General features: G+C 72.5%; 43 protein-coding genes (1 of these 43 only partly in view). 14 read left to right on the plus strand and 29 right to left on the minus strand.

Translation table 11 applies throughout. The features are described 5' to 3' along the window. Window positions 1-338, minus strand: the 5' portion of a protein-coding gene (locus N5I75_RS14205) for a fumarate reductase/succinate dehydrogenase flavoprotein subunit (RefSeq protein ID WP_476677463.1). 1,612 nt of this gene lie to the left of the window's left edge; 338 of the gene's 1,950 nt are visible here — the first part of the coding sequence; the start codon lies at window positions 336-338; its stop codon lies off the left edge, out of view. A gap of 8 nt (window positions 339-346) precedes the next feature. Further along, window positions 347-1,054: a succinate dehydrogenase gene (locus N5I75_RS14210; protein WP_476677465.1), complete on the minus strand. Its 708-nt coding sequence runs from the start codon at window positions 1,052-1,054 to the stop codon at window positions 347-349. A gap of 97 nt (window positions 1,055-1,151) precedes the next feature. Between N5I75_RS14210 and N5I75_RS14215 the strand changes: the two genes are divergently transcribed. Continuing rightward, entirely contained in the window at window positions 1,152-2,051 is a 900-nt protein-coding gene (locus tag N5I75_RS14215) for a LysR family transcriptional regulator (protein WP_476677466.1), read from the plus strand. Window positions 2,052-2,320: 269 nt separating this feature from the next. On the opposite strand, the gene N5I75_RS14220 is transcribed toward N5I75_RS14215, so the two are convergent. The 3 genes from N5I75_RS14220 to N5I75_RS14230 all read right to left on the minus strand — a co-directional run bounded on the left by N5I75_RS14220 (window position 2,321) and on the right by N5I75_RS14230 (window position 6,488). Then, complete coding sequence (locus tag N5I75_RS14220; protein ID WP_476677468.1) at window positions 2,321-4,468, minus strand: putative bifunctional diguanylate cyclase/phosphodiesterase; 2,148 nt, start codon at window positions 4,466-4,468, stop codon at window positions 2,321-2,323. Continuing rightward, on the minus strand, window positions 4,465-5,280 hold the full coding sequence (locus N5I75_RS14225; RefSeq protein WP_476677470.1) for an SAM-dependent methyltransferase: 816 nt from the start codon (window positions 5,278-5,280) through the stop codon (window positions 4,465-4,467). Before N5I75_RS14225 ends, N5I75_RS14220 begins: the two co-directional genes overlap by 4 nt. A gap of 251 nt (window positions 5,281-5,531) precedes the next feature. After that, window positions 5,532-6,488: an SCO0930 family lipoprotein gene (locus N5I75_RS14230; RefSeq protein WP_476677472.1), complete on the minus strand. Its 957-nt coding sequence runs from the start codon at window positions 6,486-6,488 to the stop codon at window positions 5,532-5,534. Window positions 6,489-6,738: 250 nt separating this feature from the next. Between N5I75_RS14230 and N5I75_RS14235 the strand changes: the two genes are divergently transcribed. From N5I75_RS14235 to N5I75_RS14245, 3 genes are all read left to right on the plus strand, one after another. Continuing rightward, window positions 6,739-7,353 carry a hypothetical protein gene (locus N5I75_RS14235; RefSeq protein WP_476677474.1) on the plus strand — a complete coding sequence of 205 codons (615 nt, stop codon included), beginning with the start codon at window positions 6,739-6,741 and terminating at the stop codon, window positions 7,351-7,353. A gap of 17 nt (window positions 7,354-7,370) precedes the next feature. Beyond that, on the plus strand, window positions 7,371-8,132 hold the full coding sequence (locus N5I75_RS14240; protein ID WP_476677476.1) for a bestrophin-like domain: 762 nt from the start codon (window positions 7,371-7,373) through the stop codon (window positions 8,130-8,132). A 146-nt stretch (window positions 8,133-8,278) separates the two neighbouring features. Beyond that, window positions 8,279-8,788, plus strand: coding sequence for a hypothetical protein (locus N5I75_RS14245; protein ID WP_476677478.1), 510 nt, complete (start codon window positions 8,279-8,281; stop codon window positions 8,786-8,788). 31 nt (window positions 8,789-8,819) lie between these two features. Here N5I75_RS14245 and N5I75_RS14250 read toward each other — a convergent pair whose 3' ends face one another. After that, window positions 8,820-9,107 carry a hypothetical protein gene (locus tag N5I75_RS14250; protein ID WP_476677480.1) on the minus strand — a complete coding sequence of 96 codons (288 nt, stop codon included), beginning with the start codon at window positions 9,105-9,107 and terminating at the stop codon, window positions 8,820-8,822. A 189-nt stretch (window positions 9,108-9,296) separates the two neighbouring features. Between N5I75_RS14250 and N5I75_RS14255 the strand changes: the two genes are divergently transcribed. From N5I75_RS14255 to N5I75_RS14265, 3 genes are all read left to right on the plus strand, one after another. Next, window positions 9,297-9,959: a class F sortase gene (locus N5I75_RS14255; protein ID WP_476677482.1), complete on the plus strand. Its 663-nt coding sequence runs from the start codon at window positions 9,297-9,299 to the stop codon at window positions 9,957-9,959. Window positions 9,960-10,003: 44 nt separating this feature from the next. Continuing rightward, window positions 10,004-10,465, plus strand: a complete 462-nt coding sequence (locus N5I75_RS14260; protein WP_476677484.1) for a universal stress protein — start codon at window positions 10,004-10,006, stop codon at window positions 10,463-10,465. Between the two features lie 98 nt (window positions 10,466-10,563). Continuing rightward, window positions 10,564-12,012 (plus strand): amino acid permease, encoded by a 1,449-nt coding sequence (locus N5I75_RS14265; protein WP_476677486.1) that lies wholly within the window; start codon window positions 10,564-10,566, stop codon window positions 12,010-12,012. A 41-nt stretch (window positions 12,013-12,053) separates the two neighbouring features. Here the strand turns inward: N5I75_RS14265 and N5I75_RS14270 are convergent, their stop codons facing one another. Then, window positions 12,054-13,235, minus strand: a complete 1,182-nt coding sequence (locus N5I75_RS14270; RefSeq protein ID WP_476677488.1) for a CapA family protein — start codon at window positions 13,233-13,235, stop codon at window positions 12,054-12,056. Window positions 13,236-13,450: 215 nt separating this feature from the next. Here N5I75_RS14270 and N5I75_RS14275 point away from each other — a divergent pair, with 215 nt between their 5' ends. Together N5I75_RS14275 and N5I75_RS14280 are read left to right on the plus strand one after the other, a co-directional pair. Further along, on the plus strand, window positions 13,451-13,987 hold the full coding sequence (locus tag N5I75_RS14275; RefSeq protein ID WP_476677490.1) for a sigma-70 family RNA polymerase sigma factor: 537 nt from the start codon (window positions 13,451-13,453) through the stop codon (window positions 13,985-13,987). A gap of 155 nt (window positions 13,988-14,142) precedes the next feature. Continuing rightward, window positions 14,143-14,643: a hypothetical protein gene (locus N5I75_RS14280; RefSeq protein ID WP_476677492.1), complete on the plus strand. Its 501-nt coding sequence runs from the start codon at window positions 14,143-14,145 to the stop codon at window positions 14,641-14,643. 15 nt (window positions 14,644-14,658) lie between these two features. On the opposite strand, the gene N5I75_RS14285 is transcribed toward N5I75_RS14280, so the two are convergent. Genes N5I75_RS14285 through N5I75_RS14300 form a run of 4 tightly spaced genes read right to left on the minus strand, consistent with a single transcriptional unit; the run spans window position 14,659 to window position 18,715 of the window. Beyond that, entirely contained in the window at window positions 14,659-15,852 is a 1,194-nt protein-coding gene (locus tag N5I75_RS14285) for a sensor histidine kinase (RefSeq protein ID WP_476677494.1), read from the minus strand. Then, entirely contained in the window at window positions 15,849-17,552 is a 1,704-nt protein-coding gene (locus N5I75_RS14290; RefSeq protein ID WP_476677496.1) for a sodium/solute symporter, read from the minus strand. The genes N5I75_RS14285 and N5I75_RS14290 overlap by 4 nt, the downstream gene beginning before the upstream one ends. Beyond that, window positions 17,549-17,917, minus strand: a complete 369-nt coding sequence (locus N5I75_RS14295) for a hypothetical protein (protein ID WP_476677498.1) — start codon at window positions 17,915-17,917, stop codon at window positions 17,549-17,551. The genes N5I75_RS14290 and N5I75_RS14295 overlap by 4 nt, the downstream gene beginning before the upstream one ends. A 48-nt stretch (window positions 17,918-17,965) precedes the next feature. Next, window positions 17,966-18,715, minus strand: coding sequence for a LytR/AlgR family response regulator transcription factor (locus N5I75_RS14300; RefSeq protein ID WP_476677499.1), 750 nt, complete (start codon window positions 18,713-18,715; stop codon window positions 17,966-17,968). Window positions 18,716-18,805: 90 nt separating this feature from the next. On the opposite strand from N5I75_RS14300, the gene N5I75_RS14305 reads away from it, so the two are divergent. Continuing rightward, window positions 18,806-19,465: a zf-HC2 domain-containing protein gene (locus tag N5I75_RS14305; RefSeq protein ID WP_476677501.1), complete on the plus strand. Its 660-nt coding sequence runs from the start codon at window positions 18,806-18,808 to the stop codon at window positions 19,463-19,465. A 72-nt stretch (window positions 19,466-19,537) separates the two neighbouring features. Here N5I75_RS14305 and N5I75_RS14310 read toward each other — a convergent pair whose 3' ends face one another. From N5I75_RS14310 to N5I75_RS14320, 3 genes are all read right to left on the minus strand, one after another. Beyond that, window positions 19,538-20,398, minus strand: a complete 861-nt coding sequence (locus N5I75_RS14310; protein WP_476677503.1) for an Fpg/Nei family DNA glycosylase — start codon at window positions 20,396-20,398, stop codon at window positions 19,538-19,540. Between the two features lie 81 nt (window positions 20,399-20,479). Then, a complete protein-coding gene (locus N5I75_RS14315) occupies window positions 20,480-21,418 on the minus strand; it encodes a PRC and DUF2382 domain-containing protein (RefSeq protein WP_476677505.1) in 939 nt (312 codons plus the stop codon). Between the two features lie 189 nt (window positions 21,419-21,607). Further along, window positions 21,608-23,725 carry a SpoIIE family protein phosphatase gene (locus N5I75_RS14320; RefSeq protein WP_476677507.1) on the minus strand — a complete coding sequence of 706 codons (2,118 nt, stop codon included), beginning with the start codon at window positions 23,723-23,725 and terminating at the stop codon, window positions 21,608-21,610. A 53-nt stretch (window positions 23,726-23,778) separates the two neighbouring features. Between N5I75_RS14320 and N5I75_RS14325 the strand changes: the two genes are divergently transcribed. Then, entirely contained in the window at window positions 23,779-25,185 is a 1,407-nt protein-coding gene (locus N5I75_RS14325) for a lipase maturation factor family protein (RefSeq protein WP_476677509.1), read from the plus strand. Here N5I75_RS14325 and N5I75_RS14330 read toward each other — a convergent pair. From N5I75_RS14330 to N5I75_RS14365, 8 genes are all read right to left on the minus strand, one after another. After that, window positions 25,146-26,015: an amidohydrolase family protein gene (locus tag N5I75_RS14330; protein WP_476677511.1), complete on the minus strand. Its 870-nt coding sequence runs from the start codon at window positions 26,013-26,015 to the stop codon at window positions 25,146-25,148. The genes N5I75_RS14325 and N5I75_RS14330 overlap by 40 nt on opposite strands. After that, window positions 26,012-26,326 carry an L-rhamnose mutarotase gene (locus N5I75_RS14335; RefSeq protein ID WP_476677513.1) on the minus strand — a complete coding sequence of 105 codons (315 nt, stop codon included), beginning with the start codon at window positions 26,324-26,326 and terminating at the stop codon, window positions 26,012-26,014. Before N5I75_RS14335 ends, N5I75_RS14330 begins: the two co-directional genes overlap by 4 nt. Further along, window positions 26,323-27,318 carry an aldo/keto reductase gene (locus N5I75_RS14340; protein ID WP_476677515.1) on the minus strand — a complete coding sequence of 332 codons (996 nt, stop codon included), beginning with the start codon at window positions 27,316-27,318 and terminating at the stop codon, window positions 26,323-26,325. The genes N5I75_RS14335 and N5I75_RS14340 overlap by 4 nt, the downstream gene beginning before the upstream one ends. 5 nt (window positions 27,319-27,323) lie before the next feature. Next, the gene (locus N5I75_RS14345) at window positions 27,324-28,097 is read right to left on the minus strand and encodes an SDR family NAD(P)-dependent oxidoreductase (RefSeq protein WP_476677516.1); all 774 of its coding nucleotides are present in this window, start codon (window positions 28,095-28,097) and stop codon (window positions 27,324-27,326) included. Further along, entirely contained in the window at window positions 28,094-29,476 is a 1,383-nt protein-coding gene (locus N5I75_RS14350) for an L-fuconate dehydratase (RefSeq protein WP_476677518.1), read from the minus strand. The genes N5I75_RS14345 and N5I75_RS14350 overlap by 4 nt, the downstream gene beginning before the upstream one ends. 38 nt (window positions 29,477-29,514) lie before the next feature. After that, window positions 29,515-30,504, minus strand: coding sequence for an ABC transporter permease (locus tag N5I75_RS14355; protein WP_476677902.1), 990 nt, complete (start codon window positions 30,502-30,504; stop codon window positions 29,515-29,517). A 73-nt stretch (window positions 30,505-30,577) separates the two neighbouring features. Continuing rightward, entirely contained in the window at window positions 30,578-32,098 is a 1,521-nt protein-coding gene (locus tag N5I75_RS14360; protein ID WP_476677520.1) for a sugar ABC transporter ATP-binding protein, read from the minus strand. Beyond that, a complete protein-coding gene (locus tag N5I75_RS14365) occupies window positions 32,095-33,189 on the minus strand; it encodes a sugar ABC transporter substrate-binding protein (protein ID WP_476677522.1) in 1,095 nt (364 codons plus the stop codon). The genes N5I75_RS14360 and N5I75_RS14365 overlap by 4 nt, the downstream gene beginning before the upstream one ends. A 202-nt stretch (window positions 33,190-33,391) precedes the next feature. On the opposite strand from N5I75_RS14365, the gene N5I75_RS14370 reads away from it, so the two are divergent. Next, entirely contained in the window at window positions 33,392-34,096 is a 705-nt protein-coding gene (locus N5I75_RS14370) for a FadR/GntR family transcriptional regulator (protein WP_476677524.1), read from the plus strand. Window positions 34,097-34,404: 308 nt separating this feature from the next. Here the strand turns inward: N5I75_RS14370 and N5I75_RS14375 are convergent, their stop codons facing one another. From N5I75_RS14375 to N5I75_RS14395, 5 genes are all read right to left on the minus strand, one after another. Then, window positions 34,405-35,364, minus strand: coding sequence for a formylglycine-generating enzyme family protein (locus tag N5I75_RS14375; RefSeq protein WP_476677526.1), 960 nt, complete (start codon window positions 35,362-35,364; stop codon window positions 34,405-34,407). Between the two features lie 109 nt (window positions 35,365-35,473). Further along, entirely contained in the window at window positions 35,474-37,042 is a 1,569-nt protein-coding gene (locus N5I75_RS14380; protein WP_476677528.1) for an alpha-L-fucosidase, read from the minus strand. A gap of 31 nt (window positions 37,043-37,073) precedes the next feature. Further along, window positions 37,074-38,972, minus strand: coding sequence for a family 20 glycosylhydrolase (locus N5I75_RS14385; protein ID WP_476677529.1), 1,899 nt, complete (start codon window positions 38,970-38,972; stop codon window positions 37,074-37,076). 195 nt (window positions 38,973-39,167) lie between these two features. Continuing rightward, window positions 39,168-39,344, minus strand: coding sequence for a hypothetical protein (locus tag N5I75_RS14390; RefSeq protein ID WP_476677531.1), 177 nt, complete (start codon window positions 39,342-39,344; stop codon window positions 39,168-39,170). A 340-nt stretch (window positions 39,345-39,684) separates the two neighbouring features. Further along, on the minus strand, window positions 39,685-40,464 hold the full coding sequence (locus N5I75_RS14395; protein WP_476677533.1) for a DUF4142 domain-containing protein: 780 nt from the start codon (window positions 40,462-40,464) through the stop codon (window positions 39,685-39,687). A gap of 243 nt (window positions 40,465-40,707) precedes the next feature. On the opposite strand from N5I75_RS14395, the gene N5I75_RS14400 reads away from it, so the two are divergent. Continuing rightward, window positions 40,708-41,289, plus strand: a complete 582-nt coding sequence (locus N5I75_RS14400) for an inositol oxygenase family protein (protein ID WP_476677535.1) — start codon at window positions 40,708-40,710, stop codon at window positions 41,287-41,289. A gap of 258 nt (window positions 41,290-41,547) precedes the next feature. Continuing rightward, complete coding sequence (locus tag N5I75_RS14405; protein WP_476677537.1) at window positions 41,548-42,369, plus strand: SDR family oxidoreductase; 822 nt, start codon at window positions 41,548-41,550, stop codon at window positions 42,367-42,369. Here N5I75_RS14405 and N5I75_RS14410 read toward each other — a convergent pair. Next, window positions 42,348-43,853: an SDR family NAD(P)-dependent oxidoreductase gene (locus tag N5I75_RS14410; RefSeq protein WP_476677538.1), complete on the minus strand. Its 1,506-nt coding sequence runs from the start codon at window positions 43,851-43,853 to the stop codon at window positions 42,348-42,350. The genes N5I75_RS14405 and N5I75_RS14410 overlap by 22 nt on opposite strands. A gap of 119 nt (window positions 43,854-43,972) precedes the next feature. After that, window positions 43,973-44,119, minus strand: a 147-nt coding sequence (locus N5I75_RS14415) for a WS/DGAT domain-containing protein (protein ID WP_476677903.1), incomplete at its 5' end; no start/stop codon positions are given.

A 44,119-nucleotide genomic window follows, 5' to 3' on the forward strand; every position in this document is an offset into this window, starting at 1 on the left:
TTGACGGTGTCGTAGAAGAGCCGGTGCACGGAGTCGCCGTCGTTGCGGTAGTTCTTCGCGGCGTTGATACCGCCCTGCGCGGCGATCGAGTGCGCGCGGCGCGGCGAGTCCTGGTAGCAGAACTGGACGACGTGGTAGCCCTGCTCGGCGAGCGTGGCCCCGGCGCTGCCGCCGGCGAGCCCCGTCCCGACGACGATGACGGTGTGCTTGCGCCGGTTGGCGGGGTTGACCAGCTTGGCCTCGAAGCGACGGGTGTCCCAGCGCTCGTGGACGGGCCCGGCCGGGGCCTTGCCGTCGACGACGGGCTCGCCGGTGGTGTAGTCCGCGTAGGTGCTCATGTCGTTCCTCAGCTCACCAATCCGGTCATGACGCCCACGGGCACGGCGATGAAGCCGAGGGTGAGCAGTACGGCGAGAACGTTGCCGACGGCCTTCAGAACGCGGTCCCGGGTCCGGCTGCCGACGCCCAGGGTCTGCGCGGCGCTCCAGAACCCGTGCTGGACGTGGAAGCCGAGGGCGACCATCGCGACGATGTAGATGACATTGCCGTACCAGGTCGAGAACGTGTCGATGATGTTCTGGTACGGGTGCAGGTGCTCGTACCCGCCCGGGTGCACGGTGCCGGTCGTCAGGTCGAGGATGTGCCAGACGATGAACAGGCCGAGGATGATCCCGCCCCAGCGCATCGTGCGGGTGGCGTAGCTCGCGCCCGGCTTCTTGTGCACGTACTTGCTCGGGCGCGCCTTGATGTCGCGACGGCTCAGCTGGTACGCGGAGGTGGCGTGCGCCACGACGGCAGCGACGAGCACGATGCGCACGAGCCACAGCGCCCACTCGTAGTGCAGCACCGGCTCGCCCATGGTGCGCAGCCAGTGGGCGTAGTGGTTGATCTCCCCGGGACCGAAGAAGATCTTGAGGTTCCCGATCATGTGCGCGACCAGGTACAGCAGCATCACGATGCCGCTGACCGCCATCACGGTCTTCTTGCCGAGGGAGCTGTCCCAGAGCGTGCGCGTCATGGACGGTCGTCGGTCCGCCCGCGTTGCCAGAGCCATGGGACGAGACGTTAGGCCCGAGGGGGCCGATCGGTCCAAGACATGATGCGGCTCATTTCCATAGGCATTGCCTATGCGGGGAACTATCGTGGCGTTCATGCAGTTCCAGCAGCTTCAGTACTTCGTCGCCGTGGCGGAGACCCGGCACTTCACCCACGCCGCCGCATTGGTCCATGTGGCCCAGCCGTCGCTCTCCCAGCAGATCCGGGCCCTCGAGCGGGAGCTGGGGGCGGACCTCTTCCACCGCGCCCGGGGCAACATCACGCTGACGGACGCCGGTGAGGCGCTGCTGCCGCTGGCCCGGCGGATCCTCGCGGACGCGGACACGGCGCGCTACGAGGTCCAGGAGCTGGCACAGCTGCGGCGCGGGCGGGTCCGGCTCGGGGCGACCCCGTCCCTGTGCACGGGCCTCCTGCCGGACGTGCTCCGCGCCTTCCACGACCGCTATCCCGGGATCCAGCTGCTCATCGAGGAGGGCGGCTCGCTCGACCTCGTACGGGAGCTTGCGCGCGGGGCGGTGGATCTGGCGCTGGTGGTCCTGCCTCTTCCGGCGCCGGCGCCCGCGCTGACGACGGTGGAGTTGCTGCGGGAGGAGCTGGTGGTCGTCTCGTCACCGAGCGCGCCGCGGCCGGGGCGGGGGCGGAAGTCGGTCCGGATCTCCGATCTGGAGGGGGAGCGGCTGGTCATGTTCCGGCACGGTTACGACTTGCGGGAGCTCACGGTGGCGGCGTGCCGGGCGGAGGGGTTCGAGCCGGATTTCGCGGTCGAGGGGGGTGAGATGGACGCGGTCCTGGGTTTTGTCCGGGCCGGGCTCGGCGTCGCCGTGGTGCCCCGCATGGTCGCGCTCCGGGCGGGGCCCGGCCTCCGCGTCACGCCTCTGGCGCGGCCCGGTCTGCATCGGACCATCGCGCTGGCCCACCGGAGCGACGTGGCTCCGCCTCGGGCGGCGCGTGAGCTTCAGCGCATGCTTTTCGAGCGGGAGCGCGCCGCGCCGTAGGGGTCACGTCCCATCGCCGAGTGCGAGTCGCGTCGTGGCTGGTCGCGCAGTTCCCCGCGCCCCTGAGGCATGCGGCTTCGCCGCAGCCCCATAGCTGGAATGCCGCACGCAGTGCGCATTCCAGGGGCGCGGGGAACTGCGCGACCAGCCAGCGCGGCGCCGCAGCCGACGACGAAGACAGGCATCGCGGCGCAGCCGCATGCCCAGGGGCGCGGGGAACTGCGCGACCAGCCACGACGGCGGCGCACACGACACTCGCTCCGCGTGGGCTAGCCGGTCGCGTCGGCCAAGGCCAGTTCGTGCAACCGATCCGGCGGCCCGGGACGCGCGTAGTACCAGCCCTGGGCCGTGTCGCACCCCAGTTCCCGCAACTGCTCGGCCTGAGCCCCGGTCTCGACCCCCTCCACGGTGACCGCCAGATCCAGGGAGTGGGCCAGTGCCACGATGCCCTCGACGATCTTCAGGTCCACCGGATCCGCCGGGAACTGCTGCATGCCCTGCGTGAAGGACCGGTCCAGCTTGAGCACGTTCACGGGCAGGCGCCGCAGATTCGCCAGGTTCGAGTACCCCGTACCGAAGTCGTCCAGGGCTATGTCGACCCCCATCTCCGACAGGCGTCGAAGCGGCTTCAGAAGGTCGTCGTCCGCCCCGATCAGCGCCGACTCGGTCACCTCCAGGCACAACGCCCCCGGCGCGAGCCCGGACCGCTCAAGGATGTCGACCGTGTCGGAGACCAGCCCGGGGTGCGTGAGCTGCATCGGCGAAAGGTTCACGTTGATGCGGAGCGGCCCCGCGTCGGCGTGCCGCTGCTGCCAGACGCGGGCCTGGCGTACGGACTCCTCCAGGACCCACCGCCCGAGCGGCACGATGAGCCCGGTGTGCTCGGCGAGCGGGATGAACCGGTCCGGTCCGAGGACCCCGTGCTGCGGATGGCGCCAGCGCACCAGCGCCTCGGCACCGCGCACGCTGCCGTCGCCGAGGTGGACGAGGGGCTGGTACTCGATGAAGAACTCGCCGCGGTCGAGCGCGGCGGGCAGCGCGGTGGTGAGGCCGTGCCGGGTGATGGCGCGGGCGTCGGCCTCGGGGTCGGCCAGCTCGTAGCGGTTGCCGCCCGCGGACTTGGCCCGGTACATGGTGATGTCGGCGCTGCGGAGCACCTCCGCCGGGCTGCGGTCGCCGACCGGGCCCTCGACGATGCCGATGGAGCCGCGCACCGTCAGCTCGCGGTTGTCGATGCGGATCGGCGAGGCGAGCGCTCCCATGATGCGGTCGGCGAGTTCGTCGACCTCGGCCTCGGTGTCCCCGCCGGTGGTGAGCGCCACGAACTCGTCGCCGCCGAGCCGGGCGACCATCTCGCCGGGGGCGGTGGCGCAGGCCTGGAGCCGGTCGGCGACCTCGACGAGGAGCCGGTCGCCCACCGCGTGGCCGAGGCTGTCGTTGATGGTCTTGAAGCCGTCGAGGTCGAGGTAGCAGAGGCCGAACCGCATGCCTTCGCCCGCGCCGAGCACCTTCTCCAGGCGTTCGAAGAACAGGGTGCGGTTGGGCAGTCCGGTGAGCGCGTCGTGCGTGGCCTCGTAGCGGAGCCGGAGGTTGAGCAGGCGGCGCTCGGTGGTGTCCTCCAGGAGCGCGAGCTGGTACTGGGGCACACCGTCGGCGTCGCGGAGCAGCGAGACCGTGAGGTTGGTCCACAGGGCCGTGCCGTCGGGCCGGTGGAACGCCTTCTCGACGCGGTAGTGCTCGCGCTCGCCGCGCACCAGCTCGTGGTAGAGGTGCCAGACCTGCGGCGCGTCGTCGGGGTGGGTCCACTCGGCGACGTTGCGCCCGCGCAGCATTCCCTCGGCGCCGCCGAACATCCGCACCAGCGCGTCGTTGACCTCCAGGACGGTGCCGTCGAGGGAGGCGATGCTGATGCCGATGGCGGCGCCGTGGAAGACCGCGCGGAACCGGGCCTCGCTGGCGTGGAGCGCCTCGGCGACGGCGCTGCGGGCGTTGAGCGCGGCCAGCGAGATGGCCTCCTGCTCGGTGCGGGTCCGCTCGCGCAGCGCGGCGGCGAACCCGGCGGCGACGGTGTGCTGGAGGCGGGCGCAGCGGGCCCGCAGGTCGTCCTCGCGCTCGGCGGTGCGCGCCTCCTCGCCGCAGTACAGGACGAGGTAGGCGTCGACGACGTCGAGGGTGCGGCTGAGCGCCTCCGGGTCGGTGCAGTGCACGTCGATCAGGGCCGCGCCGACGGCCTGCCCCTGCGCGGCGTCCAGGGCCCGTGCGCCCAGCGCGTCGCGCAGGCTGCGGGCGAGCGGCACGAGTTCCTCCTCGAACTCGGGCCTGGTCAGGGAGGTCGCCGTCACCGGGAAGATGGCCCGGCTCCAGATCGTGGCGAACCTGCGCAGTCTGTCCTCCGGTCCGCCCGGCTCTGTGCTCACGGCTTGCGCCCCACTCCCACATAGCCCGCGAAGGTGAACGGGTCCTCGTCCTCGGGCGCGGTCTGCGGCCGCCACACCGGCATGGGCACGATGCCCGGCTCGACCACCTCGTACCCCTGGAAGAACCGTCCGATCTCGTCGCGGCTCCGCATGATGAGCGGGTTGCGGACGTCGTCGCGGTAGACGTCGACCGCCCCGCCGGCCTGTTCCTCGGGTATCGGCATGCCTTCGTAGGTGGCGTGCGTGATGATCAGCACGCTGCCCGGGGCGAGCGCCTCGCGCAGTTCGGCGACCGCCGCGTAGGGGTCGTCGGCGTCCTCGATGAAGTGCAGGACGGCGACGAGGAGCAGCGCGACCGGGCGGTCCAGGTCGAGGAGTCCGGTGACCTCGGGGCTGCGCAGGATCTCGCGCGGCTTGCGCAGGTCGGCGGCGACGACGGCGGTGTCCGGGTTGCCGTCGAGGACGGCCCGGCTGTGCGCGACGGCGACCGGGTCGTGGTCGACGTAGACCACGCGGGCGCCGGGTCTTGCGCGCTGCGCGACCTCGTGGACGTTGCCGAAGGTCGGGATGCCGGAGCCGATGTCGAGGAACTGGGTGATGCCCTCGTCGACGGCGTACCGCACGGCGCGCCGCATGAACGCCCGGTTCGCCTGCATGATCTTGGGCAGGCCCGGCAGGAACTCCATGGCCCTGCGTGCGGCCTCCCGGTCGACCTCGAAGTTGTGCGAACCGCCCAGGTAGTAGTCGTAGATCCGGGACACGCTGGGCACCGAGATGTCGATGCCCTGCGGGGCCCAGGCAGGACGATCCATCACTCTCTCCAAGGCGTAGGCGAGCCGGTGTTCGAGCAGAGGCTACTGATCAGCCGCCAAAGGTACGAGCCAAACCGGAAATTGACCATCCGTTCTCGGTCACTGCCTGCGGCACGTGCCAGAAGATGCGGTTCCGAAACCGCCTCGAAACCGCCTCTTTCCCCAACGAAGAGAACCGGCCCGTTCCCGGCGTATGACCTTGTCACGGCCATACGGGGAACGGACCGGCATTCGACCGATCCTCCAGCGTTCTACTGCGCGGGGCGGCCCACCGGCTTGCCGTCGGGCGCCGCCGCGTACCACGTGCCGCCCACGCCCTGGCCGTTGGTGTCACCGGGTTTCGTGTCGCCGGAGAAGGTGTACACGGGCCAGCAGTTCAGCGTCTGCTGCTGGGTCCCGTCGGGCCGGTCGAAGGTCATGTAGCCCTTCAGGGGGATGTTCTTCGTGTCGTTCTTGGCGACCGGCGCGACCGCGGGCCACTTCTTCGCGCACGCGCCGACGCAGTTGGACTTGATCGGCCAGGCCGAGTCCTTCAGGAAGCGGTAGACGGTCATCCCGTTCTTGTCGACGACGATCTCGCCGAGCTTCGGGTCCATCCGCGTCGACAGTCCGGCGAGGTCGGCGGGTTGCGCGGCGGCCGGGCTCGCCTTCTTGCCGTCGGGGGCGGCGGCGTACCAGGTGCCGCCCACGCCCTGCCCCTTGGCGTCGCCGGGCGCGGCGTCCATGGCGTAGCGGTACATCGGCCAGCCGTCGATGGTGAGCTGCTTCGTGCCGTCGGCCGCGGTGACCTCGCCGATCAGGGCGGCATCGACGCCGGGCGCGGCCTCGGCGCCGCTCGCCGGGACCGCCGGCCACGCCTTCAGGCAGGTCGCGTCGCAGTTCGACTTGGGCGGCTGCGCCGTGTCCTTGTCGAAGCGGTAGAGCGTGAACCCGGCGCTGTCCGTGACGACCTTGCCGAGCTTCTTGCTGTCCCAGACGGTCAGCTGCCCGGCGGCCTTGGCCTTGGGCGCGGCGGCCCCCTCCTTCGCCGAGCCGTATCCGTCGGACCCGTAGCCGTCGGAGCCGTAACCGCCCTGCGCCGGAGCGGCGTTGCCCACGTTCTGACCGTTCGCCGCACCGTCGCCGTTGTCCTGACCGCACGCCGTCGTCAGCGCGAGCAGGGCAGCGGCTGTCGCTACGAGCGAGGCGTTCCGCCAGGAGGTCTTCATCGTCAACTCCCGTGTGTTGCTGGGGTGTTGTGGGAGCCCGGTCGGGTCCGCACATGGCCCTAGGTACGGGCGGGGACGGTGGGTGTGTTCAACGGAAGCCGAGAATTCTCGCGGTGCGGGTCCGCCCGCCGCACCACACGGACGAGGGACAGGGCGGGGCGCAAACCTCGAACGCGCCTGTTCCCCCCGTTCGGGGCATTGCGGCGCGCGGACGGCGTGCCGTACCGCGCGGGCGCTCATCATCTCCGTCGTGCATCGAACCCAGCGGGCCAGGTCCGCCCTGGTCACCCGAGTCCTCGCGGTGGTGGCCGCCGCCTGGCTGTGCGGCGCGCCCGCCGGGGCCGCGGCCGCGCTCGCCCCGGCCGACGCCTGTGCGTGGGCCTCGGTCGACGGCGGGGCGAGCGGCGGCGCCGTCGCGGTCGCGGGCTCCGACATCGACTGCAGCCCGAAGCCCACCCCGCCCCCGCCGAAACCGACCCCGCCGAAGCCCAAGCCGCCTCCCCCGAAACCGGCCCCGCCGGCGCCCAAGCCGCCCCCGCCGAAACCGGCGCCCCCGGCACCCGAGCCGCCCCCACCGCCGGTCCCCGCGCCGACTCCGCCCCCGACGCGCGCCGCGCCCGCGAAGCCCGCTCCCCCGCCGCCGCCCGCGCCGAGACCCGAGCCGCCCAGGCCCACGCCGAAGCCGACACCCAAGCCGACACCGACGCCGACGCCCGAGCCGTCACCGACACCGAAAGTCCACTACCCCGCCCACCGGCCCACGGTGCACCGCGCACCGCCGCGCGGCGGCCCGTCCCTCGTCACCGTCACCCTGCTCATCACCGCGCCCGCGATCCTCGCGGTCGCCGCACTGCGCCCCCGCTGAACCTGTGTGGAGATTCGATGTCGGAATGGCTTGTTCTCGCCCTCGCGATGATCGCCGTGTGCGCGGTCGTGCTCGTCGTCCAGGTGCTGCAACAGCGCAGGATCGGTGAGGACGACGATCCCTCCGAGACTCCGGACGTCATCGAGTACATGACGATGATGATCGGCGTGGTCTACGCGATCGTCCTCGGCCTGGCCATCGCGGGTGCCTGGGAGGCGCGCAGTGCGGCCGAGGACAGTGTGCGCAACGAGGCGCAGGCGCTGCACGAGATCCATGAGCGCGTCCGCGTCTATCCGGACGACGTCCGGGACCGGATCCGGGCGGATGTCGACACGTATGTCAGCCATGTCGTGACCACGGAGTGGCACGCGATGCGGACCAAGGGCGAGCTGACGGGCGAGGGCACGAAGCTGTTCGACAAGGTGCGCCACGACGTCACGGACTTCGAGCCCGAGAACGACTTCCAGGCCCAGGCGTACCAGCCGCTCCTCGACCAGGTGACGGCGGCCGACGACGCGCGCAACGCCCGCGCGGACTCGACCGGGGCCACGATGCCGGGCGTCGTCTGGTTCGGCCTGATCGTCGGCGGCCTGGTGACGATCGGCATGATCTTCGCGCTGCAGATCCGGCGCACCCGCCGCGAGATCGTCCTGGCGGGCCTCTTCTCGTCCCTGATCGCCTTCCTGCTCTTCCTGATCTGGGACTTCGACGCCCCGTACAGCCGGGGCGCGGCGGCCACCGCGGAGCCGTTCCTGATGCTCTTCCCGGGGGCCGGCTGACCCCGGCGGCAGAAGGCGGCGTCCCCCGTTCGCCCGCCACAACGCGCGCCCATTTGGGGCAATCCATAGGATTTCGGTCACGAGGTGCTGTCCCCAGCGAGCGGAAACGGTCCGCGGCCGCCCCTCGTGGACCCGGAGGAACCCCCATGCACGCGATACGCGCCGCTTCCGCCGCCGTGCTCGGCCTCACCGCGCTCACCCTCGCCGCGCCGTCCGCCGCGGCGGGGGACGACCGGTCGTTCGACGTCAGCGCCTCGCCCACCACGATCTCCGCGGGCGGCAAGGTGACGCTCACCCAGAGCGGCTGCCCCGGCAAGACGACGGTGACCGCCGGGATCTTCGACACCGTGAAACTGGACGGCGGAAGCGGTTCGAAAGCGGTCACCGTCGACTGGGACGCCAAACAGGGCGCCATGTACTCGGTGACGTTCTCCTGCGAGGGCCGCCCCGACCGGTCCGTGGACCTCACCATCGCGGGCGGCAGGCCCGACGAGCCCACGCACCAGCCCGCCGACCACGGCGTCCACGCGGGCGCAGGCGGCAGCGTCGGCGGTTTCGACCTGCGCGAGATCGGGCTCGGCGCGGCCCTGCTCACCGGCGCGTTCGGCACCGCCTACTGGTTCGCGCGGCGCCGCACCGGCGACGACAAGAGCTGACGGCGCCCACGGCACCGTAGCCCTTGGCCCGTCACCGTCTGCTCTCCGCGCGGCGACGCAGGCAGAACGCGCCGCCGCCGATCAGCCCGGAGGCGACGAGCGCGCCCCCGATCGCCATGTCGGCGGAAGTGGCCTCCGGGCGGCGCGCGCCGTCGGAGTCGTCGCTGTCACGGCTGTGCCGGACGTGCTCGCGCGGCTCGGCCGCGACGGACGTGCCGGACACGCCGGACGCGCCGGACGCGACAGAGACGACGGGAGCCGCCAGGGTGACCGCGAACGCGGCCGCGGCGGACACGGCCAGGGCACGGGTGCAACGCATACGCATATGGATCCTCCGCGAGGAAGCGACCCCGGGCGACGGCCGCGGGGACGGGGGGCGGGAACGGCGAACAGTTGTCAGACGCACCATCAGACGGCGCGCGCGAAACCGCACTTCGGGGCTGGGCCGGATGGCGCACCGGCCCCGGACCGCGCTGCCGTGCCGCCACGCCCGGAAGGGGATGAGCCGATGTCCGACACAGCTCCCGACGAGACGGCGGAGCGGCCCCGGGGGCGCGCGCCGTGGGGCGTCCTCGCGCTGGTGCTGCTCGCCGGTCTCGCGCTGATCCGCAACGGCTCGGGCGAGACCGACACCGGTCCGCCGCAGCCCGCCTCGGCCGCCGCCGCCGACGCGCGCACCCCGGCGCGGGACGCGTCGAAGGCCGCGGAGCCGCTGCCGTTCTCGCCCGCCGAGCGCGTCCGGGTCCCCGCGATACAGGTGGACGCGCCGGTCACGCAGGTCGGGCTCGACGCGGAGGGCTGGGTGGACGCGCCGCCGCCCGAGGACCCGAACCTGGCGGGCTGGTTCACCGGGGCGGTCTCCCCCGGCGAGCAGGGCACCTCCGTCGTCGTCGGCCACGTCGACAACCTCCAGGGGCCCGCCGTCTTCTACGGGCTCGGCTCACTGAAGAAGGGCAACCACGTCGAGGTGGCGCGCGCGGACGGCAGGACCGCCGTCTTCGAGGTCTACGGGATCGAGGTCTTCGACAAGGCGCACTTCCCCGGCCGGAAGGTCTACGGGCCCACGGGCGCGCCGGAGTTGCGGGTCATCACCTGCGGTGGCGGCTACTCGAAGCAGCACGGGTACGACGGCAATGTCGTGGTCTTCGCCCGCCTGGTCTCCGCACGCTGATCCCCGCCGCTTCCGCCACCTGGGGTTTCCGTTAGCCTCTGCGCGTGACCGATCAGCAGCCACACCAGTTCGAGCGCGGCTCCGACGGGCCCAAGGTGATCGTGGTCGGAGTCGACGGCTCCGACTCCTCCTTCCGCGCCGCCGCGTACGCCGGAGGTCTGGCCCGGCGCCAGCGTGCGCTGCTCGCCGTCGTCTATGTGCAGCCCGTGCTCGCGGGCGGCGCCGCGCTCGGCGTCCCCGTCGCCGAGACGACCGACGAGATCGCCGAGAGCCTCATCGCGGAGATCCGCGAGGCCACGGAGCGGGTCAAGGACATATACGACGTGCGCTGGGAGTTCCACACCTTCCGCGGCGACCCGTTCAACGGCCTGGTCACCGCCGCGGACGACCTCAAGGCCGACGCGGTCGTGGTCGGCGCCTCCGAGCAGGCCGGTCACCGCATCGTCGGCTCGGTCGCGGTCCGGCTCGTGAAGGCCGGGCGGTGGCCCGTCACGGTCGTGCCGTAACGGGCCACCGCCGGGAGAGCGCGTCGTCTTCCGTCGCCGCCGCCGCGGGTGCATCATGATCGGCCGTCAGCCGTCACGCCCCGCGAAGAGGTGAGCTCATGGCCGTTCCCCCACGCCCGCGCATGGGACAGGGCGTGCTGCGCCGCAAACCCATCGAACAGATCGATGACACCGAGGGCGCGGCGGGCGGCGGCTCGCAGCTCACCCGCTCGCTCGGTCTGTGGCAGCTCACCGCGATCGGCGTCGGCGGCATCATCGGCGCGGGCATCTTCACCCTCGCGGGCACCGTCGCCAACGGCACGGCGGGCCCTGCCGTCCTCATCTCCTTCCTCATCGCGGGCGTCGCGAGCGCGGCGGCGGCCCTCTCCTACGCCGAGTTCGCCGGGCTCATCCCGAAGGCCGGGTCGGCGTACACGTACGGCTACGCGGTCCTCGGCGAACTCGCGGGCTGGTTCATCGGCTGGGACCTGCTCCTGGAGTACACGGCGATCGTCGCGGTCGTCGCCATCGGCATCTCGGGGTACTTCAGCTTCCTGCTCGGCGAGATGGGCCTGGACCTGCCGCACTGGATGCTGGGCGCGCCCGGCACCGGCGACGGTCACAAGGTCGACCTGTTCGCCGCCGTGCTGTGCCTCCTCATCGCCTATCTGCTCACCCTCGGCATCCGCAACGCGGCCCGCTTCGAGACGGTCGTCGTCGTCCTCAAGGTGCTCGTGGTGCTGCTCGTCATCGGGGTCGGCGTCTTCCACATCAACACCGGCAACTACACACCTTTCTTCCCGTTCGGTGTGAGCGGCGCGTTCACGGGCGCGGCGACCGTGTTCTTCGCCGTCTTCGGCTACGACGCCATGTCGACGGCGGCGGAGGAGTCCAAGGACGCGCAGCGCCACATGCCGAAGGCGATCCTGTACTCGCTCGCCATCTCGATGGTGCTGTACGTGCTCGCCTGCCTGGTCCTGACCGGCATGCAGAACTACAAGGACATCGACCCGGAGAGCGGGTTCTCGACGGCGTTCAAGGCGGCCGGGCTGAGCGGGCTCGCGGACGTGATCGCGGTGGGCGCCATCATCGGCATCCTCACCGTCATGTTCACCTTCATGCTGGGTGTGACCCGGGTGTGGTTCTCCATGTCCCGGGACGGGCTGCTGCCGAAGTGGTTCGCGAAGACACACCCGACGCGGCACGTGCCCACACGTGTGACGTGGATCGTCGGCGTCGCGTCGGCCCTCATCGCCGGGTTCCTGCCGATCGGCGAGGCGGCCGAACTGACCAACATCGGCATCCTCCTCGCGTTCGTCGTGGTCTGCGTCGCGGTGATCGTCCTGCGCTACCGCCAGCCGGAGCTGCCGCGCACGTTCCGCACGCCGGGCATGCCGGTCGTGCCCGCGGTGGGGGTCGTCTTCTCGATCTGGCTGATCACGTTCCTGCAGTGGCAGACGTGGGTGCGGTTCGCCGTGTGGTTCCTGATCGGCCTGGTCATCTACTTCGGGTACTCGTACAAGAGGTCGGAGCTGGCGCGCACCACCGAACCGTCGGACCGGCCCTGACCCGCCTCGACCTGTCGGGGTCCGCCCTCTGGGCTCGGCGGCTACTTTCCCATCGCCAGGCCGTCGTCGGCGGCGCCCCGGCTGAGGACGACGTGGCGGATCCTGTCCCGCAGGGCACGCACGTCACGGCCCGCTCCCCGGGCCAGGGCGTGGTTCAGGTTCACGACGCGGTCGGTGCGCAGGTCGAACCGCATGGGGAGGAACTCGGCCTTCGTCACCGGCCAGCGGTCGCCCGGCCGGGCGGGGCGGGTGAAGGTGAAGCGGCCGATCGTGGACAGGTTGCCGCGGACGTCCACGGCGCCGTCGGGGTTGTACATCTCGCCCGCGATCTGGTCGCCCATGCCGTAGATGATCCACATGCCGTTGACCTTCTCGTACGCCTGCGGGACATGGGCGTGGGTGCCGAGGATCAGGTCGATGTCGGGGCGGCCGTGCGTGCGGGAGGCGGTGAGGTCCCTGCCGAGGGTCAGCTGCTGCTCGTTCGGCGCGTCCTGCCACTCGGTGCCCCAGTGCAGCGACACGACGACGATGTCGGCGCCCGCCCGCCTTGCCGCGCGGGCATCGGCGATGATCCGCCGGCGGTCGATCAGGTTGACCGTCCAGGGACGGCCCGGCGGCTGCGCGTAGCCGTTCGTGTCGTAGGTGTACGCGAGCTGGGCGACCTCGGCGCCGTCCGCGCGCAGCCGCGCCGGGCCGCGCCCCTCGGCCGCCGTACGGCCCGAGCCCGCGTGCGTGATCCCGGCGCGGTCGAGGGCGCCCAGGGTGCGGGCGACGCCGGCGGCACCGGCGTCGAGGGTGTGGTTCGAGGCGGTGGAGCAGGAGTCGTAGCCGGTGGCGCGCAGACCCGCGGCGACCTGCGGCGGGGACTTGAACGCCGGGTAGCCGCTGTAGTCGCCGTGCGCCCCGTACACCGTCTCCATGTGGCAGATCGCCAGATCGGCCGGGGCGACGACCGACCGGGCTCCCGCGAGCATCGGGCGGAAGTCGTAGCCGCGGCCGCCCGCGTCGGCGCGGGCCCGCCGGATGATCGAGCTGTGCGGGAGGACGTCGCCGGACGCGACGAGCGTGAGGCCCTCGTCCGGCGCCGCGGGGGCCGCGCCCGGGGTGCGGAGCGGCGGTGCGGGTGGCGGGGCGGCACAGGCGGTGCCGAGGGCGAGCAGCGCGGCGAGGCAGGCGCCGACCGCCCCGCGCGTACTCCGTGGCATCGGCGTCATCGGTGGCATCGGGCGGTCTCCTTGCGCAGAGGCATGTATGCACGTATGGATATACGCGGGCAAACAGGGTGTAAGCCTCCGTACCAGGCAGTTCCCTGAACGGGTGGCGCCGCGCTGCGCCACCCGGCCCGCTCACCGCACCGTTCGCCGACGGCATCGACCGCCTGCCGCAGAGCCGCGCCTGCCCCCTGGGCGGGACCGGCGCCCTGCGCTGGCATACGCGCATGACGACGGCGTTCACGACATCCACGACCCCTGAGGAGGACCTCGCACAGGTCCAGCGGGAGCACGGCGGGCCGCTGTTCTCGTTCCTGCTGCGGCTGTGCGACGGGGACCGCCAGCGCGCGGAGGACCTGGTCCAGGAGACGTACGTACGGGCCTGGCAGCACCCGGAGGCGCTCGACTCCCGGTACGAGTCGGTACGGCCCTGGCTCTTCACGGTCGGGCGGCGGCTCGCCATCGACGCCCGCAGGGCCCGGCTCGCCCGGCCCGCCGAGGTGGGCGACGCCGTCCTCGACAGCGCGCGGGTCTGCGCCGACCACGCCGAGCGGTCCGCCGCCGCGCTCGACGTGCGCGAGGCGGTCGCGACGCTCAGCCCCGAGCACCGCGCCGTGCTCCTGGAGGTCTACTTCAGGGGCGCCAGTGTCGCGGAGGCCGCAGGAGCGCTCGGCATCCCCCCGGGTACCGTGAAGTCCCGCGCGTACTACGCGTTGCGCGCGCTGCGCAGGGTGCTTCCGGGGTACGCGCCTGACCTGCGGTGAAACTGTGGGTCGGGTCAAGTATCGGTAAAGCGCCTTGCCCGGCGCGGTGTTTCCTCGGTTGAGTAATCCGCTGTCCTCCCCGGCGAGTTGGACGAGTTGCACGGGTGGGGCCCGGGGGCCGGCGAAGCGCACGGACCGGAGGAAGGCAGGAAGGGATGTTGCACGAGAGCCAGGGCGGTGCCTCGGGCGCCGACGGCGGGGAACTCGTCGTTCCCATGGCGTGGTTGTACGCCGAGTACATCGCGGACGAACTGTTGCGTACCGGGGATCTGATGCCCCCCACGTCCTTCGAGTTCCGGGCCGGGCGCGACGCGCTCGCCCTGACGATCTTCCTGTCCGACTCGGACGACGAACTGTCCGGGATCCGGGTGGTGTCGCAGCTGGAGACGTGGTCGTCGCTGACGGCGTACGACCAGCCGTGGCAGGAGTGGGTAAGGGAGCGCTTCGCGGAGCGGGAACGGGAGTGCGCGGCGGGGTCCCCTTCCGTGGATCTGGAGCTGGCCGCCGCCGCGTGGCGGTGGCTGGAGGAGACGGAGCTGCTCGCGCCGGATCTGGACGCCGTGCCGGTGCCGGACGAGGAGGACGGGCCCAAGGTGTGGACTCCGGCGTGGCAACTGGGGCTTCCCCTCGGCCACTTGGCCATCCATCTGTTCTGACGCCGCCGCACAGCCTCAAGGTGCGTAGACGCCCGCCCTGTACTTCGGGATGCGGATCGTGATCTTCGTGCCCGCGCCGATACCCGTCTCGATCACCAGGCCGTACGCGTCGCCGAACACCTGCCGCAGGCGTTCGTCGACGTTCGACAGGCCGATGCCGTGCGAGGCGCCGCCCTCGCCGCGCAGGACCGCCCGCAGCTCCTCGGGGTCCATGCCGACGCCGTCGTCCTCGATGACCACCTCGGCCTCGGCGCCCGCGTCCTTCGCCCCGATCGTGATGCGGCTGTTCGTCACGGCGCCCTCCAGGCCGTGCTTCACCGCGTTCTCCACCAGCGGTTGCAGGCACAGGAACGGCAGCGTGACCGGGAGGACCTCCGGGGCTATCTGCAGCGTCACGGAGAGGCGGTCGCCGAAGCGGGCGCGGACCAGGGCCAGGTACTGGTCGATGGAGTGCAGCTCGTCGGCGAGCGTCGTGAACTCGCCGTGGCGGCGGAACGAGTACCGGGTGAAGTCGGCGAACTCGAGGAGCAGTTCGCGGGCGCGCTCCGGGTCCGTCCGGACGAACGAGGCGATCGCGGCCAGGGAGTTGAAGATGAAGTGCGGGGATATCTGCGCCCGCAGCGCCTTGATCTCGGCCTCGATCAGGCGGGTGCGGGAGCGGTCCAGTTCGGCGAGTTCGAGCTGGACCGAGACCCAGCGGGCCACCTCGTCCGTGGCCCGCGCCAGCACGGCGGACTCGCGGGGCGCGTAGGCGACGACCGCGCCGAGGACCCGTCCGTCCGCCACGACCGGGGCCGCGACCGCCCAGCGCAGGGTGCAGTCGAGGTCGTCGCAGCCGCAGCCGAACGCGACGGAGCGGCCTCCGGCCAGGACCGGGGCGATGCGCGGCATGACGTGGGCCGAGTGCGGGTGCTGGGCGGTGCCGTCCCAGGCCAGGACCGTCGAGCGGTTGGTGAGGGCCAGGGCGTCCGTGCCGAGCAGCGTGCGCAGGCTGCGGGTGGATTTGCGGGCGGTGTCCTCCGTCAGGCCCGCGCGCAGGGCCGGGGCGGCCAGGGAGGCGGTGTGCAGGGTTTCGAAGGTGGCGCGTTCCACCGGGGTGCCCACGTCGCTGCGGCCGGCGGGGTGGGTGGTGCGTCTGCCGATGAGGAACCCTGCGGCCAGGAGGGCTGGGCAGAGGGCCAGGAGGGTTGCTGTGACGGTGCCGGTCACTGGGCGTGGCCTTCCGTCGTGGGGGGTTCGATCGTTGCGCGGCTGCGAGTTGTGGGTGGTTGCTCGCGCCGTTCCCCGCGCCCCTTCAGGGCGCCATTCGCCGTGGGGGGCTCGGTTGTTTGGCGGGTGCAAGTTGTGGGTGGTTGCTCGCGCCGTTCCCCGCGCCCCTGCGGGGCGCTTTCGCGCGCCCTTGGTCTTCCTGAGCGGAGTGTTTCCGGGAGGTGGAGGCGGGTCATGGTTGCCGTGGTGTGCGGGGGGATCGTGTGGGGGGTGGTCCAGGACACCAGGATCATCGTCAGGAAGCCGACCGGGACCGACCAGAGGGCCGGCCAGGCCAGGAGGGTGTGGAGCCAGCCGTCCGCCGCCACCCCGGCCACCGTCGACGTCACCGCGACGAACGCCGAGCCGCCGCCCAGGAACAGGCCCGCCAGCGCGCCCGGAGGGGTCAGGCGGCGCCACCAGATGCCGAGGATCAGGAGCGGGCAGAAGGAGGACGCCGAGACCGCGAACGCCATGCCCACCGCGTCCGCCACCGGGACCCCGTCCACCAGCAGCGCGCCCGCCAAGGGGACCGCCATAGCCAGCGCCACCGCCAGGCGGAAGTGGCGTACCCCGCGTCTCGGCAGCACGTCCTGGCTGACGACGCCCGCCACCGCCATCGTCAGGCCGGACGCCGTCGACAGGAACGCCGCGAACGCGCCGCCCGCGACCAGAGCCCCCAGCAGGTCCCCCGCCACGCCGTCCACCATCAGGCCCGGCAGCAGCAGCACCGTCGCGTCCGCATCGTGGGTGGCGGCGAGACCGGGCGCGTACAGGCGGCCGAGCCAGCCGTACAGCGGGGGCAGGAGGTAGAACGCGCCTATCAGCGCGAGGACCACGACCGTCGTGCGGCGGGCCGCGCGGCCGTTCGGGCTCGTGTAGAAGCGGACCACGACGTGCGGCAGCCCCATCGTGCCGAGGAACGTCGCGACGATCAGCCCGTACGTGGCGTAGAGCGGATGGTCCGCGCGGCTGGTGGCCAGGGGCTGGCCCGCGCCGACGCCCGCCGAGGGCAGGTCGGCCGGGATCGCGTCGCCCGGCGGGCCGCCGCTCCCCCGCCAGGCCAGGAGCAGGAAGAACGCGGGGACGAGGAGCGCCGTCAGCTTCAGCCAGTACTGGAACGCCTGCACGAAGGTGATGGAGCGCATGCCGCCCGCCGCCACCGCGAGGACGACGACCGCGGCGACCAGCGCACCCCCGAACCAGCGCGGCGCCCCCGTGAGGATCTGCAGGGTCAGGCCCGCGCCCTGGAGCTGCGGCACCAGGTACAGCCAGCCCGCGCCGACGACGAACACGCCGACCACGCGCCGCACCTGCCGCGACTCCAGGCGGCCCTCGGCGAAGTCCGGCAGCGTGTACGCGCCCGAACGCCGCAGCGGGGCCGCGACGAAGACCAGCAGGACGAGGTAGCCCGCCGTGTAGCCGACCGGGTACCAGAGCATGTCGGGGCCGTGCACCAGGAGCAGGCCGGCGATGCCGAGGAAGGACGCCGCCGAGAGGTACTCGCCGCTGATCGCCGCCGCGTTCAGGCGCGGGCCGACCGTGCGCGAAGCCACGTAGAAGTCGGACGTGGTGCGGGAGATGCGCAGGCCGAAGCCGCCGATGAGGACGGTGGCGAGGACGACGACGGCCACCGCGGGGATCGCGTACGCCTCGTTCACGGCGCTCCGCTGTCACGGCCGCGGACCAGGTCGGCGAAGTCGCGCTCGTTGCGCTCGGCCCGGCGCACGTACCACCAGGCGATGAGGGTGAGGAAGGGGTAGCAACCGACCCCGAGGACGAGCCATTCGACCGCCGTGTTGCGCAGGGCGCCGAAGAACAGGGGCAGGACCGCCACCGGGAGCGCGAGGACCGTGAACGCCGCCGTCGCCGCGCGGAGCTGGCTGCGCATCAGCGAGCGCACGTAGGCCGCGCCGAGCGGGGTCTGTTCGTCGATCTCGCCCTGGGTGCGCAGGCCGGGCGGACCGGTCGCGCCGTGCACGGTGCGCGGCTCGCCGGTCACCACCTGCCGCCGTGGTTCGGACACGGGCGGAGTGTAGGCGGGCGCGGGGCGGTGAAGGAAGGGGTGCGCTGGTCAGCCGGTGGCCCGGCGCATCAGCAGCTCCCGTACGCGGCTGGCGTGGCGGCGGCTCACGGCGATCTCCGCGGCGCCGACGAGGACGGTCATGCCGCCGCCGTCGAGCCGGAGTTCGTCGATGCGGTGCAGGGAGACGAGGTGGCTGCGGTGGACGCGGACGAAGCCGAGCGGCTGCCAGCGCTCCTCAAGGGTGGTCAGCGGGATGCGGACCAGGTGGCTGGCGCCGTCCGTGGTGTGCAGGCGCGCGTAGTCGCCCTGCGCCTCGGCGTACGTGATGTCGGAGACGGCGACGAGACGCGTCACGCCGCCGAGTTCCACGGGGATGCGGTCGGCGACCGTGGCAGGGGGCGGGGCGCTGGCCGCCCGCTCGGCGACGCGGCGCACGGCTTCGGCGAGCCGCTCGCGGCGGACCGGCTTGAGGAGGTAGTCGACCGCTTTGAGGTCGAAGGCCTGGACGGCGAAGTCCTCGTGCGCGGTGACGAAGACGACCAGCGGGGGGCGCGCGAAACCGGCGAGCAGGCGGGCCACGTCGAGCCCCGTCAGGCCCGCCATCTGGATGTCCAGGAAGAGAACGTCGACGGCGTCGTCGCCGCCCGGCCCCTCCTCCAGGGCGCGGCCGATGCGGCGCAGCGCCTCGGTGGCGTCGGTGGCGCCCTCGGCGGTGCGCACGCGCGGGTCGGCGCGCAGGAGGTAGAGGAGTTCGGCGAGGGCGGGTTCCTCGTCGTCGACGGCCAGTACGCGCAGCATGCGGCGGAGTGTAACCGGGCGGTCGCCGGGCGGTCGCTTGAGTGATTCGGGCGCCGGGTGCGTACCGGTGGGCGAGAGCGGGAGGAACGCATGAGGTCCCTGGAACGGCATCGCGACGCCGGCGCCTACGCGCTGGGGGTCCTGGACGCGGCGGACCGGTTCCGCTTCGAGGACCATCTCGCCGAGTGCGTGACGTGCGCGGCGCGCCTGCGTGAACTCGGGCCGGCCGCCGACGTGTTGGACGTGTACGCGCGGGCCACGCCGCGCTGCGTGGAGCTGTTCGCGCGCCCCGCGCCGACGCTGGTGGAGCGCGCCGTCGACCGCCTGGCCGCGCTGCATCGCCGGACACGGCGACGGCTCTGGGGCGCGGCCGTCGCGGCGGCGCTGCTGCTCGGCGCGGCGGGCCAGGGCGCGGCGCTCCTCGCCGGGAGTTCCGGTGCCGCTCCTGCGCCCCTGACCCTGCGCGGCCGGGACCCGGCGACGGGGGTCGCCGCCACGCTCACCGCACATGAGCGCGGCTGGGGCACCCAGGTGGACCTCGATGTCCGTGATCCGGGCGGTCCCCGGGTCTGCGAGCTGGTCGCGGTGGACCGGGACGACACCGAACAGACGGTGGCGAGCTGGTCGGTACGGCCCCACGAGAACGTCGAGGTCCAGGGCGGCGCGGCGTACCGGCCCACCGAGATCCGCAGGTTCGAGGTACGGGCCGCGAGCGGCGACCGGTTGCTGGCGCTGCGGGTCCCCGGCTGACACGGCGGCGCCCGGTCCCCGGTCGTTCCCGGCCCTGCCGGTGACCGGCCGACGCGGCGCGCACCGTCGGCCCTACTTCAGCAACCGTGACAACCGGCGGTCGGCCAAGGGCTTGCCGCCCGTCTGGCACGTCGGGCAGTACTGCAGCGAGCTGTCGCTGAAGCTGACCTCGCGGATCGTGTCGCCGCAGACGGGACAGGACTGGCCGGTGCGGCCGTGGACGCGCAGCCCCGTCTTCTTCTCCGCCTTGAGGCGGCCTGCCGCGACGCCCCGCGAGCGTTCGACCGCGTCCTTGAGGGTGGTGCGCAGCGCCTCGTACAGGGTGTGGATGTCGTCGGGTTTGAGGGTCGCCGTCTGCTTGAAGGGCGACATGCGGGCCACGTGCAGGATCTCGTCGCTGTAGGCGTTGCCGACGCCCGCGATGAGGCTCTGGTCGCGCAGGGCGCCCTTGATCTGGCGGCGCTCACCGTCGAGGAGCCCGGCGAAGGCCGCCTCGTCGAAGTCGTCGGCGAGCGGGTCGGGGCCGAGGCCCGCGATGCCCGGTACGTCGCTGGGGTCGGCGACGACGTAGACGGCCAGGCCCTTCTTCGTGCCGGCCTCCGTGAGGTCGAAGCCCGCGCCGTTCTCCAGCGCGACGCGCAGCGCCAGCGGGCCCTTGCCGGGCTTGGGCGGTCCGTCGGGGAGCCGCTCCCGCCAGTGCAGCCAGCCCGCGCGCGCCATGTGGGTGACGAGGTGCAGGCCGCCCGTGTCGATGTCGAGGAACTTGCCGTGCCGGGCCACGGAGGTCACGGTGCGGCGTTCGAGCGCCATGGGCGGCGGGTCGTACGTCTTCAGGACGTTGACGGCGACCGGCAGGACGCGGGTGATCTCGTGCCCCACCAGGTGCTCGGTGAGGAAGTCCGTCAACGCTTCGACCTCGGGCAATTCCGGCATACGTCCAAGAATGCCACGGCAGACGCCGGCGGGCCCGGCCGGAGGATTCCGACCGGGCCCGCCCACCGCCGGAGGGAGGCGTCAGTGGCGCGGGCCGTGGCCCGGGCCGGACTTGCCGTCGCGCGGCATGCCCTTGCGGTCGCGCGACTCGGGGGTGTCGTACTCGATCCGCTCCTTGCGGACCGTGCCGGAGACCTCGTCCGTCTCGGTGACCTTCTCGGTCTCCAGGCGGACGCGCTCGACCGGGACGGTCTCCTTGCTGACCACGGCCCGCTCCTCGTGGAGCGTCACCTCGGTCTCGGCCTCGCCGATGGTGGCCCGCTTGGCGTCGCCCTCGCGGATCGGCTCGCGCACGACGCGGACCTCCTCGTGGGAGACGGGCACGGACGTGGTGACGTCCTCGGTCTCGACGACCTTGCGCAGGTGGGCCTGGCCCACCTCGTGCTCCTCGGTGCCGACACGCAGCCGCTCCTCGGAGCGGATCATCTCGTCCTTGCCGTCCATCCCGGCGCCGGAGCGCATGGCGGGCTCACGCTGCCCGGCACCCGCACCCGCACCCGCGGCGGCGGCGTGACGGCCGCGGTGCTCGTCGCCCCGCATGCCTCCGCCCATGCCCGCGCCCATTCCGGCGGCCGTACCGGCGGCGGCGTCGCCCCGCATGCCGGTGCGCCCGGTGTCGCCCGTCGGGGCGGCGGACGGCGACGAGAGGCCGTAGTGGCGGTACAGCTCCTGCTTCTCGTCCTGGTCGAGGTGCTGGTCGGCATCGACGCGGGGCGCGTCCTTGACCGCCTCCTTGGTGTACGCCACCTTCAGCTGGTCCTCCGCGCGGCTGGCGCCCGCCAGCGGCACGAAGCTCTCCTTCATGCCGAAGAGGCCGGTCTTCACCGTCACCCAGTCGGCGCGGCCCGTGGCGTCGTCGAGATAGACCCGCTCAACGCTGCCGATCTTCTCTCCCGTGCGGTCGTACGCCGTGAGTCCCACGAGGGCATCGGGGGTGTTGAAGGTTTCGCCCTGCGTCATGCGTGATCACTCCCTCCGGGAACATGGGGGCGAACGGAGGTCGCCGCTTCGACCATGTGCCTCGTTCCCCATGGCGCGGCACCATCGGCGTCCGTGCAACAAGGGGCTTCACGGGCTGTGACCGGATGGAGCAGCGAGACGGTTCCTCGCGGTGCGGCAGCGGGGATGTGGCCCCGCTCACGGGGGATATCAGGGATTACGCCATACGGGTGACACACGGGCGGGTACGACGAACTCGCACCACACGCACTTGCCGCCGCCGCGCGCCTCCACGCCCCACACGTCGGCGAGCCGGTCGACGAGGAGGAGGCCGCGCCCGGACACGCCCGCGTCACCGGCGTCGCGGCGCCGCGGCAGGGCGCTGGAGGTGTCCTCGACGTCGACGCGCAGCCTGCGTTCGGCGCCGCTGAGCACGCGCAGGGTGATGACGGCCGGGCCCTCGGTGTGCATGAGGGCGTTGGTGACGAGTTCGTCGGCGACGAGCTCGATCTCGTCGGCGCTCTCCCGGGCGCCCCAGGCGCGGACGGCGGCGCGGATCATGTGCCGGGCCGCGCGCAGCGCCTCCGGGTCGCCGGGCGGCACGTGCTCGGTGAGGCGGCTGCCGCTGAGCGGGGTGGCCTCCGCGCGGCGGCGCAGCAGGAGCAGGGCCACGTCGTCCTCGCCGCCGCCGTCGGCGACGGAGGAGCAGAGCCGGTCGGCGAGCTGGTCGACGTCGGCGGGTCCGGCGGCGATGAGCGCGGTCAGGGCGTCGAGGCCGTCGTCGAGATCGGCGCCGGGCTGTTCGACGAGGCCGTCGGTGCAGAGCAGCAGGGTCTGCCCGGGGTCGAGTTCGGCGGTGGTCACCGGGTAGGCGAGGCGGCCGAACTCGGCGGAGAGGCCGAGTGGCAGGCCGCCGTCGACGGGCAGTCTGCGGCAGGTGCCGTCGGCGAGGCGGAGCAGCGGGTCGAGGTGTCCGGCGCGGACGATCTGCACGACGCCGGTCGACAGGTCGGCCTCGGCGTACAGGCAGGTCGCGAAGCGTTCGGTGTCGAGTTCGTGCAGGAAGACGGAGGCGCGGGCCATGACGGTGGCGGGGGTGTGGCCCTCGGCGGCGTAGGCGCGCAGCACGATGCGGAGCTGGCCCATGACGGCGGCGGCGTGCGGGTCGTGGCCCTGGACGTCGCCGATGACGGCGCCTACCCGGCCGCCGGGCAGCGGGATGACGTCGTACCAGTCGCCGCCGATGTCGCGGCCGAGGGCGTGCCCGGAGGCGGCCCGATAACGGACGGCGATGTCGGCGCCCGGCACGGCCGGGATGGTGCGCGGCAGCATCGCCTGTTGCAGGTGCTGGGCGAGGTCCTTCTCCTGCTCGTAGAACATGGCGCGCTGGAGGCTCTGCGCGATGCTGCTGCCGAGGGCGACGAGCACGTTGCGTTCGGACTGCGTGAAGCCCTGGCGGTCGTGGTAGAGCAGGCCGACGGCGCCGATGGGGCGGGCCTGCGCGATGAGCGGCAGGTAGGCGGCCGAGCGGATGTTCAGGTGCGTGATGTGCGGCCAGAGGACCGGGAAGGACGCGGCGAAGTCCTCGGGCGACTCGATGAAGCGCGGCTTGAGGGTGCGCACGACCTCGCCCATCGGGTACGGGTCGTCCACGCGGGTGACGTGCGTGCCGGGCACGAAGCTGCCCGCGGGCCCTTCCGCGACGAGGTGGATGCGGCCCGCGCGGAGCAGCCCCATGACGAAGCTGGTCGCGCCCAGGTGCTCGACGCCGTGCGTCTCGCGCAGGACGTCGATGACCTCGGTGACGGTGCGGGCGTGGGCGAGGGCGGCGGTGGTGGACTGCACGACGCTGGTCTCGCGCCGCCGCAGCGCCTCGCGGGCCGCGCGTTCGCGCTGCACGGTGGCGTCGTTCAGCTCGTCGGTGGCGTCGCGCACGATGCCGACGATGCGGCGCGGACGGCCGCTGTCGTCGCGGCGGATGTACCCGCGCGTGTGGGTCCAGCGCAGCTCCCCCGCGCGCGTGCGGATGCGGAAGTACGCGCCGTAGTTCTCCTCGCCGCTCTTGAGCGCCTGGGAGACGAGCGCGTCGAGCCGGCCGCCCTCGGCGGGCGGGACGCGCATCCCGAGGGTCTCGGGCCGGTCGTCGTACTCCTCGGGCGCGATGTCGAACACGTCGTGCGCGTTGGAGTCCATGTGCATCAGACCGGAGTCCAGGTCCCACTCGAAGCCGCCCATGCGTAGGCCACGCCCGTACGCCTCGAGAAACCCGCGCGCATGCTCCTCCGGCCCCTCCCCGGGCTCCTCGCCGACCCCGTCACCCGCGTCCATGCAGCCCACGCTAGGCCGGGCCCCGGGGAGCCGCATGCGGGACACTGGGGGACGTGGACTGGTTCGGTGACGGGGACTACTGGCTGAGTCGCCTGGTGTTTCAGCGTGGGCTCGCCGTGGTCTATCTGGCCGCGTTCGTCGGAGCCGCGCTGCAGTTCCGTGCGCTGATCGGGGAGCGCGGCATGCAGCCGGTGCCGCGGTTCCTGGGACGGGTGGAGTGGCGGCGGGCGCCGACCCTGTTCCGGCTGCACTACTCGGACCGGTTCTTCGCCGGGTGCGCGTGGACCGGCGCCGCCCTCGCCGTGGCGCTGCTCGCGGGCGCGGACGGGCTGCTGCCGCTGTGGGCCGCGATGCTGCTGTGGCTGGTGCCCTGGATGCTGTATCTGTCGATTGTGAACGTCGGCCAGACCTGGTACGGCTTCGGCTGGGAGTCCCTGCTCCTCGAAACGGGCTTCCTCGCGGTGTTCCTCGGCAACGACGAGGTGGCCCCGCCGGTCCTCGTCCTGTTCCTGCTGCGCTGGCTGCTGTTCCGCCTGGAGTTCGGCGCGGGCCTGATCAAATGGCGCGGCGACGCGTGCTGGCGGAAGCTGACCTGCCTGTACTTCCACCACGAGACGCAGCCGATGCCCGCTCCGCTGAGCTGGTTCTTCCACCACCTGCCGCGTCCGCTGCACCGCGTGGAGGCGGCGGCGAACCACGTCACCCAACTGCTCGTGCCCTTCCTCCTCTTCGCGCCGCAGCCGATCGCCACCGTCGCCGCCGCCGTCATGATCGTCACGCAGCTGTGGCTGATCCTGTCGGGCAACTTCGCGTGGCTGAACTGGCTGACGGTCGTGATCGCCGCCGCCGCGCTCGACCTCACCCCGCTGCACACGCCGCCCGGCCTGCCGAAGGCACCCCTTTGGTACGAGGTCCTCGTGCTCGCCCTGACCGCTCTCGTCGCCGTACTGAGTTGGCGCCCGGCCCGCAATCTGCTCTCGCGCCGCCAGTCCATGAACCGCTCGTACGACTCCCTGCACCTCGTCAACGCGTACGGGGCCTTCGGCACCGTCGGGCGGGTCCGGCAGGAGCTGGTGATCGAGGGGACGGCGGACGTCAGGCCGCGGGCCGACTCCGAGTGGCGGGCCTACGAGTTCAAGGGCAAGCCGGGCGATCCGCGCCGCCTCCCGCGCCAGTTCGCGCCCTACCATCTGCGGCTCGACTGGATGATGTGGTTCGCCGCGCTGTCGCCCGCTTACGCGCGTCCCTGGTTCGACGGCCTCGTCGAGCGCCTCCTCGAAGGCGACCGGGACACGCTCCGCCTCCTGCGCCACTGTCCCTTCCCCGACGCGCCGCCCGCCCACATCCGGGTCCTGGTGTACCGCTACCGGTTCTCGACGTGGCGCGAGCTGCGGGCGACGGGGGCGTGGTGGGAGCGGACCTACGTACGGGAGTTCCTCGCCCCGACGCGGCTGAGGTAGACGCGCCGGGCGGTCCCGGCGAACACGTCCGGATCGAGCCCGCCCACCAACTCCCGCGCGGCGTCCAGCACGTGACCGTAGGTCCCGGCCAGCGTGCACACCGGCCAGTCCGAGCCGAACATGACCCGGCCGGGGCCGAAGGCCTCCAGGACCGTGTCCGCGTAGGGCCGCAGGTCGTCGACGCTCCAGGTCGGCCAGTCGGCCTCCGTGACCAGCCCGGAGAGTTTGCAGACGGTGTTGGGCAGGGCGGCGAGCGCCCGGACGTGGCTGCGCCAGGGTTCGGTCTCCCCCGTCGCGACCGGCGGTTTCCCGGCGTGGTCGAGGACGAAGGTCAGGTCCGGGTGGTCCGCGGCCGCCTTGACGCAGGCGGGCAGTTGGTGCGGCAGGACGACGAGGTCATGGACCAGGCCGGCCTCGGCGAGCGCGGCCAGCCCCCGGTGCACGTCGGGGCGGAGCAGCCACTCCGGGTCGGGCTCGCCCTGCACCTGGTGCCGGATGCCCGCGAGGTGCCGCCCGCCGGGGAGTTCCCGGAGCCGGGCCAGGGTCTCGCCCACGTCGGGCCGGGTCAGATCGGTCCAGCCGACGACGGCCCCGACGAGGCCGCTCCCCTCAGCGAGGGCCAGCAGCTCGGGCGTCTCCTCGGCGACGGTGACGGTCTGCACGAGCACGGTCGCCCCGACCCCGGCGGCCCGCGCCTCCAGGGCGAGATCGTCGAGGGTGAACGTGCGCCGGATGGGGGCGAGTGCGGGCCCGGTGATCCAGCCCTGGTCGCGGACGGAGAGGTCCCAGACGTGGTGATGGGCGTCGACCAGGGTGACGGGCGGGGTCACGGCAGCTCCCAGACCACCGGCAGGCCCGCGCCCGCGCCCTGCGCCGAGTAGTCGTGCGCCACGTCCAGGAGTTCGTCCATGCGGGCCTGCCACTCGACGTTGACCGGGAGCTTCTCCAGTTCGGCGAGGAGGCGGCCGTAGTCCTCGCACTCCAGGACGTGGAACAGGTCCGTGCCGCTGCGCCAGATCGTCCAGCGTGTGGCCCCGGCCGCACGGATCGCGGTGGTGAGTTCGGCGGGGACCTCGCGGTGCGCGGCCTCGTACTCCTCGACCCGGTCGGCGCGGACCTTGGTGTGCAGGGCGAGTCTCACGCGCTCTCCTTCTGTACGGGGGTGGGGGCGTCGGCGGCGAGGAGGTGGCGGGCGCGGGCCTCCGCCCAGAACGCGTCCGGCACCGGGGTCGTGAACTGCCGGACCGTGTCCAGGACTTCGGCCGTCGAGCGGGTGCCGACAAGGACACCCGTGACGGCCGGGTGGCCGAACGGGAAGGCGAGCGCGGCGGCGCGCAGGGTCGTGCCGTGGCGTGCGGCCAGCTCCTTCAGCTTCAGCGCTTTGCGCACCATGACCGGCGAGGCGAGCGTGTAGTCGAACGTGCCGCCCTGGCGCGGGTCGGCGAGCAGACCCGAGTTGAAGACGCCGCCGATGACGACGGAGACGCCGCGCGCCGCCGCCGCGGGGAGCAGCTTCGGCAGGGCGCCCTGGTCGAGGAGGCTGTAGCGGCCCGCGCACAGGACCACGTCGACATCGGTGTCCTTGACGAACCGGGTCAGCATCCGCGCCTGGTTCATGCCCGCGCCGATGGCGCCGACGAGCCCCTCACCGCGCAGCCGCTCCAGCTCGGGATAGGCCTCGCCGAACGCCTGCGCGGCGTGGTCGTCCGGGTCGTGCAGGTACACCACGTCGATTCTGTCGGCGCCGAGCCGGCCGAGGCTCTCCTCGATGGAGCGGCGCACCCCGTCCGCGCTGAAGTCCCACACGCGGCGGTGCGTGGCGGGCACGGCGAACCCCTGGGCCAGGTCGTCGCCGCCGCCCTCGTACGGTTCCAGGCGGCGGCCGACCTTGGTGGACAGGGTGAACGAGCCGTTGGGGCGGGAGCGCAGGAACTCGCCGAGGCGGCGCTCGGAGAGGCCGATGCCGTAGTGCGGGGCGGTGTCGAAGTAGCGGATGCCCGCTTCCCAGGCGGCGTCGAGCGCCTCGTACGCCTCGTCGTCGCGGACCGGGGTGAACAGGTTGCCGATGCCCGCCGCGCCGAAGCCGAGCGCGGTGACGGGTACGCCGGTCCGGCCGAGGGTGCGGGTCCGCATCGGCGTCACTGTCCCGCGGGCCGCAGGCGCAGGCCCTGCATGCCGCCGTCGACGGCGAGGGAGGTGCCGGTGGTGGCGCCGGAAAGGGGGCCCGCCAGGTAGGCGACGGCGCCCGCGACCTCGTCGGCGGAGACGAGACGTCCGGTGGGCTGGCGGGCTTCGAGGGCGGCGCGTTCGGCGGCCGGGTCGTCGGCCTTGTCGAGCAGCCGCCCGATCCAGGGGGTGTCGGCGGTGCCCGGGTTGACGCAGTTGACGCGGATGCCCTCGCGGACGTGGTCGGCGGCCATGGCGAGGGTCAGCGCGTACACGGCGCCCTTCGACGCGGAGTACAGGGCGCGCTGCGGCAGTCCGGCGGTGGCGGCGATGGAGCAGGTGTTGACGATCGCGGCGTGCGCGGATTCCCGGAGCGCGGGCAGGGCGGCGCGGGCGACGCGGACCATGCCGACCACGTTGACGTCCAGGACGCGGTGCCATTCGGCGTCGTCGTTGTCGGCGACGGTGCCCTGGGCGCCGATGCCCGCGTTGTTGACCAGGATGTCGAGCCCGCCGAGGTCGTTGATCGCGGCGGCGACGGCGGCCCGTACGGTCACGTCGTCGGTGACGTCGGCGGCGTACCCGCGCAGCGGCTTGTCCACCTCGGAGATGTCCCGGTCGAGGACGGCGACGTCGGCGCCGCGCGCGAGCAGCAGTTCGGCGGTGGCGCGGCCGATGCCGGAGGCGCCACCGGTGACGAGGGCCTTGAGCCCGGCGAAGTCAGTGCCGTGCGGGCTGTGGGTCATGCTGCGGCTCCGTTCGTGTGGGGCGTGTGGGGCGTGTGGGGCGTGTGGGGCGGTTCGGGCGCGGCCAGGTCCTTCGACCAGAACGCACCGTCCGGATAGGTGAATTCGGCGATGGACTCCGGCCGCATGGTGGCGGAGAAGCCGGGCGCGACCGGTGGCATGTAGTGACCTTCACGCATGACGACCGGGTCGAGGAAGTGGTCGTGCAGATGGTCGACGTACTCGATGACACGGTCCTCGGTGGTGCCTGTCAGCGCCACGTAGTCGAACATCGACAGGTGCTGGACCAGTTCGCACAGGCCGACGCCGCCCGCGTGCGGGCAGACGGGGACGCCGAACTTCGCGGCGAGCAGCAGGATCGCCAGGTTCTCGTTGACGCCGCCGACACGGGCGGCGTCGATCTGGAGGACGTCGATGGCGCCGGCCTGGAGGAGCTGCTTGAAGACGACGCGGTTCTGGACGTGTTCGCCGGTGGCGACCTTGACCGGGGCGACGGCCCTGCGGATCGCGGCGTGGCCGAGGATGTCGTCGGGGCTGGTGGGCTCCTCGACCCAGTACGGGTCGAACTCGGCGAGGGCGGTGGTCCAGCGGATCGCCTCGTCGACGTTCCAGCGCTGGTTGGCGTCGATGGCCATCCGGATGCCGGGGCCGATGACCTCGCGGGCGGTGCGGCAGCGCCGGATGTCGTCGGTGAGGTCCGCGCCGACCTTCAGCTTGATCTGCGTGAAGCCGTCGGCGACGGCCTGCCGGGCGAGGCGGGTGAGTTTCTCGTCGGAGTAGCCGAGCCAGCCGGGCGAGGTGGTGTAGCCGGGGTAGCCGCGCTCGGCGAGGCGGGCGGTGCGCTCGGCGGCGCCCGCCCGCCCCTCCTCCAGCATGCGCAGGGCCTCCTCCGGAGTGAGCGCGTCGGTGATGTAGCGGAAATCGATCTGCCGGACGAGCCACTCGGGCTCCGCCTCGGCGAGCAGCCGCCACAGCGGCATCCCGGCACGCTTGGCGGTGAGGTCCCACGCCGCGTTCACGACGGCGCCGACCGCCATGTGCATCACCCCCTTCTCGGGCCCGAGCCAGCGGAGCTGGCTGTCGCCGGTCAGGTCGCGGCTGAGCGAGCCCGGGTCGGCGCACAGCTCGTCGGCGGAGCGGCCGAGGAGGTGGTGGCGGAGTGCTCGGACCGCGGCGACCTGCACGTCGTTGCCGCGGCCGATGGTGAACGTGAAGCCGTGCCCCTCGTGCCCGTCGGCGGCGTCCGTGCGCAGGACGACGTAGGCGGCGGAGTAGTCGGGGTCGGGGTTCATCGCGTCGGAGCCGTCGAGCTCCCGGGAGGTCGGGAACCGGATGTCGTAGGTGTCGACCGCGGTGACGCGCGGGGTGATTGCGGACACGGTTGCCTTTCGGGCGGGTACGAGGGTGGCGGCTCGGGTCAGTCCTGGGCGCGGCCGGTGGTGACGCGGGCGATCATCAGGGCGAGCAGGATGATGCCGCCGTAGATCGCCTGGATCCAGAAGGACGGCACCTGGGCGAGGGTGAGCAGGTTCTGTACGACGCCGAGCAGGAGCACGCCGGTCAGCGCGCCGAACATGGTGCCCTTGCCGCCGTCGAGGCTGATGCCGCCGATGACCGCCGCGGCGAACACCGTGAAGATCATGTTGTTGCCCTGGTTGGCGCTGATCGCGCCGACGTACCCGGTCTGCATGATGCCGCCGACCGAGGCGAGGACGCCCGCCACGACGAAGACCCCGAGCATGACGCGCTCGACGCGGATGCCCGCGGCGCGGGCGGCCTCGGCGTTGCCGCCGATCGCGTACAGGGCGCGCCCCACGCGGTGGTACTTGAGGACGAGCCCGGCGATCCCGAAGCAGACGGCCGCCAGCCACACCGACATCGGGATGCGCAGGAACGTCGTGGTGGCCAGCGAGAAGAACGACTCCGGCATCCCGAACAGCGTCTTGCCCTTGGTGGCGCCGACGAGCAGGCCGCGCAGCACGATCAGCATCGCCAGCGTGACGATGAACGCGTTCAGCTTGAACTTGACGACGAGGATTCCGTTGAACGCGCCGATCACGCCGCCGACGACGAGGATCGCCGGCATGGCGAGGGCGGCCGGGAACTCCGTGCCCCAGCCCGACTGGGCGGCGGGGAGCACGAGGAGCGCGCCGACGGCCGGGGCGATGCCGACGACCGATTCGAGGGACAGGTCGAACTTGCCGGTGATCAGGACGAGGGACTCGGCCAGGACCACCATCGCGAGGGCGGCGGACGCGCCGAGGATGGAGATCAGGTTCCGCTCGGTGAGGAAGGAGTCGTTGACGACCGCGCCGAGGACGAGGAGAAGCAACAAGGCGGGTACGAGGGCGAGTTCGCGTGCGCGGCGCAGCAGCACACCGCGCGCGGAACGCTTGCGGCCCGCCAGTGCGGTCGGGGCCTTTAGAAGCCCCTCCGGCGATTGAGGAGCGGGGTCCGGGGCGGAGCCCCGTGCCCTGAGGTCAGTCACGGGACACTCCCTCGATGGAGGCGATGAGGTCATGGTCCGACCAGCCGGCCCGGTGCTCGGCGACGACCCGGCCGTGGAACAGCACCACCACCCGGTCACAGCGACGCAAGTCGTCCAGCTCGTCGGAGACGACCAGGACGGCCGTGCCGTCGTCCCGCGCGTTGTCGACGCGCCGCAGCAGCGACTCCTTGGACTTCACGTCGACGCCGGCGGTCGGGTTGATGAGGACGAGGAGGCGCGGGTCGGAGGCGAGCGCGCGGGCCATGACGACCTTCTGCGCGTTGCCGCCGGACAGGTCGGAGACCGGCTGGTCGGGGCCCTCGGTGTGGATGTCGAGCCGCTCGATGAGGTCACGGGCGACGGCCCGCTTGCGCGCGGCCCCGACGAACCCGTACCGGCCGAGCCGTCCGAGCACGGACATGGTGGCGTTGTCCCCGATGGTCATGCCGGTGACGAGACCCTGGTCGTGCCGGTCGCGCGGAACGCAGCCGACCCCCGCGGCCAGCGCGGCGCCGACGTCGCCGAACGGGAGCCGCTCCCCGTCGAGGCGGGCGGTCCCGGACGTCGGCGTGTGCAGACCCGCGAGCGACTCGGCGAGGGCGGTCTTGCCGCTGCCGCTGGACCCGGCGAGCCCGACGACCTCACCGCGCCGCACGGTCAGATCGATGTCCGCGTACGTGTCGGAGGTCAGCCCCGCGACGGAGAGGACCACCGGTGCGTCCACCCCGTCCTGTTCCACGACGGCCTCCGCGGCGGCAGCGGCCTGCTCGGCGACCGCCTCCCCCGCCATCGCCTCCACCAGCGCGGGGCGCGGCAGTTCGGCGACCGGCGCGGTGGTGATCCAGCGGGCGTCGCGCAGCACGGTGACCGTCTGGCAGACCTCGTAGACCTCCTGGAGGTGGTGGGAGATGAAGAGGAAGGTGACGCCCGAGTCCTGGAGGGCCCGCATCCGGGCGAAGAGGCGCTCGATCTCGCGGTTGTCGAGCTGGGCGGTCGGCTCGTCGAGGACGATGAACCGGGCGCCGCCGCTGAGCGCCCGCGCGATCTCGACCATCTGCCGGTCCTCAACCTGGAGGTCGGCGGTGCGGGCGCCGGGGTCGACACGGATGTCCCACGTGTCCAGGAGCCCGGCGGCCTCCGCGTGCAGCGTCCTCCAGCTGAAGAAGCCGCGGCGGGCACCGGGCTGCCGGTTGATGAAGAGGTTCTCGGCGACGGTCAGCTCGGGGACGACGGTCGGCTTCTGGTAGACGCAGGCGACTTTGGCGCGCCACGCCTCGCGGTCGCCGAGCGGGGGCGCGGGCTCGCCGTCGAAGAGGAGCGTGCCCGCGTCGGGTGCCTGGAGGCCGGTCAGGACGGTGACGAGGGTGGACTTGCCCGCGCCGTTGCGGCCGACCAGCGCGTGGGACTCGCCCGCGCGCACGGTGAGCCGGCCGTCGGCGAGGGCGACGGTGGGGCCGTAGCGCTTGGCGATGCCGTGTGCTTCCACGAGGGGAACGGGTGCGGGGGCCGTCATCGGACCGTGTTCCCCCACAGCTCGGGGTCGTCGACGTTCTCCTTGGTGACCAGCGGGGCGGGCAGCTGGTCCTCCAGGATGCCGCCGGGCAGCCTGACGATCTTCGAACCGTGGTCGGTCGGCCCCGGCTCGAACGTCTTCCCCGTCATCGCCGCCTTGATGTAGTACATGCCGTACTTGGCGTACGTGTCTGCGGGCTGGGAGACGGTGGCGTCGATCTGGCCCTTGCGGATGGCGTCGAACTCCTGCGGGATGCCGTCGTTGGAGACGATCGCGATGTGCCCGGCCTGACCGGCCGTCTTCAGCATCCCCTTGGACTTGAGGGTCTGCAGGGTCGGGGCGAGGTAGACGCCGCCCGCCTGCAGGTAGATGCCCTTGAGGTCGGGGTTGGCGTTGAGGAGGGTGTCCAGCTTGGAGGCGGCGGTGTCCGACTCCCACTTGGCCGGGATCTCCAGGACCTTCAGCTTCGGGTACTTCCGCTGGACGCAGTCGCGGAACGCCTCGGAGCGCTCTCGCCCGTTGACCGACGCCAGGTCGCCCATGATCTGCACGACCTTGCCGGACGAGACCTGCCGGCCCAGGAACTCGCACGCCTTGATCCCGTAGGCGACGTTGTTCGCCCGTACGACCATGGCGACCTTGCCCTTCTCGGGCGCCACGTCCACGGCGACGACGGGCACGCCCTTGCGCTCGGCCTGGTCGAGTCCGGCGGCGATGGCGGCGCTGTCGAGGGGGGCCACGACGAGGCCCTCGACGCCCTGGTTGAGCTGGTTGTTGATGTCGGTGATCTGCTGCGACGGGTCGCTGTTGGAGTTGACGGTCTTCAGCGCGTCGACCTCCTCCGACTTCGCCATCTTCGGCACGTAGTCGTTGTACGACTGCCAGAACGGCGAGGTCAGCAGGGGCAGGATCACGCCCACCCGGCCCGAACCGTCGCCGCCGCCCGCCGCGCCCGCCGTGCCGTCCTTCGTGCTGCCGCACGCGGTGAGGGCGAGGGAGGCGCAGCCCGCGAGCGCCGCCAGGCGCAGCGCCCCCGCTCTCGTCCTCCGTCCGGTCGTCTGCCTCTTCGCGCGCTTCGTGGTGCCGGTCATCGGACTGCTCCTCGGCTCCGGAGGTCATGGGCTCGCGGCCGGTCCCGCCGTCCTGGCACCGGGCCGCGCCGAGATATTTATCAGACCACTTGGCCTCGGCAACACCCGTCTGCACGGGTTTTGTGGGCTTCCCGGCCATAGTGGTCCGACCACCTTGCTGGTTAGACTTCGGCCGAGGACCCGCACCCCGGAGGACGTCATCGTGGAGCAGACCGCCCCCCAGAAGGGCGCCGGCACCGTCACGGCGCGGGCGATCGAACAGATCAAGGCGATGATCGGCGGCGGCCGGCTCGAACCCGGTCAGCGGCTGCCGACCGAGCGGGACCTCGCGGTCCAGCTCGGGATCTCCCGCAGTTCGATGCGGGAGGCGATCCGTGCGCTGACGGTGCTCGGGGTTCTCGAGGCGCGGCACGGTTCCGGTATCTACGTCACGCAGCTGGAGGCCGGGGATCTGCTCGAGACCTTCGGGGTCGTCGCGGATCTGTCGCGGGGGCCGCGGCTCGTGGAGCTGCTCGAGGTGCGGCGCGTTCTGGAGTCGACGGCGACGGCGCTTGCCGCTGCGCGGATCAGCGGGCCGCAACTGGTCGAGGTGGAGACCCACTTGGCGGCGATGGAGGCCACCGACGACCCCGAGGAGATCCTCTCCCACGACCTCGCCTTCCACCGGGCGATCGTGGCCGCCGCCGGGAACGAGACGATGGCGGCGATCCTGGAGGGGTTGTCGTCACGGACGTTCCGGGCGCGGGTCTGGCGGGGTTATCAGCAGGAGGGTGCGTTCGAGCGGACCCGGCGGGAGCACGCCCGGATTCATGCGGCGTTGGTGGCTCGGGACCCGGAGTCCGCGCGGGTCGCTGCCGCTGGGCATGTGGGTGAGGTGGAGGCCTGGTTGCGGGCCCAGCTGGACTGACCCGGGGTCTGCGGCCACCCGCCGTGGGCAGCGCGCCCGTCCCCCGGCTCACGCGCCGTCGTGGCTGGTCGCGCAGTTCCCCGCGCCCCTGAAGCATGCGGCTTCGCCGCAGCTCCATGGGGCGCGTTGCACGTGCGCCCCTCCAAAACGCGCCCTTGCGAGGGGCGCATCACACGCGGCCCTCCGAGAGGGCGCACCTACGACGCGCCCCTTTGAGATGGCGCACGAAGTGCGCATCTCAGGGGCGCGGGGAACTGCGCGAGCAACCACGACGGCGCCGCAGTCGACGACGCACCCAGGGGCGCGGGTCACACGTCCGCCGCGCAGCGGAAGCCGCAGTTGCCGGTGCTGGAGTCCGGGGTGTTGGAGGTGCGGGCGGCGACCCGGTAGCGGTTGCAGTAGGAGTCGTGGCACATGTAGGAGCCGCCGCGCATGACGCGGTTGGCCCCTTCCACCGGGCCGCGCGGATCGGTGGAAGGGGCCGCGTCGTGCGTGGCGGTGAAGCGGTCGCCGACCCACTCCCACACATTGCCCACGACGTTGTACAGGCCGTACGCGTTGGGCCGATACGCATCGACCGGCGCCGTCCCCACATGCCCGTCCTCCCCCGTGTCGACCCGAGGGAACTCGCCCTGCCAGATGTTGCACCGCCAGTGCCCGCGCGGGGTCAGCTCGTCCCCCCACGGATAGCGGGCCTGCTCAAGGCCACCGCGCGCCGCGAACTCCCACTCGGCCTCGGTCGGCAGCCGCTTGCCCGCCCAGGCCGCGTACGCGCTCGCGTCGTCCCAGCTCACATGGGTGACGGGGTGGCGGGCCCGGTCCCCGACCCCGGAGCCGGGGCCCTCGGGCGCCCGCCACGTCGCGCCTTCGACGCCGCGCCACCAGGGGGTGCCGGCCGGGGCCCGCGTCGCCCGCACCAGCTCCGGGGCGAGGAACCCGGCGAAGACGTACGACCAGCCGAACCGCTCGGCGGCGGTGACGTACCCCGTGTCCTTGACGAAGGTGGCGAACTGGGCGTTGGTGACGGCGTGTGCGTCGATGCGGAAAGCGGAGACGGCGACCTGGCGAACCGGTCCCTCACCGTCACCGGGGTTGGCCCGCTCGTCCTCGTTGCCCATGAGGAACGTGCCGCCCTGGAGCGTGACCATGCCCTTGCCCGGCGGCTTCTTCCGGGCCCCCTTCGGCGGGACCGCGAGCGGCAGGGCCGGGGCGACGGCTCCGCGCGGCGCCGCGCAGCACGCGGACACGGTCGGCTCCTGGGCGGTCATCCGGCCTCCTGCGCGAACGGGGTGGGGCGAATCGAACCGATCTTCGCACGGGGCGGCAGGGGCCAAAGGGCTAGGGGCGGGGTCGCGGCCGATCCCGCTCCTGCCCGGCTCACCCCTGTGACTTGTACAGACCGAACTCCGCGATGTGCACGGCCGACCTCGCCCGCGTCACCCGGAGCCGCCAGCGCCGCGCCGTGACCGGCTCGGGCAGCGCGAGGATGCGGGCCGCCCCGATGGTGCCGAGTTCGGCGGCGGTGGTCCACGCGCCGTCGACCCGCGCCTCGACCACGAAGTGCTCGACCTGCTGTCCGTGCCGGATGTCCTCCGCGATCCGGATCCGGTCGACGGCCGTGGGCCGCCCGAGATCGACGGTACGGGTGCCGGCCCGGTCGTCCCGGACGCGGGCGCCCCGGGCCAGGTCCCTGGGCAGCTCGCGGTCGGTGCGCTCGCGGAACTCCCGCAGCCGTACGACGTCGGCGGCGGGCAGCAGGCCGTCCGTGTCCGGCGGGATGTTGAGCAGGAGCACGGCGCCCCGGCCCACCGACCGGTACCAGATGTCCGTCAGCTCCTCAACCGACTTGGGGCTCTCGTCGGCGTGGTAGAACCAGCCGGGCCGGATCGAGACGTCGCATTCCGCGGGCCACCACTGGAGGGCCGCCGCGTCCGGCTGCGCCGTGAGCAGCGCGTCCCGGCTCCCCTCGTCGGCGGTGTCGTAGGGCAGGACACGGTCGTACTTGCCGTTGCCGCTGTCCTTGACGGCGATGACGCTCCACTCGTTCTCGCGCGCCATGCCGTCCTCGTTGCCGACCCAGCGCACGTCGGGCCCGGAGACGGCGATCGAGGCGTCCGGGGCGAGGGCGCGGACCAGCGCGTACCAGCTGTCCCAGTCGTACGCCTCCACCTTGTCCGGCGGGATCCGTCCCTGGGCGCCGTCGAACCAGACCTCGTCCACGGGCCCGTACTCGGTGAGCACCTCGTAGAGCTGGTTGAGCATGTGGGCGCCGTAGTCGGTGGCGTCGAGCTCGTACGTGGGCAGGCCGGTGCGGCCCGCGCGGTCGTCGCCGTCGACGAGGGTGGGGATCGTGCGGGTGGTGCGGGCGCTGCCGTTGGCGTAGACGCCGTCGAGGTACTGGTTCTCGTCGGCGGGCGAGATGTACACGCCGACCTTGATCCCGTGCTTGCGCATGGAGTCGGCGAAGGAGCGCAGCACGTCGCCCTTGCCGTCGCGCCAACTGCTGCCGCGCACACTGTGCTTGGTGTAGCGGGACGGGTAGAGGACGAAGCCGTCGTGGTGCTTCGCGGTGAGGATGGCGAGCTTGAAGCCGCCGTCGCGCAGGGCGCGCGCCCACTGGTCGGTGTCGAGCCCGGTGGGCTGGAAGATCTCCGGGTCCTCGTCGCCCGTGCCCCATTCGAGGCCGGTGAACGTGTTGACGCCGAAGTGCAGGAAGGCCGTCTTCTCCAGGCGCTGCCAGGCGAGTTGGCGTTCGGTGGGGCGGACGCGGGCGGCCTTCGCGATGAGGCGTGCGGGGCTGTCGTCGGGGCTGACGGGGATACGGAAGTACGGCTCGGCGGGGGCGGCCACCGACGCCGCGGCCGAGCCGGGCAGGGTGGTGGTGGTCGCGACCGCCGCGGCGGTGGCGGTCGCGGCGGCCAGGAAGGTGCGTCGAGTCAGGGGCATGGGTGAGGGGTCCCTTCGGCTCAAGCGGGGCTCAGACGCGGGCGCGGGTGAGGGTCCAGGTCGTGGGGGTCCTCTGGTCCGGCGGGTACTGCACGAGCGCGCCGGACGCGGTCGTGTCCAGGGTCATGCGTGTGATCGCGTTGGTGAGCAGGTAGCCGCCCTTGCCCGGGGAGGCGGTCAGCTGCCAGCGCTGCAGCGTGTTCTTCGCGTCGCACTTCTCCCAGGTGACGGCGGAGCCGGGGTCGAGCGGCACGTTGAGCGTCAGCTTCCCGCCGCGCGTCTCCAGGCAGGCGCCGTCCGCGTTCGTGAGGGTGGCGTAGCCGTCGGCGGTGCGGGCGAGCCGTACCCGGGCCGGGGCGGCGCGGTGGCCGCGGTCGGCGAGGGTGTACGCGCCGTCGGCGAGCGGTACGCGGGTGAGGTCCCGCACGCCGGGCGCGTGGCCCACGGCGTCGGCGCGGGCGGTGAACCCGGCGTAGTCGGCGTCGGGGTGGGGCGTGCCCCAGGTGGTCTGGGCGATGTGGTTGAGCGGCATGAACGCGGCTTCGGCGACCTCGTTCTCGGTCTCGCCGCGCCCGTTGTCCGGCCAGAGGCTGATCTTGGCGCCGGTGATGCCGTCCCGCGAGGCCAGCTTCTCGCCCTCGAAGCCGCGCGGGTCCCACTGCTCGTCGTACAGCTTCTCCGTGTCGGAGTGGAAGCCGCCGCGGATGACGTAGAGGGAGTAGGCGGCGTTCATGACGGGGTAACCCCGCGCGATGAGCTGCGAGGGCTTCACGTTCACGTTCAGCCAGTGCTCGACCGTCGTGCCGGGCTTCACGGGCACGGTGTTGGCGCCGGTCAGGCCGTCGTTCCAGATGCGCAGCCGCTTGCCCTTGCTCGCGGCGTAGGCCTCGACCCGGTTGACGAAGTCGATGAAGGCGTCCTGCGGGGTGGCGTTCGCCCCGTACGTGGCGCGCGCGTACTCCAGGACGTGCGGGTACTTGGCGAAGTCGGAGCCGAGCATGTACTCGTCGGCGCCCATGTGCCACCACCGCGCGGGGAACACGTCGCCGTACTCGTCGATGAGGCTCTTGTAGTAGGCGAGGGCCTCGGGCCTGGTGATGTCGAGGCGGGAGGGCTGGGCGTTGCCGTCGGTGTCGACGAGCTGGAGGTCGGGGCGGTCCTGGATCCACGGGTCCATGTGGCCCGGCGAGTTGATCTCGGGGACGATCGTGACGTGGTACTTCTCGCCGAGGGCGACGAGGCGCCTGATCTCGTCCTTGGTGTAGTAGCCCCAGGTGTTGGCCTCGGGGTGGGCGTCGCTCTTCACCTTGATCTCGAGGAGCAGCTGGTTGAGCTTGCGGTACGCCATGTCGCGCACCAGGTTCTCCAGCCAGTCGGTGGAGAGGTGCACGTAGCAGGCGCAGACGCCGACGCCGCGCTCCTTGTACTCGGGCACGTCCACGGTCCGGCCCGCCGGTATCTGCGTGCGCCGGCCGAGGAGCTGGAGGAGGGTGCGGGTGCCGTAGAAGGCGCCGGTCTCGGCGGCGCCGGTGATCTCCAGGCGCTTGCCGACGGTCAACTCGTAGCCCTCGGCGCCCAGCCGGCGCTCGCGGGCGTCCACGTCGACAACGATGTCGCCGGTGCGGGCCGCGCCGCCCGTGACGGGTACCGCCCCCTTTCCGGCGGCGCGGAGATCGTCGGCGAGGGTGCGGGCGACGCGCCGGGAGGCGGCGTCGTGGGCGACCAGGCGGGTCTGCGCGCTGTATGTGTAGGCGCCCTTCGCCGCGTGCCAGTCGGTGAGGGCGGGGAGGGTGCGGGGCGCGGCGGTGTCCGCCGGGGCCGCGTGCGCGGCGGAGAGCGGGGCGGCGGTCAGGAACAGGGCGAGCGCGGCGCCGAGGAGGCGCGGCCCGCGCCGCCCGGTGCGCGGTTTCGTACGGAACTCGGTCGACATGAGGTCCGATGATTCGCGGGCGCACGGGAACAGTCCATGGACAAACCGGCCGGATACTTGGACATCCGCCGGACACAGGTCCGATGACCGTGCAGGGCTCTGGGAAAGTGTGCACACGTTGGCGCATACGTGTGCCCGCACCCCGCGGCTGGGCGCGGGGGTGCGGGCGGACGGCCGGTTCCGGGGCCGCGGGGTTCAGTCGACGCTGGGCAGGATGTGCGGTTCCGCGAGGTCGTCCTCGTACCCGGCGAGGCGGATCGGGGCCGACCGGGCCCAGACGTCGAGGCTGCCGAGCTTCTCCGGCCTGCGGCGGCCGGCCCGCTCCGTACGTTCCTTCGGGCGTTGCTCGTGATTCGTCTTCTCTGGTGTCACCGCGCACTCCTAATGTGTCGGGTAACCCGCTCCGGCGTGACCGGCCCAGCGTCGCGCCGGACACCGGACGCCCGATCGGGCTTGAGTAGAGGGCCAGTTCGGGCGCGGTGGCGCCGGTGTCGCTGGTGGGATCGGCCGTGGTGGCCGGCCTCTCCCCGGGCGGTTCCATGGGTACGGGTGGGACCCACTTGCAGTAACCGTCCGGCTACAGAGTAACCAAATGAGCGAGGGTCCGCTCGATGGGGCTGAAACCCGTACGTCCCGTGGGGGTCGCCGGGTGTTCATTCAGCCACGCGGCGGCGGGCCGCGCGAGCGAATTTCGGCTCCCCTAGGCGTTTTCTCAGTAGTCGGGCGCGGGCCGGTCCGTGTTGATCGTGCGGCCGGGCCCCTCGGTGGGCTGCGCCGACGGGCGGGAGGTGGCGTCGGGCGAGCCCGTGGGCTGGGCGGGAGAGGGAGCGGGCGGGGCCTGGCCGTTCGGCGCGGGCGGGCCCGACGGGCTGGCCGTCGCGGTGCCCGCCGCCTCGTTCGCGAGGGAGTCGAAGTCCACGTTGCCAGTGCCCTCCAGCATGGTGATGTGGTCCAGGACCGTCTGGTTCGCGTCGGTGGCGAGGTCCCGTACGAGACTGTTGCGGGTGGTGTGCCGGACCTGGGCGATGAGCGCGAAGACCTTGCCGTGCGAGTCGCGGAGCAGATTGGCGAACTTGCGCTCGTAGTCCTTGCCGCTCGCCGCGGACATCTCACGGAGCCAGCCCTGCTGCTGCGCGGACGGCTGGTTGGGCAGCTCGACGCCGAGCCGCGCGGCCACCGAGCGCACGCGCGCGTCGAGGTCGGTGTGGCCGATGACGAGGTGGTCCCCCGCGTCCCTGATCGCCTGCGTCGGGGCGCGCTCCATCGCCTGCTGGCCGGCCGGGATCTCCCACAGCCCGGCGAGCCTGACCTTGACGAGGAAGTCCCGGTCCGTCGCGGACAGCGGGCCCCACTGGGTGGACACCGTGCCCGCGTCCAGGTTGGCCTGGCCGGTTCCCGACCGGTCGGCGTACGACCAGATCGGGAACGCCAGGGCGCCCAGGGTGGCGACCAGGGCGGCGAGGATGAGGGTGGTGCCGTTCACGCGACGCAAGCGGTCCTCCTGATGACCGGAGTCGGTACGTGGAGCTGAGTGGAGCTGAGCGAAGCCGATACGTGCGACTGGTACGGGAAGATACGGGCGGGGCACCCGGGATGTTCAGACCCCGGCGGGATCGGGCATCGTTAACGCCCCGTTGACCGTTCCGTCGACTGCCGGTCCGCTGCGCATGGCCTCCCCCTGGTCTCCTTCCGGACAGACGCACAGGCAGCGCTTGAGCTTCGGGAGGAGTCGGCCATGAACCGCGGGGAACGCGTCGAGCTGCGCACCGTCGAGGAGCTGATGGCGGCGCTGCACGCCTGCCGGGACACGTGGGACACCCCGGACCGCAGCGGCGACCCGGTCGACCTGCACGACCACGCGCTGCAGACCGCGGCGCTGCTCAGGCGCGGGCGGCCCAGCGACAAGGAGTTGCAGGTCGCGGGGCTCGTGCACGATCTGGGCCATCTGCTGTACCCGGGCGACGACGCCGGGCACGCGGAGCACGCCGCGTACGCCGTGCGCGGGCTGCTCGGCGTACGGGTGGCGCGCCTGGTCCAGCTGCACGTCCCCGCGAAGCGCTATCTGAGCGCGCTCGAACCGGGCCGGGGTCTGTCGGCGCAGAGCGCGCTGACGCTGGGCGTGCAGGGTGGCCCGATGTCGGCGCAGGAGGTGGCCGCGTTCGAGGCGGACCCGCTGGCCGACGACGCGGTGACCCTGCGCCAGGCGGACGACGCGGGCAAGGTGGTGGGCCTGGACGCGGGCGTCATGGAGGACTGGCGGCCCGTGCTGGAGCTGGTGGCGGCGGCGCAGCACGCAACTGCCGCACACAGCGGATGAACCGGTCGCTGCGGCGCAGCGCTCGGCTCCCCCGCCCAGCGGATGAACCTGTCGCTGCGGCTCAGCACCCGACTCCCCCGCCCAGCAGATGAACCTGTCGCTGCGGCTCAGCACCCGACTCCCCCGCCCAGCAGATGAACCTGTCGCTGCGGCTCAGCACCCGACTCCCGCGCCCAGCAGATGAACGGATCGCGGCGGACCATCGCCCAACTCCCCCGCACAGCGCAGGAATTGAGCGCGGTATGAGACCGTACGCCCATGGTCTCGCCCCGTGTTCTCGACGGCAGGGCGGCCCTCGTGACCGGTGCCTCGCGTGGGATCGGGCGGGCCGTGGCCGAGGAACTGGCCCGCGCCGGAGCCGCGTTGTGCGTGACGGCGCGCGATCCCGACGGCGTGCGGGAGGCGGTCGCGGCACTGCGGGCGGGCGGCGCGGACGCGGTGGGCGTGGCGGGGTCCGTCGCCGACCCCGCGCATCTGCGGGAGGCGGTGGAGCGGGCGATGGCCGCGTTCGGCCGGGTGGACATCGTGGTGAACAACGCGGCGACGAACCAGCCGTACGGGCCGCTGATGGACGTGGACCCGGACGCGTGGCGCACGGCGTTCACGGTGAACGTCGAGGCGGCGCTGCGGCTCGTGCAGTGCGCGTGGCGGGCCTGGATGGCCGAGCACGGCGGCGCCGTCGTCAACGTGTGCACGGAAGGCGCCGCCCATGTCGGCCCGCACGTCGGCGCGTACGGGACGAGCAAGGCGGCGCTGCTGCACCTCACCGCTCAGCTGGCGGGCGAGCTGGGCCCGTCGGTGCGGGTCAACTCGGTCTCCCCCGGCCTGGTCCGCACCGAGATGGCCCGGTTCGTGTGGGAGCGGGCGGAGGAGAGCGTGGCGGCGGGGCTGCCCGGCGGACGCATCGGTGAGCCGGAGGACGTCGCGCGGGCGGTGCGCTGGCTGGTGTCGGACGAGGCGTCGTGGATCACCGGCGCGGACCTGGTGGTGGACGGCGGCACGCGGGTGCGGGCCGCCTCCCCCACCGGCGGCTCAGACGCCGTCCAGCACCGGCTCCGCTACCACTTGCCGGGCTCGTAGTCCTTCAGGAAGACGCCGTAGACGTCGTCGCCCGACTCGCCGCGCACGACCGGGTCGTAGACGCGGGCCGCGCCGTCGATCAGGTCGAGCGGGGCGTGGAAGCCCTCCTCGGCCAGGCGCAGCTTGTCGTAGTGCGGGCGCTCGTCGGTGATCCAGCCGGTGTCGACGGAGGTCATGAGGATGCCGTCGGACTGGAACATCTCCTGGGCGCTGGTGCGCGTCACCATGTTCATCGCGGCCTTGGCGGCGTTGGTGTTCGGGTGGCCCGCGCCCTTGTAGCCGCGGCCGAAGACGCCCTCCATCGCCGAGACGTTGACGACGTACGCGCGACCGCTCGACGCCTTCTTCGCCGCGTCGGCCATCGCCGGGCGCAGGGCGCTGATCAGGATGAACGGCGACGTGTAGTTGCAGAGCTGGGTCTCGAGCAGCTCGACCGGGGAGATCTGGTCGATGGTCTGGACCCAGGTGTTGGAGTCGACGACGTCGGGGACGAGGCCGCCCGCGTCGATGGCGGTGCCGGCCAGGTGCCGCTCGACACTGGCGTTGCCCGCGACGAGCGCGAGGTCGGCGACCTTCTGCGCGTCGAGGCCGCTGGTGCCGATCGGCAGCGCGGCGATGCCGTCGACCGCACCCGAGTTGAACGCGCCGATCACGGAGTGGGCGGGCAGCTCACCGGCGGGCAGCGGCGCGCTCTCGCCGTCGACCAGGGCGGCGTAGGCGGAGGGCAGGCGGCGCACGGTCTGCGTGGCGTTGTTGATGAGGATGTCGAGCGGGCCCTGCGCGGCGAGGCGCTCGGCCAGCTCGACGGACTGGGCCGGGTCGCGCAGGTCGATGCCGACGACCTCCAGGCGGTGGATCCAGTCGGCGGAGTCCTCCATCGCCTTGAAGCGGCGGATGGCGTCCTTGGGGAAGCGCGTCGTGATCGTGGTGTGCGCGCCGTCCCGCAGCAGGCGCAGCGCGATGTACATGCCGATCTTGGCGCGGCCGCCGGTGAGCAGGGCGCGCTTGCCGGTGAGGTCGGCGCGGGCGTCGCGCTTGGACCGGTTCAGGCGGGCGCAGTCCGGACAGAGCTGGTGGTAGAAGTAGTCGACCTCGACGTACCGCGTCTTGCAGGTGTAGCAGGAGCGCGGGCGCTGGAGTATCCCGGCGAGGGCGCCCTCCTCGGTGCGGGACTGGGGCAGCAGGCCCTCGGTCTCGTCGTCGATGCGCTGTGCGGAGCCCGTCGCGGTCGCCTCGGTGACGGCCTTGTCGTGGGCGGTCTTCGCGGCGCGGCGCTCCTGGCGGCGGCGCTGCTTCACGGTGCGGTAGATCCCGGCGGTGGCGCGCCGCACGGCGATCGCGTCGGGGTGGTCCACGTCGAGGCGGTCGAGCTCGTCGAGCACGCTGAGGCAGACGGCGAGCCGCTCGGGGTCGATGCCCGGACCGGGGACGGCCCCGGAGAGGTCAGGGGCCCCCGGGGCCTGGTTGTCGTCTGTCACCGTCATCGCCGCTGCCGTTTCTGGGAGGAGTTCTCGCACGTCACGCCCGGTTCGCGCGCGTTGTCGAGAGCTATGAGAGCGAAATTTTACAAACGGCCCGGTCCAGTCTCCAAACTCGATGCGCGTCAGGGCGCGCAGGCGGCGGTCAGCGCGCGCAGCTCCTCGGTCACGGCGCGGGCCAGCACATCGAGGTCCGGGACGGCCCTGGCGTCGGCCACGAGCCCGTAGTGCACGCGCCCCCGGTACGTCGAGACCGCGACGGCCAGTGCCTG

It is taken from the genome of Streptomyces sp. R818, assembly GCF_056172735.1.

Excerpts from the sequence above, each read along its gene's own strand:
- N5I75_RS14210 (WP_476677465.1), bottom strand. The coding sequence starts at position 1,054 with ATGGCTCTGGCAACGCGGGCGGACCGACGACCGTCCATGACGCGCACG.
- N5I75_RS14215 (WP_476677466.1), top strand. The coding sequence starts at position 1,152 with ATGCAGTTCCAGCAGCTTCAGTACTTCGTCGCCGTGGCGGAGACCCGG.
- N5I75_RS14225 (WP_476677470.1), bottom strand. The coding sequence starts at position 5,280 with ATGGATCGTCCTGCCTGGGCCCCGCAGGGCATCGACATCTCGGTGCCC.
- N5I75_RS14230 (WP_476677472.1), bottom strand. The coding sequence starts at position 6,488 with ATGAAGACCTCCTGGCGGAACGCCTCGCTCGTAGCGACAGCCGCTGCC.
- N5I75_RS14240 (WP_476677476.1), top strand. The coding sequence starts at position 7,371 with ATGTCGGAATGGCTTGTTCTCGCCCTCGCGATGATCGCCGTGTGCGCG.
- N5I75_RS14245 (WP_476677478.1), top strand. The coding sequence starts at position 8,279 with ATGCACGCGATACGCGCCGCTTCCGCCGCCGTGCTCGGCCTCACCGCG.
- N5I75_RS14250 (WP_476677480.1), bottom strand. The coding sequence starts at position 9,107 with ATGCGTTGCACCCGTGCCCTGGCCGTGTCCGCCGCGGCCGCGTTCGCG.
- N5I75_RS14255 (WP_476677482.1), top strand. The coding sequence starts at position 9,297 with ATGTCCGACACAGCTCCCGACGAGACGGCGGAGCGGCCCCGGGGGCGC.
- N5I75_RS14265 (WP_476677486.1), top strand. The coding sequence starts at position 10,564 with ATGGCCGTTCCCCCACGCCCGCGCATGGGACAGGGCGTGCTGCGCCGC.
- N5I75_RS14270 (WP_476677488.1), bottom strand. The coding sequence starts at position 13,235 with ATGCCACCGATGACGCCGATGCCACGGAGTACGCGCGGGGCGGTCGGC.
- N5I75_RS14275 (WP_476677490.1), top strand. The coding sequence starts at position 13,451 with ATGACGACGGCGTTCACGACATCCACGACCCCTGAGGAGGACCTCGCA.
- N5I75_RS14280 (WP_476677492.1), top strand. The coding sequence starts at position 14,143 with ATGTTGCACGAGAGCCAGGGCGGTGCCTCGGGCGCCGACGGCGGGGAA.
- N5I75_RS14300 (WP_476677499.1), bottom strand. The coding sequence starts at position 18,715 with ATGCTGCGCGTACTGGCCGTCGACGACGAGGAACCCGCCCTCGCCGAA.
- N5I75_RS14305 (WP_476677501.1), top strand. The coding sequence starts at position 18,806 with ATGAGGTCCCTGGAACGGCATCGCGACGCCGGCGCCTACGCGCTGGGG.
- N5I75_RS14310 (WP_476677503.1), bottom strand. The coding sequence starts at position 20,398 with ATGCCGGAATTGCCCGAGGTCGAAGCGTTGACGGACTTCCTCACCGAG.
- N5I75_RS14315 (WP_476677505.1), bottom strand. The coding sequence starts at position 21,418 with ATGACGCAGGGCGAAACCTTCAACACCCCCGATGCCCTCGTGGGACTC.
- N5I75_RS14320 (WP_476677507.1), bottom strand. The coding sequence starts at position 23,725 with ATGGACGCGGGTGACGGGGTCGGCGAGGAGCCCGGGGAGGGGCCGGAG.
- N5I75_RS14340 (WP_476677515.1), bottom strand. The coding sequence starts at position 27,318 with ATGCGGACCCGCACCCTCGGCCGGACCGGCGTACCCGTCACCGCGCTC.
- N5I75_RS14345 (WP_476677516.1), bottom strand. The coding sequence starts at position 28,097 with ATGACCCACAGCCCGCACGGCACTGACTTCGCCGGGCTCAAGGCCCTC.
- N5I75_RS14360 (WP_476677520.1), bottom strand. The coding sequence starts at position 32,098 with ATGACGGCCCCCGCACCCGTTCCCCTCGTGGAAGCACACGGCATCGCC.
- N5I75_RS14365 (WP_476677522.1), bottom strand. The coding sequence starts at position 33,189 with ATGACCGGCACCACGAAGCGCGCGAAGAGGCAGACGACCGGACGGAGG.
- N5I75_RS14375 (WP_476677526.1), bottom strand. The coding sequence starts at position 35,364 with ATGACCGCCCAGGAGCCGACCGTGTCCGCGTGCTGCGCGGCGCCGCGC.
- N5I75_RS14380 (WP_476677528.1), bottom strand. The coding sequence starts at position 37,042 with ATGCCCCTGACTCGACGCACCTTCCTGGCCGCCGCGACCGCCACCGCC.
- N5I75_RS14385 (WP_476677529.1), bottom strand. The coding sequence starts at position 38,972 with ATGTCGACCGAGTTCCGTACGAAACCGCGCACCGGGCGGCGCGGGCCG.
- N5I75_RS14400 (WP_476677535.1), top strand. The coding sequence starts at position 40,708 with ATGAACCGCGGGGAACGCGTCGAGCTGCGCACCGTCGAGGAGCTGATG.
- N5I75_RS14405 (WP_476677537.1), top strand. The coding sequence starts at position 41,548 with ATGGTCTCGCCCCGTGTTCTCGACGGCAGGGCGGCCCTCGTGACCGGT.
- N5I75_RS14410 (WP_476677538.1), bottom strand. The coding sequence starts at position 43,853 with ATGACGGTGACAGACGACAACCAGGCCCCGGGGGCCCCTGACCTCTCC.